Below are 57,671 nucleotides of genomic sequence, written 5' to 3' on the forward strand. Positions count from 1 at the left end.
GGGAGATGGTGACCCTGCTCAGTTATGATACTCAGATGCCAAATGACGATGATAAATTCGTCAAAAACTTTAAAAATGCGCTGAAATTTGTACCCATTGATAGCCCGACCCGATTTATTCGTGAGTTTGTGCTGGATGAAAATATCGTTCATGTAGGCGGCTTCCGTAAATCCCTGGATGAATACAGGGCGATGGAACAAAAGACCCGTGAAGTGGCGAACCGGATCGGCGAACTTGAAAAGGTGCAGGAGCTGTGTGGCGGTATTTCACGCAATATCAAAAACGCCGCTGAATATGAGTGGGTGGTGCATGAAACCCGGTTTGAAGATGCCGACCTGAAAAAAGAAGATTCGGCTGAACGGCTGGAGCAGAACCAGGAAAAAGAAACCACCCTGCAGCAGGAATTGGATCTGAAGCAGGATGAACTGGGTCAGCTGATGCAGGACCTGGCCAATGCCCGTGCTGAACTGAACACCACCGACTCCGCGCACAAAGTGAAGGCACTGGAATCGTCCATTGCCGCTAAAACCCACGAAGTGAATGTGGTGAAAGAGCGTATCCAGAAGGTCTACAGCCTGATGCGTACCACGGTAAGTTTTGCCGAAAATAAGGACCTGCTGCCAGAGAAGTTTGCTCCCGCTGTAGAGGAGTGTGTCGCGTTATGGCGCAGCGGCCAGGATATGATGGCCGATATCTGGCCGCATGCTCCGGTTGAAGTGGATAATGTACTGGATAACCTGAAACAACAGATTGAAGGTGTGCGGCGCGAAGTGTCGCGTCGTTATGAGCAGTCTGTCGTGCGTATCTCTGAGTTGCGAGCCAGTATTCAGGATCAGAAACATGCGGTGGATGCCCTTAAGCAGGGGCATGCGCCGGTGCGGCGCAATACCCGCGACTTGATGGAGCTACTGCAGGAGTACGGTATTGAATCAACGCCTGTGTGTGAGTTAGCGGACATCAATGATGACAAATGGCGTATCGCCCTTGAGTCGTTCCTGGGTGCCCGGCGCGAAGCCCTGATTGTTGACCCGGACCGGGTTAAAGAAGCCATTACGCTGTACCGCCGTAAAGGCCGTCACCTGAAAGGTAGCCGAATTGTTAACACCACGAAAACCGGTGACTGGCTGAACCGCTACAAAGCCGGGTCATTGGCGCACTTTATCGACACTGACAATGATCATGCCAGAGCATATCTGAACCGTGCGTTGGGCGGAGTCATGGCGGTAGAAACGGAAAATGAATTGCTGCGTCATGAGCGGGCACTGACCTATGATTGCATGTTGCAGACTGAAGGTTCGACCACTGCGATCAACGAAATGCAGCCGATTATGGGCATTCGCCGCCGCGCTGATCAGGCCAGCCTGCAGGGTAAACAGGTCGACCAGCTGGTGCAGGAGTTCAGCCAGCTGGGGCGTAACCACGATAGCCTGGAAAAACTGCGCGATGGTTTGATCACCCTGCATAACGGCCTTGAGGGTATCAATGAACGGGTATTTGATCTGGTTAACCAGCGCGAACAGCTGAACACTGAAATTGAAGGTCAGCGTCAGGCTATTACCGATATGCGTAATCAGGATGATACCGGTATCCAACAGCGTATCAGTGATTTGGTGACAGAGCAGAAAGAGTCTGAGCAGATTCAGCGCAGCCTGATGGACAAGTTGCAGAAGGTGCGTACGGCCATTATCAAAGACACGGCCTCACTGGAAGTGCTGGATAAAGAACTGGAAGAACACGCCGCTGCGCGCACTGTATGTGAAAGCCGGGACGCTTTTGACGCCCAGGCTGCGCAGGAAAAACGTGATTATCTGGATGAATCCTGCTCGGGTGAACTGGAGCGGGTGATTTTCGAGGCCGCCAAACGGGCGCAGTCCGAATTGGCATTGCATGAGAAAAAGAAAAATGCCGTGCGTGATGGGGTAGCCCAGTACAAGGCTAAGTATCATGGCGGTGGCCTGAGTCATCAGCAGCTGGATAAAGTTACACCGGATTCCACTCACGCAGAGTTGTCAGAGTTTGTTGATGAAACCATTCAGGCATTGAAAGATTCTGAGTTGGCAAATTACAGTCAGAAAGCAGAGCGAGCCCGTCAGGAAGCGGAAACCGCATTCCGTTCTGACTTTGTCGCGCACCTGAATGACCAGATTAACAAGATTAAGGATCTGATCAGGGAGTTGAACCAGCACCTGAAAGGTCGTCCGTTCCACAAAGAGATGTACAGCTTCGAAATGACACCTAACCCGGAATTGAAAGATATTCTGGAGTTGGTAGAAGCTTATACCCAGATCGACGGGGCCAACGTTGGCTCATTGTTCGATATGAAATTTGATGGTGACCGGCCGCATAAAGACGCACTGACTAAGATCCATGAAGTGCTCAAAGATGAAGGTGAGAGCAGCCTGCTGCAGGACTACCGCAACTTTTATAACTTTGAATTGGTCGTGAAAGACCTGGATGGCAACCGCAAAACTACCCTGACTCAGCGTATTAAAACGGGGTCCGGTGGTGAGCATCAGGTGCCGTTCTATGTGGCGATTGCCGCTGCGTTGGGTGCAACTTACCGCCTGCGCGAGAGCAGTGACGGTAAACCGCTGGGGGGTATGAGTCTGTCGGTATTTGACGAAGCATTTAACAAGTTGGACTCTGAAAATACCGTAACTTCTCTGGGCTTTATGAGTGATCTGGGCCTGCAGACCATTATTGCTGCGCCGGATGAGAAATACTCACTGCTCAGTTCCTGTATGGATACCATTATCAATGTTTGCCGTGATGGCCGGGTGGTGGACCTGGATGTGGAGTTCCCAACCCAAAAAGGGCGTGAGTTGCTGAATTCAGATAATCCGCTGAAAATCATCGCGCAAAGCGCTGCAGAGGAAGCTGAAGCGACGGCTGAAGTGTGATCTCTGTGTTGCAGTAGGCTGTCAGAGCAGTCGTGGTTCAGGCCATGTCAGCTTGGGTATCAGGCTGGCAATCGGCTGACCATGCAGTAGTAGAAACAACCGGCCTTCACGCAGCTCACCCGAGCAGGGTTGATCCTCTTCCAGCAGAAGCTGAATTAATTCGTCTGCTGCGGGTGTTGCCGGGGGAGCAGAGGGTCGTAACTGACTGCCTTGCAAATATACCTGTTCTGAGCGTAGATCCTGAAACTGTTGATGGCTGATCATGCGGCAGAGGCTAAGGTTGTCCCAGCGTTGCGGCTGAGCCGTTAAGGGTTTTAACAGCCCGGTCTGTTGCGGCGGCAGCAGTTTTTCGCGAGCAAATACCTTGCGTGCGGTCAGATCCGTATGGACTTGCAACAATGCGTTATCCCGCACGTTGCTGCTGAAATCCATTTCATTTAAACCGTTAATCAGCGTCTCGAGCTGCCAGTTGCAGGCTTTTATCAGTTGCCAGGCGGGTTCCATGCTGTTGCGGGAACCCAGGCTGTACTTGATCGCGTCGCCGTGTTCAGGAAACAGGGTTAGCTGCAGGAAGCTGCTTTGAAAGTCCACCAGGCAAACAGGCTGCTCCACATAGCAATATGGCTGCTCACGCCGGCAGAAGGTGATCCACTGGTCACGTGTGTTCAGGCTGGGTAAAACCCGGATATTCACAGGTGGGCACTCATGACGGATAATCGGTTGGTTATGCTTAGCAGGTAGATGCGAGTATAACTAAATCAGGCGATGGACTTAACTTTTCTTACCAGGGATCGGGTACTGCCAGCCTTTTCTCGCATAGGTTTTAAAGGATTTACAGATGAAATTGCTAAATCGCTCGGCATTTGTGGTGCTGCCTAAGCAACCTTTTGTTGATTGGACTAATGGTCTGGATGTGGATGCAGATGGGTTGCATCAGCATCTATCACTGGATGAGCAGCGTCGGGAGGGTACGGTATATCTGATTGATGAGGTTGTCAGTGAGCATGATTTTGCGCAGTACCTTGAGCGCTGCTGGCAGTCGATTTTTCAGAATGAATTGTCTGCCTGGGATGAACTCGGTGACCTGTGGCCGCCAACGGTGGACTTTGACATTTTTCAGCAGTGGTTTGATGTTTACCCCCAGATCATGGCGATAGACTTGAGTGAAAAGCCGATGCTGCTTGCACAGCTTGAGGGTGTCTGAGTAAGATAAGATTTTGTTTTATATGGAGTTGAAGGCATGGAACAGGGCATAAACCTGCATGGTCTGACGGTGCATCCCTTGCGGGAGTCCTTGTATGAGGAGCTGCACTCACGTCCTTTCCAGGTCATACCATCCCCCGCACGGCTGACGCATATGGCGGTGATGTGTTCGCCGGAGCAGTGTGTCGAGCAGTTTGAACACTTGAAAACGCTGTACCTGCATTTTGGCAAGCAACCCCCGGAACGAGATCAACTGTGCTACCACGTTGATTTTGGCAAGTTACGGGTGCGGCGTGAAAAACACATGGAGTTCACGACCTACACTTTTATCAATACCGAGGCTGAGCAAGGCGGGAACCCTTTTGATCACACCGGGTTATCCCTGCTGCCAGAGGGGTGGTTGGCCGGTATCCCAGGCACGGTAATTTCTGCGTTCCATGTTGCCACTGAAGATTCGCGTCAGACCCATGAGCTTAATCTGCCGTTGGTTAAACGGTTCTTTGAAGGTATGCGCTTGGTGGGCAGCAGCCCGCAGCAGGGTGATGCAAGAGTCTGGACCACCTTTCAGCTGCATAGCGATGGCTTTGGTCGCTTCCTGATTTACAACAAGCAAATGAGTGACAGTCAACTGGGTCGTCTGACTCAGCGAATTATGGAGATTGAAACTTACCGGGTGATGGCGCTGTTGGCACTGCCGATTGCCCGTGAGTTCAATCCGCAACTCAGTGAGATGGATCGGCAGCTGGCGGCGATTACCGCCTCGCTGGCGGACTCTTCGGGCGGTATCGAAGAGAAGGCAATTCTGGCGCGGCTGACTGACATGGCCGCCTGGGTGGAGGATTGCCGCGCCCGCTCTACATTCCGTTTCAGTGCGACTTACGCCTACCATGAGTTGGTGATCAAACGGCTGGATGAGCTGCGGGAAGATGAAGTGTCTGGCCATTTGACCATTACTGAATTTATGACCCGCCGTCTGACACCTGCGGTTCGCACGTGCCAAGCGATCAGCAGCCGGCTGGAGGATCTGTCCAAACGTATTGACCGGGTATCAGATATGATGCGGACCCGTGTCGAACTAGCCATTCAATCGCAGAACCAGGCGCTGCTGGAATCAATGGATCAGCGGTCTAAAATTCAGTTGATGATGCAGCATACCGTAGAAGGGCTATCGGTCGCGGCGATCAGTTATTACACCATTGGCCTGACCAAACATCTGTTCGATGCCCTGTATAATAGTGGCGTAGAGTTTAATAAGGATCTGGCCCTGGGCATTGCTGTGCCCATAGTTGTGACCACCGTTGCCTTGATTACACGTAAGATTCACAAACGATTTACTAAATTGGCCGGGGTCATTGAGCCGGGTCGTCCAACTGCAGATTAGAATTGGTCAGAGTATATGAGCATTGCCAGTACCATCGAAGCCAAATTGCGAGCCGCCATTGGGGTGCAGCATCTCCATTTAGAAAATGAAAGTCATATGCATTCCGGTACTGCCACCGAAAGCCACTTTAAGCTGACATTGGTGGCCGGCGACTTTGCTGATAAACGATTGGTGCAGCGACATCAGCTGATTTACGGCCTGTTAGCTGAAGAACTGCAAGGGCCAGTCCATGCGTTGGCGCTGCATCTGTTTACGCCCGAGGAGTGGCAGGCACGTAGCGGCGAGGTGATGCCATCACCCACCTGCTTGGGCGGCTCTAAAGCGGACCCATAATTCAGTTTTTCAGCGGCTGCTGTTCTAGTGACAACAGGTAATTTTTCTGCGATAACCCTCCGCTATAGCCGGTGAGCTGACCTTTGCTGCCAATCACCCGGTGGCAGGGTATCAGAATCGGAATCGGGTTACGGTTATTGGCCATGCCAATGGCGCGGGCTGCCCGGGGGTTGCCAATTTTGCGGGCAAGGTCGCCATAGCTGCAGGTCAAGCCATAGGGGATATCCTGCAGTGCCTGCCATACCTGTTGCTGAAAAGGCGTGCCCTGAGGACGTAGGGGGAGGGTAAACCGGTTGCGCTGTCCGCCGAAGTATTCACTTAGCTGTTGGATGCAAAGGTCAGTGACGGGATTGCTGACCAACTCGGGTACCGTTTCACCATCGCGCATAAAATGGATGCTGGTAACAGCGTCATCGTTAGCCTTGATCAGCAGGGTGCCCAGCGCGGTGTTCATCATGGTGGCATACATGGCAAGACCCTCCTGTATCGGGTTTAACAAGTCGCAGCGTTGGAGATGCGAACCCAGTGCCGTTTTTATGATCCTACTATAGCAGCCGCAGGCTCCGGACGAACAACAGCGGCTGACGGATTTTATCTATTCAAGTCAATCCAGGGTTTGCATTACACCAATACAGGATCTGCTTTTGAAACAGTTTTATGACTGGAAATACATCATCCAAGTAGCGCTGGAGCACAGACCCGCGCTGGTGAAGGCGAATCTGATTGCCTTTTTGGCGGCGCTGGCTTCGGTGCCCTTGCCACTGTTTATGCCATTACTGGTGGATGAGGTGTTGCTGGATCAGCCGGGTACGGTGGTCAATCTGCTGAATGGTTTTTTCCCTCCGGCATGGCATGGGCCGGTGCTGTATATCTCGGCGATTCTGGCGTTTACTGTGATTCTGAGGTTGATTGCGCTTGGCTTTAACGTCTGGCAGGCGCGGCAATTCACCATTATCTCCAAAGATGTTATCTACCGTATTCGCAGTGGGCTGTTGCAACATTTGCAGCGGATCTCGATGGCAGAATATGAAACGCTGGGCAGTGGAGCGGTGGCTTCAAGGCTGGTGACTGACCTGGATACCATTGACCGGTTTGTTGGCAGTTCGGTGAGTCGCCTGTTGATCGCAACACTTTCTGTGCTTGGCACCGCCATCATTTTGCTCTGGATGCACTGGCAACTGGCGCTGTTTATTTTGTTTTTAAATCCGGTGGTGATCTATTTCACGACCGTGGTGGGCAAACGGGTTAAGCAGCTTAAGAAAAATGAAAACCAGGCCTATGAACTGTTTCAGGCCGCATTGACAGAAACTCTGGAAGGCATTCAGCAGATCCGCGCCAGCAACCGCGAACAGCACTACCTTTCCCGGTTAATGGATGACGCTCGGCATGTGCGGGATCGTTCGACTGCGTTTGAGTGGAAGAGTGATGCAGCCAATCGTTTCAGCTTTATTCTGTTTATGGTTGGGGTGGATCTGTTTCGTGCCCTGTCGATGCTGATGGTGGTTTTCTCTGATCTTAGCATCGGCGAAATGATGGCGGTATTTGGTTACCTCTGGTTCATGATGGGCCCGGTACAGGAGGTGCTGGGTATTCAGTACGCTTATTACGGTGCCAATGCCGCTCTGGCGCGCATTAATGGCTTACTGGCCTTGAATGAAGAGCCGCATTATCCGGCAGAAATAAATCCGTTTACGGATACTCAGGTGGCGATTCGCATTGAAGATGTACACTTTGCCTACGTGCCAGGTCAGGAGGTATTGCAGGGTGTCTCTCTACAGATTCCGGCCGGGCAGAAAATAGCGCTGGTCGGGGCCAGTGGTGGCGGAAAATCAACGTTGGTTCAGGTGTTGCTTGGCTTATACCCCGCCAGGACAGGGCAGGTGTATTTTAATGATGTGCCGGTGACCCGTATCGGATTACCCAGGGTGCGTGAGCACGTTGCAACGGTTTTGCAACAACCTGCGTTGTTTAATGGCACCGTGCGCAGCAATCTGGAGATGGGGCGTGAGTTTACGGATCATGATCTGTGGCGTGCCTTGTCAGTGGCGCAACTAGATGAGCTTGTCAGGCAGCAGGATGAGGGATTGGATACTAGAGTGGGCCGTCAGGGAATCAGGCTGTCGGGTGGCCAAAGGCAACGCCTGGCGATTGCCCGTATGGTACTGACGGATCCCAGTGTGGTGATCTTGGATGAAGCAACCTCTGCGTTGGATACTGAAACTGAGCTTGCGTTACATCAGGCACTGCAGCGCTTTCTGGCTGGACGTACCACTATCATTGTGGCTCATCGCCTGAGTGCGGTGAAACAGGCTGATCATGTTTATGTGTTTGAGGATGGTCGTATCTGTGAACAGGGTGGCCATGAAGAGTTGCTGCAGAATAAAGGCTTGTACGCCCGTTTGTATGGAGAGTTTCAAACGTGATTAAACTTGCTCAGGATCGTGATGCGTAAACGTTTTCCCTGGCGCCAGGGCAATGCTATCGAGTTGATGGTGGATGGCGAAAGCTTTTTTCCGCGCATGCTGTCGGATATTGACCAGGCCCGGCATAGCCTGTTGCTGGAGTTCTATTTTGTGACTCCAGGCATGATTGCCGATAAGTTTATTGCGGCGCTATTATCAGCGCGTCAGCGCGGCGTCATGGTCAAGCTGATTGTGGATGGTTTTGGCGCGTACAAGTTTGTTCGCAGTGAAGCAGCCCGGCTGCAGGCTGCCGGCATCGATATGGTGGTTTACAACCCGCTTAGTGTGCTGAAGCTGACCCATAATTTTGCTCGGGATCACCGTAAATTGATGGTGGTTGATCAACAGGTTGCGTTCATCGGGGGTACAGGTCTCAGTGATGTATACTGGTTGGCAGAGGAGCAGGGTAGTCCATGGCATGAACTGATGGCACGGGTTGAAGGGCCAGTGGTAACTGACATGGTCAGCCTGTTTAACCAGCTCTGGCAGCGCTGCACTGCAGAGCATTTGAACCCGGGCGGTGCTCTGGGTCAGACTCGCGGTGATGTGGATCTGCGGTTGCGTACGGTACAGGGGTTGTATCAGCAGGATATTAAAAGCAGTTTCCTGCACCGGGTAAATAGGTCGCAGGAAAAGATCTGGCTCATGACCGCCTATTTCTTGCCTTCGTTTTCGATTCGGCATGCCTTGCGCCAGGCGGCTCAGCGCGGAGTGGATGTGCGTTTGATTATTGCCGGCCCCTATACCGACCAACCCTGGGTATTTCATGCATCGAAACGGTTTTACCGACGATTGCTGGCAGCAGGCGTGAGAATCTATGAATATCAACCCCGTTTTTTGCATGCCAAAATGGCGGTGGTTGATGACTGGGCAACGCTGGGTTCCTGTAATCTGGATCACTGGAACTTGCGTTGGAACTTGGAAGCAAACTTAGAAATACATCAGCTACAGTGTATACAAGAGATGACGGAGATCTTTGGCCGCGACCTGCATCACTGTATTGAAGTGACCTATGCGGACTGGCAAAAACGCCCTTGGCATCGGCGCTTGAAAGAAGTGGTTTGGGCTTGGATCAGTCATCTGGTTTTAAAAATAAAATGAGGTATTTACCATGAAACGGATATGGATAGTAATCACTCTCGCTATGATGGTGGTGCTGACAGGTTGTGCCAACAACCTCAGTGGTAGTACCTATTCCCGCAGTGAAGCCCGTAAGGTGCAAACTGTGAACTATGGCGTGATTGAAGCGGCTCAGCCAGTGGTGATTGAAGGCCGTACTGAGGGTGTGGTGGGTACTGGCGCAGGTGCTATCATTGGTGGTTTGGCGGCCAGCGAAATTGGTGGTGGTAAGGGCAAGAGTATCGCCACCATCATTGGTGTGGTGACCGGTGGTATTCTGGGTCAGAGTATCGAAGAGTCAGCGACGCGTGCCCAGGGACAGGAATTGACGGTCAGGTTGGAAAACGGTCAGGTTATTTCGGTTGTGCAGGAGGTGGCTAATGGGCCTTTCTTCCGTCCGGGGGACCGGGTTCGGGTATTGCAGCGTGGCAGTACGGCCCGTGTAACCTACTGATGATTGTATGCTTAAAAAAGGCTGCCAATGGCAGCCTTTTTTATTTGGCAATGGTTTATTTTTCGGGGCTGTGGAAATACAGATACAGGTCAACCAGCAAGTCCGGAATCTCCTGACACATCTGTTGGCTCAGTTCGCTATTTTTGCGGATCGCCAGAATGTCGCTTTCGTCAAACAGGTCAGAAGCGACCATGATCGGCAGTAACATTTCAGCCACGTCCTCTTCGGTACCTGGATTGAACCAGTCCTCTTCATTGGTAAACACACCTTCCATAAAGGCTTGTGCCCACCAGGACAGGGATGAGATATCTTCATCCTGTTCGGGTTCAAGAGTCAGGTCGCAGGGCAGCTCTAGTGGCTGGTCGCTGTAGAGGTCGCCACCAATCTGGGTGTAATAGCGTTGCAGCAGGGTTGTGAGCTCAGCTTCTTCCTGTTCGGATGCCCACTTGGGGGTGCCGTCAAAAATCAGTTCCAACCGCTCTGCTTCCGGGCAGGCTTTGGGGCTAATATTCAGGGCAGAGAACAGACCGTGCACACCAATCAGATCGAGACTGTCTTCAGACACTGCGTCGGAATAGAGAAAATCTTCCAGTCGGTCGAGTTCGGCGTCGGTGAGTGCGTGGGTTAGAGAGAGGCTCATGGCGTAATTTCCCAGTCGAATGACATTTGCGCTGATTGTATCCTGCTTGGCCGCAATGGGCAGCTTATTTATCCGCTTATAGGCTTTTATCCAGTGACAAGCTAACACGCATTCAGGATAATCAGGTCATGATGGATGAAGCCCTGCAGCGCCTGCGTGACGTTTTCGGTTACGAAGCATTCCGACCGCCACAAGATGCGGTGATTGCCACATTGATGCAAGGGCAGGATTCACTGGTGGTCATGCCTACCGGTGGGGGAAAATCACTCTGTTATCAATTACCGGCACTTTTGTTGCCCGGTACCGCGATTGTCGTCTCTCCGCTCATTGCCTTGATGCAGGATCAGGTCACCGCGCTGTCCCAGCTTGGCATTCGTGCGGGCTGTCTTAACTCCAGTCTTGACCAGCAACAGGTGTTTGCCACTGAGCAGCAGTACCGCAGCGGTGAACTTGATCTGTTGTACGTAGCGCCCGAGCGTCTGCTGCAGTCGAAAACCCTGCAGTTGTTGCAGCAGGGACAGGTTGCTCTGTTCGCTATCGATGAAGCGCATTGTGTGTCCCAGTGGGGCCATGATTTCAGACCGGAATACTTGCAGTTGAACCAACTGCGAGAGATTTTTCCACAGGTACCACGCATCGCCCTGACGGCAACCGCTGATCAGCGAACCCGAGATGAAATTCATCAACGGCTTGGCCTGCAGCAGGCAAAGGATTTTATTCAGGGTTTTGATCGTCCTAATATTCGCTATCGTATTGGCCAGAAAAACAGTGCGCGGCAACAGTTATTACGGTTTATCAAAGCGGAACATGCTCAGGATACAGGCATTGTTTATTGCCTCTCCCGTAAACGGGTTGATGAGACCGCAGCCTGGTTATGTGAGCAGGGGTTTACTGCCTTGCCTTATCACGCCGGGCTGGAACCTGAGTTGCGTGCCTATCATCAACATCGCTTCCTCACGGAAGAGAGCATCATTATGGTGGCGACCATTGCTTTTGGCATGGGCATTGATAAGCCAAATGTTCGCTTTGTTGCGCACCTGGATCTGCCGAAAAGTATTGAAGCCTATTACCAGGAAACCGGGCGGGCGGGGCGTGATGGTTTGCCCGCTGATGCCTGGATGGTTTATGGCCTGCAGGATGTGATGTTTTTGCGGCAGATGCTGGCGGGCTCTCAAGCACCGGAGAGCCAGAAGCGCATAGAGCAGCAAAAGCTGGAAGCGATGCTTGGGTTGTGCGAGGTCACCAGCTGCCGCCGCCAGGTGTTGCTCGGTTATTTTGGTGAGGATGAGCATTCGCCCTGTGGCAATTGTGATACTTGTCTGGAGCCCGTCTCGGTATGGGATGGCACTGATGCCGCACGTAAGGCATTGTCTGCAGTGTATCGCTCAGGTCAGTGTTTTGGGGTCAATCATGTGGTCGATATCCTCTTAGGTAAAAGTAATGATAAAACCCGCAGTCACCGGCATGAGTCGTTATCGACTTGGGGGATTGGTGCTGATCTGGACAAGGCTCAGTGGCGCTCAGTGTTTCGGCAATTGATTGCCCGTGGTTATCTGGGCGTGAATCTGGAAATGCACGGCGTGCTGCATCTGACTGAACGCTGCCGTCCTCTGCTGCGTGGTGAAGAGCAGGTTGAACTGCGCCGGGATCAACGACAGCAAACCGCTTATGGTCAGAGCAAGCGTCCGCAAAATCAACTGTCAGCTGAAGATTATAAACTCTGGGAAGCTCTGCGCGCTTGTCGGCGCAGGCTGTCCGATGCTCAGGACGTACCGCCGTATGTCATTTTCCATGATGCCACGCTTATGGAGATGGTGATGTACTGTCCGGTGACGGATGAACAGTTGCGCCGCCTTAGCGGTGTAGGTGAGCGTAAACTGGCACTGTATGGTGATGCTTTTCTTGAGGTCTTGCGTGAGCATGTGGCTGCCGCTGCAATTGATACTCCTGACCTGCAAGCGGAGCAGTCGGTGGTTTTGTTTAAGTCCGGCATGACGGTGGCACAGGTAGCGCGTCAGCAGAAACTTTCTGATCGGGTGATCTATAACCATCTGGCTGGTGCGGTCAAGCAGGGGCAGCTTAATGTCGATGAAGTCGTGGAATTACCTGCCGCTGAGCGGCAGCAGATAGAGCAGTTAATTCTTGAGCACCGCACTGTGTCTGGCCTGTCATTGAAGCCGGTGTATGAGGCACTTGATGGTCAGTATGAAATGGGGTTGCTTCGCTGCCTGGGTGCAGCGCTGGAGCCCGCATGAACGATGCTGATCTGCTAGGACTGTTTGCTAGCGGATTTGTTGCATCGACTCTGCTGCCGGGGGGATCAGAGCTGCTTTTTGCCTGGTTGCTGATCGAACACATATATCCTTGGTGGTTGCTGTGGTTGACGGTGACCGCCGGTAATACCCTGGGTGGCTGGCTGACCTTTGCCATGGGCGTCTGGCTGGCGCATTACCGACCTTTTACAGCATTTGAAAAACCTCAGCATCAACGTGCCAAACGGTGGCTTAACCAATATGGTGCGCTGATTTTGTTGCTGTCCTGGTTACCTTTGGTGGGCGATCCGCTGTGTTTACTGGCGGGTTGGCTACGAACCAATATCTGGTTCAGTGCTAGCATGATCCTGTTGGGCAAAGCAGCACGTTATCTGGTGATAGCAGGTCTGGCATAGGAGAGTGGAACGCATGGAAAAGCAGACGTTTTGGCATCGGTTCAGAGTGGTAGTGTTACTTGCCATTCTGCTGGTGGTTTCCTTGAACAGCTGGTTGTCCCGCTCCCGCTCGACTGATTGGCAGGAAACACTTTGGGTGGTGATATACCCCATCAATGCTGACCAGCGGCAGGACACTCGGGCTTACCTCAATGCGCTGCAGCCGGAACACTTTGCGGATATCGAACAATTCCTTAGTCGGGAAGGGCAGCGGTATGGTCTGACACTGACGCGCCCACTGGAAATTCATTTAGCAGAGGTCGTGGATAATGAGCCTCCGACGGTGCCAGACAATGCCAGTATTCTCGACAGTGTTTTGTGGAGTTTGCAATTCAGATACTGGGCATGGCGTAACGATGGCTGGGATGGGCCACCGCCGGATATTCGTATCTTCTTACGCATGTTTTCCCCACAGAACCGGCAGGTGCTGGAGCACTCGCTGGGTTTGCAGAAGGGTATGATTGGCTTGGTGAACGGCTTTGCCAGTGTGGATTATCAATCACTGAATAGCTTTGTCACGCTGCATGAAATACTGCATACCTTGGGTGCGAGTGATAAATACGATATGACCACTCTGCAGCCGCAATGGCCAGATGGCTATGCCGACCCTTACCAGGACCCGTTGTTACCACAGTATCGCGCTGAAATTATGGGTGGTCGAATCCCCCAGAATGCTAGCTTTTCGCTGATCCCGGAGTCACTGGATGAGGTATTGATTGGAGTGAAAACGGCCGATGAGATCAACTGGCTAAACCCCTAGCCTTATTCTTTTCCTGCAAGTCTATAATTTGTTTCTGACTAAAAATTTATTTAAATAAAACATACGTTTTAAAATATAAAAGTCTATTTTTTTCTTTCTTTTTAAAGGTTTATATTGTGCGTTAGCGATCGCTGAATCAGCATGGATTCTTTCGGTAGCTAAAAGCCCTGGCTCATTAATCTGATGAGAATTGACGGTTTATTAAGGATTAACAAATCGTTCAACAACAGTTAGGTAATGCACAATGAAAACCTTGAAAATAATGGCTCCGTTGATCACTGCTTTTCCTCTTTTCCTTGCAGGCGCAGTCATGGCTGCACCACCATCACCGGTGGATCTTTTGGACGCCCCTGAGGGGGTGGCCTGTAAAGTTATTGATAACGGTGAAAAGATATTTGATATCTCTTGGGCAGAAATCGACGGTGCAAAGAAATACTCGGTAGAACTGAATTGTGATAGTAATTTGGGTGATGTAAATATCGAGGCTGAGGTAGCTAAATCAACTATCACTTGTGCAGCAGGTACCTGTTCGGGATCGATCTCTGAGGCAGAGGTTGCTGAGGTGATTGAGGACGCGATTGAGGCGGGTGATGTTGAATGGCCAGAATTGACTGAGGGTGAAACACTAGGGTGGCTCTGTCAGGCTGAAGTGAAAGGCCTGAACCCCCCTGGGAAAAGGCAGAATCACCCTAAAGGCAAAGCTTCTTGTATTGAGGAGTCTCTATCGATTTGCCCTGTTTGGGCTCCGGGTGAGCTGTCTCAAATTGGTTCTCATACTCTGTCGGCTCCTTTGACGTATCTACTTAAGGCAGATATTGAAAACCGCACACTGGGAAGTATACCTGGCACATTTATGGATTATGAGTATGTTGGTGCCTCGGTTGAAGGTAAATGGACTTTTGTTACCAATACAGCATCGGTGTATAAGTCAGGGGACAATTTTGTCGGTAGTTTCACGCTTGCGACAGAAGATAGCCAGAAGAGTATTGATAGAACCGTATTCCTGACAGAGGCTGAGTATGAGGCCTGTAAATCCACTCTGACCTCTCACAGTGCCAGTCAGTGTCAAACTAACCAGTATCAGGCACTTGACGGAAGTTGTCTCGATATTTGATTGATATTAGCTGTTATTGCAAACGCGGGTCCTATTCAGGCTCGCGTTTTTTATTGTTTTGATTATCAAATTCAGCACCGGCTGCGGTAAGGGCTTTCAGCAGGTCAGCTTCGAGCTCAAGTAAAAGTTTTTGCGCGGGGCTTCCTGGCTTAATCGCTGATGGACGCAGCATCATGATACGGGTCTGATTTCCTTCCTGCAGGAGTGTCATGGAAAGTGGGCAGAGAGCTGCAAGCTCTGGATCCAGATTCAGTACATGATTGACATACCAGGGATTGCAGAACACCAGACTTTGGATTTCTGTATAGCCATTGCGGTTATAGTCATCTCCCCATCGGTCTTTAAATGAAGCAATTGATCGACCGATGTTGGCTTCAAAAATCACATAAAAGCGCTGAGCTTCAAGTTGACTGTTGATCTCAACATAGTTGCCTGCGTAGTCCCCATCTATGGTCATATTGATAATACTGCTTGCCTGCAGGTTGACGGTGACGAAAGAAAAAACAAAAAATAAGCTTGTGAGTAAAGTTCGCATGGTCGCAATGTCTTGTTGTGGCGTGTGTCGGCAGTCTAGCAGACAAACATCAATAGTTGTCTAAGGTGGGCCTATGCTCGCCGCCATGTCCGGCGTTGTTGTATAATACGGCGCTTAATCACCGAGACTGGACCCATGAACGCATCCCTGACACCAGAGGAGGAAACCCACGAAGTTTCCTCAACGACTGAAACCGAGAAAAAACAGAAAACCCGCCTGAATAAGCTGCAGAAACGTCTGCGGCGTGAAATGGGGCAGGCGATTGAAGCCTTCAATATGATTGAAGAGGGCGACAAAGTCATGGTGTGTTTGTCCGGTGGTAAGGATTCCTACACCATGTTGGATATTCTGATGAACCTGCAACGCAGTGCACCGGTGAAATTTGAGCTGGTGGCGGTGAATATGGATCAGAAACAGCCAGGATTCCCGGAACATGTGCTGCCAGCATATCTGGATGAAGTTGGGGTGCCGTACCATATCATCGAGCGGGATACATATTCTGTGGTGAAGGAGCTGGTGCCAGAAGGGAAAACTACCTGTGGCCTTTGTTCCCGTTTGCGCCGCGGTACTCTGTATGGTTTTGCTGATGAGATCGGCGCAAACAAGATTGCGTTGGGGCATCACCGGGATGATATTTTGGAAACCCTGTTTCTGAATATGTTTTATGGGGGGCGGTTAAAGGCGATGCCGCCCAAGCTGGTCTCTGATGACGGCAAGAATATGGTCATTCGGCCGCTGGCTTTCTCTCGAGAAAAAGATATCGTGGCTTATTCGGAGTTGAAGCAGTTTCCGATCATCCCATGCAATCTGTGTGGTTCGCAGGATAACTTGCAGCGTCAGGTGATCAAAGAGATGTTACAGAGCTGGGATAAAAGCCATCCGGGAAGGTTGGAAACCATGTTTCGCTCGCTGCAACATGTTGTCCCATCGCATTTGGCGGATACCGAGACGTTTGATTTTAAAGGGCTGCAATTGGGTTTCCCTCATGGTGTCGCAACCGGTGGTGAGTACGCCGACAGTGATAGTTGCCAACCGCCGGGCATGGTGCCAGAGCGGATTGATATCCTCGCCCTGTAGGGTCGACGTTGAATAGAAATGTATTCTTGTTAGCCGCCTGTCAGGCATTACTGACTTGTGGCAATGTGTTGCTGGTCTCAGTGGTGGCACTGATCGGCCAGCAATTGTCACCTGAGCCTTTATTTACCACGTTACCGGTGGCCAGTCAGTTCACCGGCCTGATGCTGGCCACGGTGCCAGCCTCCCTGATTATGCAGCGCATTGGTCGCCAGAAAGGTTTTTACCTGGGCGGACTAATGGGCGTGCTGGGTGCCATCCTGGCAGTGGTGGCGCTGCTGCATTCCGCTTTCGGGCTGTTTTGTCTGGCCACTTTCCTGCTCGGCGTTGGTATCGGTTTTGGTACCCTTTATCGCTTCGCCGTGGTTGAGGTATGTGACCCCTCAGCTAAGAGTCGTGCTATTTCTATCGTGATGGCTGGCGGGGTAGTGGCTGCAGTCATTGGCCCCCAGCTGGCGATATATGGTCAGGGCTGGTTCACAGATAAGCCTTTTTTGGGCGCGTTTGTCGGCTTGTTAGGGCTGTATTTGTTGGCATTAGTGCTGCTAAGTCGAACCCGCTTGCCTGCCGCTGCGTCCCATGCGCCGGCAGGCGGACGTCCGCTGAAAACCATTCTGTTGCAACCCGCGTGTGTCGCTTCGGTGGTGGTGGCAACAGTGGCATATATGGCCATGACTCTGCTAATGACGGCAACACCTCTGGCAATGGCTCGGTGCGGCTACAGTTTTACCCATGCTGCCGAGGTCATTCAGTGGCACGTGCTGGGCATGTTTCTACCCTCGTTTATAACCGCGCGGTTGATTGAACGTTGGGGTTTAAAACAGGTGATGTTATGTGGTGTTTTCCTGATGCTGGGTTGTGTGGCAGTTAACCTGTCAGGGACAGAGGTGTGGCAGTTTTGGTTGGCGCTGGTATTGCTGGGCGTAGGCTGGAATTTCATGTTTATCAGCGCCACACAAATGCTGACCGGTTGCTACACTACTGCGGAACGAGGCAAAACCCAGGCCGCGAATGAGTTTGTCGTATTCAGTATGGCCACGCTGGCAACCTTTTCTTCCGGTGCTCTGGAGGCGAGCTTGGGTTGGCAGGCCATGAACTGGCTGGTGTTGCCGCTGATAATCTGGGCCGCAGCTGTGATTCTGATATTTGCCAATACTGGCCAAGCAGCGAGTGAGGAGATGCAGAATGTCTGAAGAACAGTTGTGCGCCGTACAAGCGTCAGGCCCGGTCAGGGTCAGGTTGACAGCCGGCTTTGACCCAGCCCCATTGGCGGCAATGGGTATAGGCTCGATGAGCGAAGGTAACCCTCAGCGGCTGGTGATGCAACGCGAAGAACTTACACCAGCTTCCCTGCAATATTTGCAGGCACACCCTCATCAGACTGAACTTTGGTTAGCACACCTCTATCAGCAAGCACCTTTGGAACCGCTGGAAATTCAACCCTTCCTGCGCCCGTTGCGCGGGCTGCCATTTCTGTTTTCTATGTTGGGGGAACTCACTGGGCTAGACGACCCTGAGCGTTTTCCGGTGGGTGAGCACTGGCCGCTAAGCTGTTTGGACCGGGAACGTGCCTTCTGTTTGTTGTTGGAGCGACTGCGCCGGTTATGGCAAGAGGGGTACCCGGATGATGAGATGCGGCTGGCGTTACTGGCGGATTATGCCAGCCGACTGCGTCAGCTTGATAATCACAGTTTTGTCTGTTGGGACAACCAGGCGCTTTATGCGTATAGCGATGGTAGCCAGCGGCGGGGGCTTTTCTATGAATTGCTTCAGGGGGAACATTTTCTGTTGCAGGGGGTACTACCATTGGAGATTACGGCTGAGTCACCTGTCAGCCTGGTGCTGATCGGGACTGACGCTATGTTGAGCGACAAGGCACTGCCTATTCAGGATGGTCAGTTAAGCTGCTTTTCGCAGGGCCAACTGCAAGATACCTGTGAGCCAGTGCAGCTTTGGTCATGAATACAATTCGACTAACCGGGCAGTGGTTTTCCTGTGTGGTTGGTTATACTTACCTGAGAGCAACGGGTGGCACCGAATTCGCGGTGCCGCAACAGGATATTATCCAGAATGACTATTTCCCGTACGCCCCTGAAAGCCAGTAGTGGCGCTCAAGATAACACCTCATCACTCAATGGTGTCATAGAGTCTCTTAATGAGCCGATGCTTGGCCATCTGCTGGACCGAATTATTCTGGCGGCGTTTGTGATAGATCAGAACCACATTATTCAGCACTGGAATTCCGCCATGGAAAAACTCAGTGGCATCAGTCGTGAGGAAATGATTGGTACCCGTGATCATTGGCGTCCTTTTTATAATAAGCCCCGTCCCTGTATGGCTGATCTGATGTTGGATGGGCGGGTAGAAGATGTTGCTCGGTTGTATGAAGGCAAATTCAATGTCTCTGACCTGATAACAGAGGCGTTTGAAGCAGAGGATTTCTTTCCCGATTGTGGCCCGGAGGGCGAGTGGCTACATTTTTCGGCTGCTCGCATCAATAATGCGGCCGGGGAAGTGATTGGCGCCATAGAGACCCTTACCAACATCAGTGATCGCAAAAAAGCTGAGTTTGAACTGCTGGCTCGTGAGCGCAAATACCGCGAGCTTAGCATTACCGACAGCTTGACTGGCTTATATAACTCGCGCCACTTCTACCAGCGGCTAGATGAAGCTCTGGCCAATGCACAACGTTATCAACATAGCTTTTGTCTGTGTTTTTTTGATCTGGATAACTTCAAACAACTTAATGATCGCTGGGGTCATCTCGTCGGCGACAGGGTGTTGGAAACCTTTGGCTCTATGGTGCGTGCTTCACTGCGTCTGACCGATTCCGGTTATCGTTATGGCGGCGAAGAGTTTGTGGTATTGTTGCCCTCAACTGTATTGTCTGAAGCCGCTGTTGTTGCCGAGCGTATTCGTCAGTCATTGGAAGATCATAACTTCACAGTGGAGCATGGTCAGAAAATCAACATTACGGTGAGCCTGGGCCTGACTGAATACCGGACAGGCGACAGTGCTGAGACGATTATGGAACGGGTTGATCAAGCACTCTATTGTGCCAAGCGCGAAGGTAAAAACCGTCTGCGAACCAGTTAACCCGGAAAGCCCTGTTTAGAGATACCAATAAAGATGAAAAGCTACCTGTTCAGTACGGATAATGAACGTGGCGGTGTGATTCTGTGTGAAATCGACACCCTGCCGGAAGCCGTGACCTACCTGCAAAATCGTTTCAAAGGTGTGGTGCGTGTGGAGCAGGGTCGCCAGTTCTGGGATCAGCAGGAAGGCTTTGGCGAAATGCCGCCACCTGCTACCGCAGAAACCAGTTAGTCCTGAAGCATCGCCGCAGATGCGATATGCTGATCACATATTGAGCCTCTTCGTCTCAGCCTGGATGGATCCTAACACGCCCACATCATGCTAACTGTCTATTACTCTAACGATCTATCGGTACTGAAAGACCTTCTGCTGCACCGGATTAATGCCGAGCCGCTGGATGACCCCTTTATCGCTGAGCAAATACTGGTGCAGAGCCCCGGTATGGCGCAGTGGCTTAAGCTGGAAATGGCGCAGTCAGCAGGTATTGCTGCCTCGATTGAGTTTCCTTTACCCGCGTCTTTTTTATGGCAGTGTTTTTCCTCAGTTTTGGAGGGGGTGCCGCAACGTTCCGCATTTAATAAGGAAGCAATGCAGTGGAAGCTGATGCAGCTTCTGCCGCCGCTGTTAGCACAACCTGAATTTTCACCCCTGCAGAGTTATTTATTGGATGATCCTGATCAGTACCGTCTTTACCAGCTCAGCCAAAAAATAGCTGATCTGTTTGACCAATACCTGGTGTATCGCCCTGAATGGATCTCTGACTGGGAGCAGGGTGGTCAGCAGGCCGCCGAAAAACAACCCTGGCAACCTGTCCTTTGGCGGGCGCTGGTGGCATCGACTCAGCAACTCGCGCAACCGCATTGGCACCGGGCGAATATGTTCAGCGCGTTCAGCCAGGCACTGGCTCAAGCGGAACTGCCGACGGCGTTACCCAAGCGGCTATTTGTATTTGGTATTTCGGCTTTGCCGCAAAATTTTATTGATGCGTTACAGCAGTTGGGTAAACGTATCGATGTACATCTAATGGTCTGTAATCCCTGCCGTTTTTACTGGGGCGAAGTGGTGGATCAAAATCAGATCGCGCGTATGAACCGACGTTGGTTTGATAAGCCCGGTCTGGCTGCACAGCAGGTTATGGAGTTGGGTAATCCGTTACTGGCGTCGCTGGGTAAATTAGGGCGGGATTATATCGATCAACTTCAGGCACTGAAATGCACTGAGATAGACGCGTTTGTTGCCAGCGAACGTCAGTCACTGCTCAAGTCGGTCCAGCAGGATATTCTGGACCTGGAAGATCCATCGGCTTTGCCGGATCAATTGCTGCATAGTCAGTATAAATATCGGGTCGCCACGGATGACCCGTCTGTTAGCGTGCACAGTTGTCATAGTGCCTTACGGGAAGTTGAGGTGCTACATAATCAATTACTGGCAATGTTTGAACGGGACCCAACTCTGCAACCTCGTGACATCATCGTCATGATGCCGGATGTGGCGGCCTATGCCCCCTATATTGATGCCGTTTTTTCCAGCGTGCCACCTGAGCGACGAATTCCATTTGCCGTTTCTGATCAGCGTTCTGCTGAAGAAAACCCTCTGTTACTCAGCTTTGCCCGATTGCTCAAACTGCCCCACAGCCGTTTTTGTGTCACGGACATGCTGGAACTGCTGGAAGTTTCCGCAATTCAGCGGCGCTTTGGTTTGGATGAAGCGGGTTTTCAGACCATCCGGCAATGGGTGCAGGGGGTGAATATTCGCTGGGGCCTGGATGGCGAGCAGCGTTCATTGTGGTCAGTGCCGGTGTTTGAGCAAAACAGTTGGCGTTTTGGCCTACGCCGTATGCTCAGTGGTTATGCGTTGGGTGATACTGGCGTGTGGCAGGGAATTGCGCCTTACCCTGAAATAGAAGGTCTGGCAGCTGAACTACTCGGACAGTTAGGTGAGTTTATCGATTGTCTCGACCGGATAAGACAGTCTCTTCGTGGTGCAAAACCACTGGTTGAATGGATTCAGGCGATCAACCAGGTACTGGATACGTGTTATCTGGCTGAAGTAGACGATGAGTTGGCACTCAACAGCATCCGGCAGCTGTTACAGCGATTGCAGGAACAACTCATTGATGCCGCCTGGCAGGGGCCCTTGTCGGCCACAGTGGTAGTGGATTACCTGTTATCGGGGCTGGATGACAGTCGCTCGGGGCAGCGTTTTATGGTCGGTGCGGTGAACTTCTGTACCCTGATGCCGATGCGCTCTATCCCGTTTCGGGTCGTGTGCCTGCTGGGTATGAATGACTCGGCCTATCCTCGAGCGATGCCACCCATGGGGTTTGATTTGATGCGGGATCACCCGAAACGAGGCGATCGATCGCGTCGGGATGATGACCGTTACCTGTTTCTTGAAGCGCTGCTGTCGGCTCAGGAAACGTTGTATATCAGTTATGTGGGTCGCTCTATTTACGACAACCGGGAAAAAATACCGTCGGTACTGGTGAGTGAGTTGTTGGACTATCTGCGCCTGGGTTACTGCCTGGAGGAGGATGTTCAGCAGAACTATGCTGACAGTGGCAAAGCACTACTGAAACAGCTGTGCGTGCAGCACCCGATGACGCCGTTTGGTAGCGATAACTTTAACGCCACTGACAAGCAAATATTCAGTTATGCCAGTGAATGGCTTGCCGCTGCGAGTACCCGTCAACAACCGGTTGCCGCTGCGAGTTGTCAGTTACCGGAGGAACCGCTGGCCGAACTGGAACTGACAGAGCTGCTTAGCCAGATTAAAAATCCCTGTCGCGGTTTTTTTACCCGTCGGCTGAAAACCTGGTTTCGTCAGGCTGAGGCAGACACTCTGGATGAAGAACCCTTCGCCCTTGACTCCCTGGATGCCTACCTGCTGAAGCAGCGTTACCTTAACTGGTTGCTGGCCGGAAATGAGCCTGAGGTGCTGGAGCAGCAGTTGCTGGCTGAGGGGTTATTGCCCGTTTCCAGCCGCGCGCAGAACCTGTTGCAAAAACTGCGTAAGGACATCACCGAGCTGGTGGCTAAGCTGGAACCCCGCATGCAGGGTGAAGTTGTGTGCCATGAAGTTGATCTGCAACTGGGCGAGACGCGGCTGGTGGGTTGGCTGGACAATACCTATCCTCAGCACTTGTTGCGATTCAGACCGGCACAGGTGAATGGCTATGACAGGATAACCACCTGGATCGAGCATCTGGTATTACAGCTGTTGGGCGGAGGCCATAGTTATTTCAGGGGCTTGTCTGCCTGGGTGAGTTTTGCACCGGTACCCAGGGCGCAGGCGCTGGAGTTCTTGCAGCAATGGTTAGATTTTTATCAGCGTAGCCTAACAACCCCGGTGGCGTTTGATGCTAAAGCGGGTATGACGTATCTGGAAACCTTGGCGAAGGGTGAAGCAGCAGCCCGGCAAGCAGTGATTGACCGGTTTAATGGTGGCTATAACCATTACGGCATTGGTGAAGATCCATATCTGAGGCGAGTTTTCCCTGATGCGGAGAGCTTTTTAGAAGCATTACTACCTGACGTAATCCTACTGGAGCCGATGCTGAGTTACATGGAGGATCTCAAGGATGAGTGACGCACTGCGGCTTGACCTGATGAGCTTTCCGCTACATGGCACACAATTGATTGAAGCCAGTGCAGGTACTGGCAAAACTTTCACCATTGCCGCACTGTATTTGCGGCTTATTTTGGGGCTGAATTCTGGCCAGTCGCCCCTGGGTCCGGATCAGATTTTGGTGGTGACCTTTACTGAAGCGGCTACCGAAGAGTTACGTGACCGGGTCCGGCAGCGGGTATCAGATGCCCGTGAGGCTTTTCTGGTCGGTCATAGCAAGGACCCGTTTCTGCAGGCATTGCTGCAGGCGACCTCGGATGTTCCCCGTGCAATTACCCTGTTAGAAGCCGCATTGCGACAGATGGATGAAGCGGCAGTGTTCACCATTCATGGCTTCTGTCAGCGGATGTTACGCCAGCATGCATTTGAAAGCGGGAGTTTATTCAGCCAGGAGTTGTTAACAGATAACCAATCCCTGATCCGGGCTGCCTTACTGGATCTATGGCGAGATCTGCTTTACCCGCTGCCGGGGTTAGTGGCAGATCAGTTGCTGGAATTATGGCCTACACCGGATAGCCTCTATCAGGCAGTGTCGTCTTATGTAGGGCGCTTCGGTGTCCAGCTGCAGCCGGACCTTGGCGATGCTGATCTAGTGCAATTGGTCGAGCAGCGTACTGTGCTGATTAAGCACTTTAAATCCGCCTGGCTGAGTCAAGCAGAGTCACTTGAGGGGCTGATTAACAACTCGGGTCTGAATAAGCAAAGCTACCGGGTGTCCAGTGTCGCAAACTGGCTGAGTCAGGTAACAGACTATGCTATGTCAGAGCAGCGGGAGCCGGATAAGAGTCTGCTTAAAGTTATGGATCGGTTTACTCCTGCAACGCTGGCAGCTAAAACCAAAACTGGTGCAGTTCCAGAGCACCCTCTGTTTGACCTGACGCAGCGGTTAGTAGAGGAAACTGTCCCATTGCGTGAAGCCGTACTGTCCCGCACCCTGGCGCAGCTTGAGTTGCGGATGCAGGCGGAAAAGCAGCAGCATCAGCTGCTGACCTTTGATGACTTGCTCAGCGGTTTACACTCCGCTTTGTCAGGCGACGGGGGAGGTCGCCTGTCAGCAGCTATTCGCCAGCAGTTCCCGGTGGCACTGATTGATGAATTTCAGGATACGGACCCTCTGCAATACGGCATCTTCAAGCATGTTTATCAGTCTGGTACTGGTACCGCCTGGGTGATGATTGGCGACCCGAAACAAGCGATATATGCCTTCCGTGGTGCGGATATCTTTACCTATATGCAGGCTAAATCCGGGGTTGAACAACCCTATACTCTGGGGACCAACTGGCGCTCTACTGCAGCGATGGTGGCTGCGGTTAACGCGGTGTTCCAGCACGTATCTGCGCCCTTTATTTATACCGAGCAGATTCCTTATCAAAGCGTCACAGCTGCCGGTAAAGATAAACAGTTACGTTGTAATGGTGAGTTATTACCGGCTTTGACCTTCTGGCATGACCCTGATGTAGAAGCATTGAATAAACAGCAGTACCGTAGCAAGTTTGCCGACATCGCTGCCCGGCAGATCTTTCACTTGTTGAGCAGTGACAGCCAGATTGGCGATGTTGCTCTGTGTGGCGGGGATATTGCGGTGCTGGTTCGGGACCGTTATGAAGCGGAGAGTATCTCTCAGGCACTACAGGCTCTGGCTTTGCCCAGTGTCTATCTCAGTGGGCGTGATTCGGTGTTTGCAACCCAGGAAGCGGCTGACCTGTCGCTGGTGCTGGCTGCGGTTGCCAATCCACAAGATGAAACCTGCATACGCGCTGCATTAGCTTGTAGTCTGATGTTGCTGGACCTGGCAGCATTGGATCGCCTGAATCGAGATGAACAGGCCTGGGATGCAGTGCTGAAAGAGTTTGATGAGTACCATCAGTTGTGGCAACGGCATGGGGTGTTACCCATGTTGAATCAGTTGCTGCAGCGGCGGGATCTTGCGGCTGGCTTGCTGGCATTACCGCAGGGTGAAAGGCGTTTGACCAATCTGATGCAGTTGAGTGAACTCCTACAGCAGCGCAGCGTGGAACTGGATACCAGTACGGCGCTGTTACGCTGGTTTTATGCGCAGCAGCAGGGTAATCATGGCCAATCTGATGAGCAGATTCTACGGCTGGAAAGTGATCGCAAACGGATCACTATCATTACCATTCATAAAGCTAAAGGGCTTGAGTTCCCGGTGGTGTTTCTCCCCTTTATCTGTAGTGCCGGTAAAGCAAAAGATGCGCTCTATCATACTGAAACGGGCGCTGCTGTACTGGACCTGAGCCAGGGTAAAGAGAACCTGGTGTTGGCGGATAAAGAGCGGCTGGCGGAAGATCTGCGACTGCTCTACGTTGCACTCACTCGCTCAATCTATGCTTGCTATCTTGGGGTTGCCGAGCCGAAGCCCTATAAGGGGCACACATTTACCAACACTGCCCTGGGGTATCTGTTACAGCAGCTGGATGGCAATGTGGCACAGGCACTGCAAAAGCTGGTACAGCATTGCCCGTCTATTGCGGTACAGACAACGACGCATGTTTCAGCACGGACATCGGATTGGCAGCAGCCCGTTGTAGAGGAAACACTCGCCGCGCGGCGTTTTTCCGGATCCATACCTACTAAATGGCGAGTGACCAGCTATTCGGCGCTCAGCCGTCGACAGCATAGCTTGCCGGAATTGCCCGGTATTGACCTTGAAGTGGCAGATGAGAAACCTCAGCAGCCTGAAATAGATCCTGATGGCCATAGTATTTTTACCTTTCCCAAAGGTGCAACAGCCGGCACCTGCCTGCATGCGCTGTTTGAAAAGATAAGCTTTGCTCAGTTTGATGCACAACAGGATGCCTCGACTCTGGCGCAGGAGCTTGAACTGAGTGGCTATGCGGCAGAATGGCTACCCGTGGTGACTCAGCTGGTTGCTGATACTCTGGCCTGCCCGCTGGATGGTGAGCAAATGCGCCTGGGGTTACTCGATGATGCTGACCGCCGGGTTGAACTTGAATTTATGTTTCCTGTTGAGGGTGTGCAATCAACTGAGCTGGAGCGGGTAGTGCGTCAGCATGACTCACTGTCGGCGCAGGCGGCGCATGGCTTGGAGTTCGAGCAGGTAGACGGCATGTTAAAGGGATTCATCGATCTGTTGTTCCGCTACAACGGGCGTTACTACGTGCTTGATTACAAATCCAACCACCTCGGGAATAACCTGGATTGTTATGCCCAACATGCGCTGGAATATGCCATGTTGGAGCACCGCTATGATCTGCAGTATCAGCTTTATTCACTGGCACTGCATCGGCTCTTGCAAACCCGGTTGCCCCATTATGATTACAACCAGCATTTTGGTGGTGTTTATTATCTGTTTTTGCGTGGGGTCACCCCACAGGGTGGCAGCGGTGTATTCTCCTGCCGCCCTTCGCTGGCGCTGCTGACCGCGTTGGATCATCTATTTGCTGGCGGCGGGGTGGTCTGATGACCCTCTATACGGATGCATTACAAACCCTGCAACGCTGGCAACACTCCGGTTGGATTAGAGCAGTGGATCTGCAATTTGGTCGTTTTGTCGCCCAACAACAGCCTGTGCAGCCGCAGTTAGTATTGTTGGCTGCACTGGTTAGCCAGCAGCTTGCGGTGGGTAATGTGTGCCTGCCATTGGCACGGTTGAAGGTTGCCAGTGATTGGCCGGCTGAACTGGCGGCAGAGTTAGACACATTACAGGCAATTGATTGGCAACCCGACGGGCTGTTACTGGGGCAGGGTCTGCAGGCGACCTTGCTGGTAATGGACCAACAACGGGTTTACCTCTATCGCTATTGGCAGCATGAAATGCGTGTGTATCAGGCGCTATTACAGCGGACAGCGCCGGTGATCAATGACCGAGGATTACTGCAACAGCACCTAGATCAATTATTTGATGCGACCGATCAGCAGCCAGACTGGCAGCAGGTTGCCGCTGCACTGGCCCTGCGGCATTCGCTGGCAGTCATCAGTGGCGGGCCAGGTACAGGTAAAACCACAACAGTGACCAAAATTCTGGCGCTTTATATCAGCCAGCAGCTGGCACAGGGAATAACACCCCGTATTAAACTGGCTGCACCCACCGGTAAGGCCGCCGCGAGATTGAGTGAGTCGATCAGTAAGGCGAAGCAACAGTTGGCTTTGCCCGATACTGACAGCGGGCTGATTCCTGACCAGGCGAGTACCCTGCATCGTTTGCTGGGGGTGCGGCAGGGCAGTATTGAATTCAAGCATGATGTCAGTAATCCGTTGCATCTGGATCTGCTGTTGGTGGATGAAGCGTCAATGGTGGATCTACCGATGATGTCCAGGCTGCTGCAGGCATTGCCAGAGCAGAGTCGACTTATTTTGCTGGGTGATCGTGATCAGTTGGCTTCAGTTGAGGCGGGCAGTGTGCTGGGTGACATCTGCGCCTGGCCGGGCGCGTTACATTACAGTGAAGCTTGTACCGAATATCTTAATCAACAGTGCCGGTTAGGTGCGGATGTGCGGCTGATGCCTGCCGAGCAAATGCCGCCTGCAATCGCGGATTGCCTGGCAATGTTAAGGCACAGTTATCGGTTCTCGCATGATAGCGGGATCGGTTTGCTGGCCCGGGCCGTGAACCAGGGCCAGCCGGCGGATGTTCGTGAGTTGCTTAGTCAGCCGCCGGCTGATCTGGATTATAAGCCCTTGCAGGAGGACAGCTTCCAGTCGGCAGTACAGGCTGTGGTTGAGTTTCATAGCAGCTTACTGAAACAGGGTGGAACAGACAGTGCAGAGGCCTTCCTTGAACAGTTGCCGACTCTGCAGCTGTTATGTGCCCTCAGAGAAGGCCCGTTTGGCGTATCCGGTCTGAACCAGCGGGTACGGGAAGGCCTGGTTGCGCGGGGACATGTGCGTGGTGAAAGTCCCTGGTATAGAGGGCGACCGGTGATGATAACGCGCAATGATGCGCGACTGGGGTTGTATAACGGTGATATCGGCGTGGCCTGGCCCGATGAAAATGGCCAAATTAAAGTTTGGTTCCCAACCAGTCAAGGCTTACGAGGCTTGCTCCCCAGTCGTTTACCTGCCCACGATACGGTGTACGCCATGACCGTCCATAAAAGTCAGGGGTCAGAGTTTGATCATGTGTATTTGCTGCTGCCAACAGAAGCGCAGGCTTTGTTGAGTAGAGAATTGTTGTACACCGGTATTACTCGGGCAAAAGGCAAGTTGACACTGGTTGCCGCAGAAAAAACGCTGCTAAGTGCTACTCAGCAACCGATTATTCGCTGGGGTGGTTTAGCAGAACGCCTTTGGGGACCAATCAGATAGGGTACAACTGCCAGTACACATAGCACTGGCAGGGGACGGGCCTAGCGACGACGGCGCTGAGGTGGTTGCTCCTCTACACGAATACGCACAGGCTCCGGTTGCGCAGGAGTATGCTTGAGCACACCTACAATGAGTGCCACCATGGCTAAGGTCACAAGACTGAATAAAAGCATTATTTGTCACTCCTCTGCCAACAGGCTGTTACTTGAGTATAAACTATTTTTCGGCTGTAGCTCCAGACAGTTGAGTATTATCGTTACCAGACTGGCTGAGAAACGCATTGAGTTCGGTAAAGCCACCAATATGATTCTGGCCGTGAAAGATCTGCGGTACAGTCATAACCGGTTTGCCGACCGTGACTTCTAAATCGGCTTTACTGATACCCTCTTTGTGAATATCAATATAACGGTAGTTAAGGTTTTTGATTTCACACAGTGCCACGGCTCTTCGGCAAAAACCGCAGCCTTCGCGGCCAAAAATAGTAATGGTCTTCATTGCTTCTGCCCCTGCATGTTTTAGATAGCGCCATTAGACAGGAGTGAGCATGAATTGGCTAATTGGCAGTTTTAATCCGGTTGATATGTAATTTTTATACCATAGAGCAAGCTATGCTCATTTTTGGTGCTGGTGGGATGTGTATAGTTTTTTGCGTTGCCAAAATATCCTGCAGGCTACGTCATTAAAGGCGTTGCAGTTATTGTCCCCAATCTTTGTGGATAACCCTGTCGAAAACATGGTTACATGCTAAATAAGCTCCCAAGTTATGGTCTTTCTTACTGATTGATCGCAAAGTAAACAGTAGTTTATTTGCTTGATATTTAAGATGTTTCTAGGTTGTTTTGCCGGTGAAATCGGCTTTTTGAGCTATTTGTTGGCGTGTAGTGTTGTGCCATAACAGTGCAATTGAATTGACATATATCACTTCGGCACATAAAAAAACGGCGCATCAAGCGCCGTTTTTGTTGCTAGTAACTCGTGGTCAGAACCAGTCATCACGGCGCTTCTTACGCCGTGGCAAGTAAGGCAGGATCAAACCAAAGAAAACACCGCCTAATGCGACCAGGCCACCGTAGGTAAACCAGCGCATCAGATTGGTTTCGTCTGTAGTATCCAGTTGAAACTGTAACTCTTTAATACGGCTATTCAGCTTCTGCACATCACTAGACAGCGATTCGTTGCTCTTTTTGAGTGCTGCCGATTCTGTCTGTAAGCCTTCAATTTGCTGGGCCTGCTGGCTAACCGTAGACTGGCTTTGTTCCAGGCTGCGTTCCATTTTTGGCAAAGCAATAGACAGGCTGTCGCCTGGGTCAACTGAGGCACTTTCCACCCAGCCGGTACGGCCATTTTGCATGCGGATATGCGTGTAGTTTGTGGATTTGTTGCGCTCCAGAATCTCTACCGGGCTGCCGCTGGCAATTCGGGTGATGATTCGGTATTGATTACTGGGACCGTTATGGACATATACCATTGCATCATCGGCAATATGACCAGGCTGGGCCAGTACTAAGGGTGAAAAACAGAGAAGTAACAGAGTGATCAGGGTGGATTTATTCATTGCTCTACAATAATTGGTTAAAGTTCGCCCATTTGGTGGCTATTGTACGGTGTTCTCCCCGGCCTTAACAGCGCCGACCGCCGCGATCTTGCCCAAGTTGCTGACCGACTTTCTATTACATGGTTCCCTGGCCATCACATCTAATAAAGATTCAAGGGTTGTCATGTTGCAAAAGCGAGATGATACTTAACCAAATGTAGTTGGTTCACTTATCTGGAGATGTGAAATGGAAAACTTCTTTGCAACCTATGTGACGCCCTGGGCACTGAATATTGTCCTCGCACTGGTGATCTTCTTTGCCGGGCGTTGGGTCGCTAAATTGTTGATTAGTTTGCTGGAACGTATTTTGCGCAAGGCAAAAATGGATGACATGTTGGTCCATTTTGTTAGTTCAATCAGTTCAATCCTGTTGCTGCTGGTTATTGTGGTGGCCTCGCTTAACCAGCTAGGTGTGGATACTACATCGTTGATTGCTCTGGTCGGTGCGGCGGGTTTGGCAGTTGGCTTGGCGTTACAGGACTCACTGAAAAATTTCGCCGCTGGTGTGATGCTGATTGTCTTCAAGCCATTTCGGGAAGGTGATTTTGTTGAGGCTAGTGGCGTCTCTGGTGTGGTTGAGAAGATACATATCTTTAATACAGAGATGCGTACCGGTGATAACCGCGCTGTGATTATTCCTAACGGCGGTATCTACAGTGGTGTGATCATTAACTATTCCAGCAAGGGTACGCGTCGTATTGATATGATTTTTGGTATTGGCTATGACAGCGATCTGCGTCGGGCAAAAGAGGTTCTTAACGACATTATTGCTGCCGAAGCGCGGATTTTACCGGAGCCTGCACCGGTCATCGCAGTGTCTGAACTGGCAGATAGCAGTGTTAACTTTGTGGTGCGCCCATGGGTAAAAACGTCTGATTATTGGCCGGTACTTTGGGATATTACTGAACAGGTTAAGCTGCGTTTTGATCAGGAAGGTATTGCCATCCCATTCCCGCAAATGGATGTGCATATGCATCGGATTGAAGCCGCTGAAAGTTAAGTGGCAGAGATAAAAAAAGCCCCATCAGGGGCTTTTTTTATGTTCGAATTAACTCAGGTTTTTAGCTAGCTCAATTCGAAGTTCATTAACTTCTTGTTGTGCTTTTTGCTGATCCATACGGCTCTTAAACAGGGCTTCCTGGCGCTTCTCTAGCTTAGATTCCAGCAGGTCAATGGTTTGCGTTTGCTCTTTTACCTGAACCTCTAGCCGGTCGATCTGATCTTGCAGGTCATCAATGATATTGAATGATGTAGGGCTGAGAGAGTCATCTTTGGTCGGGATGGCTGTGCCGGTATTCAGCTCGTTGATGATATGGCTATACAGAGCCTGCAGGTCGGCAGCTTCACGCTCGTTGTAACGGATACTTTTCTCGATGGCATTATGGGCACTGGCAGCACCCACAGAGCCGGCAAGTATATGTTCCAGCATGCGATGAAATTCCATCAACTCAATGATGGTGATATGGCTTTTTTCAGTGACTTGGAGGTCGTCAGCGATATGCCGAATCTCGGCGCGAGCCTTCTGTTCCGTATGGTACTCACTCAGCAGAGTAACGGCTTCATCCAGTTTTGGCTCAAGTAGTATGTAGGCATTCAGGCCCGTGGGTCTGGCACGCTGATTCACCAGTTCATGCATAGAGCCAAGAAATTCACAGGTGAGTGTGCGCTCAGATTTATTCGGTTTATATAACACTGAGCCGAGGATGTAGCAGCCCAGGTTGAACACCATTGACCAGAACACTGAGTGGGTTACCGGATGTAGCCCTTCAATGCCAAACAGTGCCTCGGGTTTCAGCCCTTCGATCTGCCAGGGACCCTGTGTCAGCAGGGTCTGATCAAACCAGCCATGCTGAATAAACGCAGGTAATAACAGGGTATAGCACCAGACAATAAAACCTGCGCTAAGGCCCATCAAGGCACCTGCACTGTTGCCCCGCCGCCAGAATAATCCGCCAAACATGGCAGGGGTGAACTGCAGTACTGCCACGAACGAAATCAGGCCAATGGCGACCAAAATATAGGAATCGGAGAAGGCTTCGGCGAACCACAAACTGCCGAACAGAATAGCCAGCACCAGACCCCAGCGGATTTGTAACAGGTAGTGGTGCATAAAGCGCAGTTTTGGAAAGCACTCCAGCAATGGCATCACCAGATGGTTTGAGGCCATGGTAGAGAGTGTCATGGTGGTGATAATAATCATGCCGGTTGCTGCAGAAAATCCGCCAATAAATGCCAGAAGTGTCAGCATCTGTTGACCCGATTGCTGGGGTAGCAGCAGAACAAAATAGTCGGCAGAGGTGATGGGTAACCCCTGAAGCAGCCCTGCTGCGGCGATTGGCACCACAAATAGATTCATTAGTATCATGTAAAGTGGTAGCAACCACATGGCTGTTTTAATATGTTTCGGGCTGGAATTTTCTATCACCGCGACATGGAATTGTCGTGGTAGATTTTGAATGGCGGCAAAACTGAGCAGGAAAAGGGTTGCCCACATCAGGCCACTGTTTTCAGTGGCGTTGAAACTGTAGACATGTGACAGGCCATTGGCATCCAGTCGATTGATAATATCGCCGAAACCGTCAAACAGGTGATAGGTTGCAAACCAGCCAACCATCATAAAGGCGACAAGTTTGACCAGGCACTCCGCCACCAGTACCGCCATGACGCCAGGGTGGCGCTCAGTTGGGTCAATCCGGCGCAGGCCAAAAGCGATAGTGAAAATTGCCATAAACAGCGTCACCAGCAAACCGGTTATCTCATTTTCCAGTGTCCGGTTAGTGCTATGGGTGATCAGGTCAACCGAGCTGATAACCGCTTTGAGCTGCAGCGAGATATAGGGGGCTATCCCCAGCAGGCAGATCAAAGTCACCAATGCAGCAATTTTTTGGGAGCGGTTATAGCGCGTGGAGATGAAGTCGGCAATGCTGGTAATGCGGAAGTTCGTTTTTGCATACACCATGCGTTTCAGGGTAACGCCCCATAGCATGATGCCTAAGATGGCACCGCCATAAATGCCTAAAAACAACAAACCTGAGGTTGCTGCGAAACCTACACTGCCATAAAACGTCCATGAGGTATGATATACCGCAAGTGACAGGCCGTAGATCAGTGCCTGTGTGGCCTGTCTCGGTGCGCCATTAAGGTTGATACGTTTTTCAACCTGTTGCGCGAGAATGAATAAAATGCCCATATAAAGGGCCACAATCAGAATTACTGAGCTTGCGCTAAACATGCTATTGCCGTTGTTATAGATTGCGATTGGCGTTGTCTACTTACTAGATGCAACGCTACAAAGTGACAAAATGATACGCTTAAAGCCTGCCCGTAGAAAGATGATGCTGTACAGATTGATTAAGCCGGTCGGGTTTATCTGCCCCGTGGACAATCTAAACGGTTAAGAGAGTGAAATCATGAAGTTAAATTGTGACCTGGGTGAAAGCTTTGGTGACTGGCGAATGGGGCTGGATGATGAAGTGATGCCCCATATTCATATGGCTAATATCGCCTGTGGGTTTCATGCTTCTGATCCGAAGCATATGGAAGTCACGGTTAAGCTGGCGTTACAGCATGGCGTCACCATGGGTGCACATCCAGGGTATCCGGATTTAATGGGATTTGGTCGGCGCAGTATGCAGTGTACGGCAGATGAAATCCGGGGTTTGCTGTTGTATCAGATCTCTGCCCTGGCCGGTATCGCTGCTGTTCATGGTGGTCGCCTCTGTTATGTTAAACCTCATGGTGCGCTGTATAACGATATGATGCGTAATGAAACATTGCTGCGTACCATTCTGGAAACATTAGCGGCGTACCCTGCACCTCTCACCTTGGTGATTCAGGCCACTGCCGATAACCAGGCTCGTCAGGCGTTAGCGGATGCCTATGGTGTTCCGCTGTGGTTTGAAGCGTTCGCTGATCGGGCGTATGACGATTCGGGTCTGTTAGTTTCGCGTCAACAGCCTGGGGCGGTACTGGATGATCCGGAGCAGATTTTGGCTCGGGCCGAGCGCCTGGCTACGCAAGGGGAATTGGAAAGTCTGGCAGGTCATATTTTGCAGTTACAACCTGATACCCTTTGTGTTCATGGTGATAACCCTGCGGCTGTGGCATTAGCCCGGGATATCAGGCAGGTGTTGGATGCAGTACCAGGTTGATGTAGCAGGCGTTGATAGTCTGCTGTTGCGTTTCGATCTGCCAGCAGAGAGTGCTGCAGCGCAGGTGGCTGCCTGTGCTGAATATCTGCGGCAATGCTTACCGCACATCGTAGATATTGTGCCCGCCTATAGTAGCTTGCTGCTGACCTATGACCTGTTGTTTTTAGACAATGCTGCTATGCGTCAGGCGATTGCCAGGGCATTAACAACATTTCAACCCCCGCCAGGATCGTTGACAGGAAAAGCGGTGATCTTGCCTGTTTGTTATGACATCAATGGCGGATTTTCCCCAGATTTGGCTGAACTTTCCGCTCAGTTACACCTGCCGGTCAAGCGCCTGATTGAACTCCATGTTGCGCAGGAATACGTGGTTCAGGCGGTAGGTTTTGCTCCTGGTTTTGCGTATATGGGGCAATTGTCAGAGCGGTTATCTATCCCCAGAAAAGCAACGCCACGGCAGCAGGTACCGGCGGGTTCTGTGGCGATTGCGGAACGGCAGACTGCGGTATACCCACAGTCTTCCCCGGGTGGCTGGTGGCTGATTGGCCGTTGTCCGCTAAGATTGTTTGACCCACAGCAGGTCCCGCCCGGTCGTTTGCAGGTAGGTGACCGGGTCCGATTTGAGGCGGTGACCGAGCAAGAATTTCAAAGGTTGTTGCCATGACAGCAAACGGCCTGCGTGTTATCAAGCCAGGGACCTTGAGTCTGGTGCAGGATCTCGGGCGCTGGGGCGTGCAGCATTACGGCCTCAGTCCCGGTGGTGCTCTGGATGAACATGCCGCGCGCTGGGCTAATAAGCTGTTGGGCAATCCGGTTGCTGCGGCATTACTGGAGATCACATTGGGTAATGTGGAACTGGAAGCAGATGTCGCTTGTTGTATTGCTATGACCGGTGCCGTTCAGCGTATTCGTTTGAATGATCAAACGTTACCAGGCTGGCGTACCTGCCAACTGCAGCCGGGTGATCGATTGCGAGTCGATTTTGCCAGTAGTGGCCAGCGCAGCTACCTGGCGGTTGCCGGAGGCTTTCTGTTTTCGAGTATGTTTGGCAGTGTCGCCAGTGTCGAGCGTGAGCAGGTGGGGGCGTTTGCCGGTCGGCCACTGCAAGCCGGTGACTGTTTACCTTGTGGATCCGCTCCTGTGTTGCCACACCACAGGCAGGTGCCATGGCGTTATATCCCAGATTATGATGCGCCGCTGGTAGCGCGAGTGATACCCGGCTATCAAGTGGAGCAGTTTGATAGACGTGCGCTTGAACAGTTTTATCAGACTGGATTTATTCTGAGTAGCGATAGCAACCGAATGGGGTTTCGCCTTAAAGGCCAGCCCATTGAAAGTGGTGTGAGTGGCCTGTTGTCAGAGGGTATTTGTTTTGGCGCGATCCAGATTCCTCCGGATGGGCAGCCGATTGTGTTGTTGAAAGACCGCCAGACGTTGGGGGGGTACCCCAAGTTGGGTAGCCTCCTGCCATTGGATGCGTTTCGTTTAACGCAGTGCCGACCCGGCACTGAGGTGCGTTTCGAGACCATTAGTTTGCAACACGCGCAAGCAACAATGAAACCGTTTTATAATTTCTTTGCGGAGTCGGGCTGAGGACAGTTGTGGCAGTGTGGTACGGGTGGCACCGGGTCGATACCCCCTTCGCTGTAGGGATGGCAGCGGGCAAGGCGTTTCAGACCCAGCCAAGTCCCTTTCAGAGGGCCGTGGGTCTGTATGGCTTCAATCATATAATGCGAACAGCTGGGATAAAACCGGCAGCGTGGTCCCAGCAGAGGGCTGATCAGAAACTGATACAAGCGTACTGGAATAATTAACAGGGTTTGAAAGAAAGCTCTTAACATACCCAGGATTGTAGCAGGAATGGCGGCCCACAGCAGTGGGCCGGTGTGTTTAGAGGTGCTCTTCAGCGTACTCGGCCAGACGCGAGCGGAAGATGCCTTCTAAATGGATTTTAGCTGCGCCTTCGTAATCCTTAAACCGTTCCACGATATAGGTCAGGCCAGAGGTAAGCGGTGTCAGGTAGTTGGAATCGATCTGAGCCAAGTTACCCAAACAGATGATCTTTGAACCCTTGCCGCATCGGGTGATGATGGTTTTCAGCTGAGATGGCGTCAGGTTCTGGGTCTCATCCAGCAGTACAATGGCTTCCTGAATGCTACGGCCGCGGATAAAGTTAAGTGACTTGAACTGGATGTTGGCTTTTTCGATGGCGTATTTGACGCTGCTTTGTGGCCGCTCATCGTGTTCGTGCATCGCCTCCAGGTTGTCCTGGATAGCACTCAGCCAAGGGGTCATTTTTTCCTCTTCGGTACCGGGCAGGAAACCAATATCTTCAGCCACCGGTGGGGTGGAGCGGGTCACGATAATTTTATTGTAGCGGCGCTGCTCAATCACCATTTCCAGCGCACAGGCCAGGGCTATCAGGGTTTTACCCGAGCCTGCTGCACCATTCAGAATCACCAGATCCAGTTCCGGATCAAGCACAGCTTCCATGGCAAAGGCCTGTTGAATATTAATCGGTTCAATACCCCAGCAGTTCTGCTGCATTAACCGCTCATAACCCAGGTCCTGCAAAATCACCTGCTGGTCGCGAATGGTGCTGACCCGGGCACAAAACTCTTCGGTCTCGTCAAACACATATTCACAGGGGTAGGCATTGGGCAGAAGGTCTTTACTGATCCGATGATAGGTATGACTACCCTCCTGATAACTGTCCACCTCGTCGACTTTATCCCAGAAGTTGCCTTCCACCTGCGTGTAACCCGCAGGCAGCAGATCGATATCGGAGACTAACTGGTCGGTACGGTAGTCCTCAACCCGCTTCAGTCCTGCTCCCAGGGCTTTGAGGCGCATATTGATATCTTTGGTAACCAGAATGATATGCCGGTGCGGATTGGTGGCCTGCAGATGCAGGGCGCAGTTGATAATGTGATTGTCTTTGTTGGCATTGCTGGGCAGGAAACCCTGGCGTGCGGTGAGCTCATGATCCGGGAAAATGCTCAGTTTACCCAGCTTGCGGGAGGTTTCTATTGTGCCCGGTATGGTGATCTGCACACCTTTGGTAATTTCCGATGTATCTTTGGCTTTGCTGAGGATCTGGTCAATTGCCCGGATGGCAGCGCGTGCTTCTTGGGCGACATTTTTCTTGCGGTCTTTTATGTCATCCAGCTCCTCCAACACAGTCATTGGAATGGCAATGTCCTGTTCTTTAAATTCATACAGGCATTTAGGGTCATGTAGCAGCACGTTGGTGTCTAGGATATAGAGTTTTGAGGCAGTCATAGACTGTTCCTTCTACGGCCGGGGAGTGTGAAATACGGTGATAAAAAAGAGTCAGCAGGAGGCGCAAGGCGGCAGGTCAGCGGGGATGCCGTAAGTGGTGTTTTGATCGGTTGGTCGTGACAGTAATCCACAGTGGATCTGCGCTCTCCAGAAGGCCCTGCACCCGTTTGGGCACGGTTGCCATCGGTCAACAAGAAATCATTTATCGACGATCACGCCATCGTCGGTTTTTTTTAGTTAACCCCTGTTGCCAGATAAACACAAGGCTTTTTTTTATCGTTGTCTGAACCCGCGACTTTTGTTGGCTATGCGACGACTCTGTAAGTAAAGGGCTGAACTAAAACGGTGTTTTGTGATCAAAAAATAACCTAAAAGTGGTTGATTTATATACTGATTTTGCCATTTTTTCAGGGCTGCTCTATATTCAGTGCATAACGAGATCACATTAGGTGACTCAGCGTGAGGTGGATTAAGCATGATGACGGAACAATTTATTACCACCAGTGTTACCCCATTAGAAAGCCTGAATAGTCTGACCCCATATGAAGTGGAAAAACTGCGGGATGCCAGCAACGGCGGTCTCTATAACCTGTTTCGTAAATGCGCTCTGGCGGTGCTGAATAGCGGAAGCCAGGATGACAGCACCAAACGGGTGTTAGAGAAACACCGCAATTTTGATATCCGCATCACTCAGAAGCACCGGGGGGTGCAGCTGGAGTTGGTCAATGCACCGGCCACCGCCTTTGTTGATGGTGAGATTATTACCGGTATTCGTGAACATCTATTTTCGGTGCTGCGTGATCTTTTGTATGTCGGTGATGAGCTGGATCAGTGCTGCCCTGATATGCAGGATGGAGAGCTGACCACCAATATGGTATTCCATATCCTGCGTCATGCTGATGCCATTCGGCCGCATGTCAAACCCGACTTGGTGGTGTGCTGGGGCGGCCATTCCATAAACCGCACTGAGTATGAATACACCAAAAAAGTTGGCTATGAGCTGGGCCTGCGCAGTCTAAATATCTGTACCGGTTGTGGTCCCGGTGCCATGAAGGGGCCGATGAAAGGCGCGACCATTGCTCACGCTAAGCAACGTATTCGGGATGGGCGTTATGTCGGGATTTCCGAGCCCGGTATTATTGCCGCAGAAAGTCCTAATCCCATCGTTAATGAACTGCTGATTATGCCGGATATCGAAAAACGCCTAGAGGCGTTTGTGCGCCTAGGTCACGGCATTATCGTGTTTCCCGGCGGGGCCGGTACCATGGAGGAGATCCTTTATATACTGGGAATCCTGCTACATGAAAAAAATACCCACCTGCCATTTCCGCTGATTCTTACCGGCCCGGAATCCAGTGCGGCTTATCTGGCATCCGTGGATGCGTTTATCCGTGAAACATTGGGGGACAAGGCGGCGAGTCGGTATCAAATAGTGGTGGCGGACCCTCATGACGCAGCCAGCCGTATGAAAGAGGGGTTGCAGCAGGTCACTGAGTACCGCAAGGCTACGGGTGAGTCGTTCCATTTTAACTGGCAGATGCATATTCCAGGCGAATTTCAGCAACCGTTTGAGCCGAGTCACGCCAATATGAGTTTGTTGAACCTAAGCCGTGATCAACCTGACTACTTGCTGGCGGCTAATCTGCGCTGTGCGCTGTCCGGTATCGTGGCGGGTAACGTGAAAGAACAGGGTATACGTGCTATTGAAGAGGGTGGCCCGTTTCAGATTTGTGGTGAGTCCAGCCTGATGAAACCTCTGGATCTATTACTGCAGTCGTTTGTTGAGCAGCGCCGTATGAAGCTGAATCATCGCGATTACAAACCCTGTTATGTGGTGCAGCCCAGCTAAGCGCTAGCTAAGCAGTTCACGGTCACCGCCCTCGGCGGTGGTATTGCGGCAGATAGTCTGTTCACGGCAAAACGCTTTGAGGTAGTTCGGGCCACCGGCTTTGGGCCCGGTACCGGACAAACCCATGCCGCCAAAGGGCTGTGCAGCAACCACCGCGCCCACCTGATCCCGGTTGATATAGATGTTACCGACATCAACTGCATTACAGATGGTATCGATGATGTTGTCGTTACGAGAGTGGATTCCCAGTGTCAGGCCAAAGCCGCTGCGTGATATCTCTGCCAGGACCCGATCCAACTGGTCCTGATCGTAACGGATAATATGCAATACCGGTCCGAAAACCTCTTCAGTCAGTTCATCCAGGCTATGCAGGCGGATCAGGGTTGGCGGCACAAAACAGCCGCTATCGGTGGCTTCTGGCAGGGTCATTTCAAACAGCAGTCGGCCAGCTAGCCGCTGGCGCTCAATATGCTCGAAAATCTTCATTTGTGCGCGGGTATCAATTACCGGACCGATATCGGTGCTGCTCAGCATTGGGTCGCCTATACACAGCTCCTGCATGGCACCGGTCAGACGGTTCTCAAGAGCGTCGGCAATGTCTCGTTGCAGATAAAGCACCCGCAGTGCGGAACAACGCTGGCCTGCGCTATTAAAGGCTGAACGTAATACATCCCGGATCACTTGTTCCGGTAGGGCAGAGCTGTCAACCAGCATCGCATTGATGCCCCCGGTTTCGGCAATCAGGCTGGCAATGGGTGCCGTGCTGCGTTGACCAAGTTGTTGGTTTAATGTCGCTGCCACGGCGGTTGAACCGGTAAATGCGACACCGGACAGGCGTGAGTCCTGCAATAAACGCTGGGTGTGTTCGCCACCCCGGTAAGGAATGAACTGCAGTGCTTCAGGCGGTACGCCCGCTTCAATCCACAGTTTGACGGCCTGGGCTGCGAGCAGTGATGTGGCAGAGGCCGGTTTGGTCAGCACGCAATTACCGGTGACCAATGCTGCCGCGATCTGCCCGGTAAAAATGGCCAGTGGAAAATTCCAGGGGCTGATACAGAGAAAGATCCCCTTGCCTTGATAACGCAGCGTGTTTTCTTCTCCGGTAACTGCCGCCAGTTGCAGCGGGCTGAGTTGGGCATGGGCGAGTTTGGCATAGTAATAGCAGAAGTCGATCGCTTCACGCAGTTCATCAATGGCATCAGACAGGGTTTTCCCAGCCTCAGCCATACAGAGAGGTATCAGTGTGGCGGCGTTGCTAGCCAGCAACGTGGCGTAGTTTTCGAGCACCTGGCTGCGCTGGGTTAACGAGTATTGTCGCCAGGTGGGCAGGAAGTGCTCTGCACAGGCGAGCGCTTCGCCGATCTGCTGCTCCGTACAAAGATTGCGGTAGCCTAAAAGGCGCTGCTGGTCATGGGGGCTATAGACCGACAGCAAGTCATTTCCTTCGTGAATAGCTCCGCCAACCATTGGATGACACTCATACAGTGGCATCGGTTGCGACAGCGCACGGTAATGGCTGCTTAGCGTAGACAGTGAACCGCTATTAAGGCCCGGTGAGTTATCTCTTAAGGGCTGAAATACATCCTGTGGCAAAGGAATGGGTTGCTGGTTCGATTGCAGCTGTTGCCTGATAGGCGTGAGCAGTTCAATCGATGCGTTTGCAGGTTGATGTAATTGAAAAACAAAGGACGCGCTGGCGCCATTCTCCATCAGGCGACGGACCAAGTAGGGCAGTAAGGTACTATAGCTGCCGATGGGGGCGTAGATGCGCGTGGGGATTGCGAACTGCTGGTTTAACTGTTGATGTAACTGTTCACCCATGCCATGCAGCCGCTGTAGTTCAAATGTTTTGGTTGTCGGTATGTGGCACAAGGCACTGAGGGTATACGCATTATGGCTGGCAAATTGTGGTTGTAAAAACTGGCACTGCTCGCTGAGCAGGAATCTGGCGCAGACCTGATAGTTCAGGTCGGTGGCGGCTTTATCGGTAAATACCGGGTAATCTGTCAGTCCCTGTTGCTGTGCCAGTTTAATTTCTGTATCCCAGTAGGCACCCTTGACCAGGCGCACAGGAATAGGCGTTTTTGTGTGCTTAGCCAGTTGCTCCAACCAGCCTAAAGTCGGTAAAGCACGTTTGCTGTAGGCCTGCACCGCCAGTCCCAGTCCGCCCCAGCCCTGGCAAATATCGGTTTGTAGCAGTTCGGAAAAAATCTGCAGTGACAGTTCCAGACGATGGGCTTCTTCCGCATCCAGAGTAATGGCAACATCCAGATTACGTGCTTGTAGCAGCAGTTGTAACATCCGGTCACCGATCTGGCGGATTGCTTTCTCCTGCTGGAAATTTTCATAACGTGCACAGAGGGCTGACAGTTTAATGGAGATGCTGCACTGCGCCTTATTATCATTGCGACCGGTGGCAATGATGGCGTTCAGGTAGGCGGTAAAGTATTGATCTACATCGGCTTTACATATCGCGGCCTCACCCAGCATATCAAAGGAGTAGCGTGTCAAAGGGGCTGTCAGATCATATTGTTGCTGTAGGGCGTCCTCGATATTTTCAGCAAATACAAATTGGTCTCCCAGCAGGTGCATCGCTTTGCGCACGGCAGCCAGCAGGGTTTTATGTTCCATTTTGCGCCATAACTGACCCAGCAAACCGGAGGGGGAATCTGTATCAGTCACCAGTTGTTGTGCCAGGGCTATGGCCCAGATATGGCTTTGTTTCAAATCATGCTGCTGATGTAAGTGCTGCAGATCCAGTAATGCTAATTTGTCCTGTAATAAGGCCAATGCGCCCGCTTCATCCGGTATGCGCAGCAGTGCTTCTGCCAGGGTCATGAGCGCTAACCCCTCTTTACTGGCGAGGTTGAACTGTTGCATCAGTGTGGCGATAGCCAGTCCAGGCTGTGGCTCACTGCGGATGGTTTCAACCCAATCCTTCGCTTGCTGGAGTACGGTAGGCGGCTCATCCAGTAGAGGCAGCAGCGCCTGTATCAGCGTCTCTTCACTACACAGGTAATAGGCATCGATCTGCTGCCAGAGGCTTGTCAGGTCAGACTGGGCAAATGCGTCGGAAAAATACAGGGCAGGATTTGGCATAGGCTCGATTGTCTGTTCGGTTTTAGTCAGTGTAGAACAGCTTAATGACGAGCAAATACTGGTTATGGCGGCTGTGGGCTTGACAGCTTTTAGCTCAGGGGGTGTGATGCGTTATTGATTTTCAAGGAGGTGAGTTATGCACAGTCATGAGATTGACTACAAAATCATCGGTGAGGCCTTGCAGGTGCTTGAGGTAGAGCTTGACCCAGGTGAGAAGGTTGTGGCTGAGGCCGGGACCATGAATTACATGGAGGAGGGGATTCAGTATGAAACCTGTATGGGCGATGGTTCTGCTGCGGATCAGGGCGTGTTCGGTAAACTGTTTTCTGCGGGCAAGCGTCTGATTACCGGTGAATCTCTGTTTATGACGCACTTTGAAAATCAGGCGGATGAAAAGCGTGCACTGGCGTTTGCTGCCCCCTATCCGGGTAATATCGTGGCCCTCGATCTGGGGCAGTTAGGCGGCGAGGTGATCTGCCAGAAAGATGCATTTCTATGTGCCGCTCTGGGGACTCAGGTTGATATTGCATTGTCACGCCGCCTGGGCGCGGGCTTCTTTGGCGGTGAAGGTTTTATCCTGCAGCGGTTAAGCGGTGATGGTCTGGCGTTTATTCAGGCTGGCGGTACGGTGGTGCGCAAACAGCTGAACGATAGCACTCTGAGGGTCGATACTGGCTGTTTGGTGGGATTCACCAGTGGTATTGATTATGACATTCAAATGGTACGGGGGTTGAAGTCCATGCTGTTTGGTGGCGAAGGCTTGTGGTTGACCACCCTTAAGGGTACCGGCACGGTCTGGATTCAAAGTCTGCCGTTCTCAAGACTGGCTGATTGTATTTTGCAGCATGCGCCAAGTGTGGGTGGCAAAGAGCAGGGCGAATAAAGCATAACCATGATTCTGGTTTATAGTCTGAAAGTAGCTCGCCTCTTCGACCATGCGGCTCTAGGCGAGCCAGACTAAAGTCGCTATATTACCCGCTGATGACACGCCTGTTACCAGGTGTGAATAAAAATAAACCACCTGTAACTAATAAGCTTATCAGGGTGTAAATTGGGTTGCTGTTTTGCGAAATAAGCTGGTTATCACGCTGACCACGGTGTATGGATCACGCCAGTATACGCTTAATCAGGTAGCAAGGTATTTGCTGCTTTTATTCATTCTGCTGTCTGCTTTAAGCTTCTTTGTGTCTAATGCTTTATTAATGGCGACTACCGAAGACCTTGCCATACTGGAAGAAGACCATCAGGAATTGACGGAAAATTACGAGTACCTGTTGGGCACGCAACAACTCTACAAAAATGAACTGGAAACCCTCGGTAGTACACTTAATGTACTGAAAACTGAGCGTGATGAGTTGCATGAAGAGAATCAACGGGTGGGTGAGCTGAATGAAACTCTGGATTCTTCCCTGTATATGCTGGAAAACCTGCTGGGGCTGAATGCTTCAGAGTCCATGACGCTGGAGCGTGCTGAAGCACTTAAACTGGCGGCAACCGAACGACTGTTTTTTCTGCACAATATTCCCAACGGGCTACCGATTCAGGCGCTGCGGGTATCGGACAAGTTTGGGATGCGTACCCACCCTGTCAGTCATAAGCGGACCATGCATAATGGCATCGACTTTAAGGCAAACCGGGGTACTCCGGTATATGCCACCGCCGATGGTGTAGTGGATACGGCTGCGTACCAGAAGAGCAGCGGATATGGCAAACTGATCGTTTTACAGCACAATTTCGGGTTTAAAACCTATTACGGGCATTTAGACAAAATAAAAGTGAAAAGCGGGGAGTTTGTTACCAAAGGCCAATTGATTGGATTGAGTGGTAATACGGGGCGGTCCACTGGGCCACATCTGCATTACGAGGTCCGTTATCTCTATCGTGCTTTGGATCCGGGTCCGTTTTTGGCCTGGAGCATCACCGACTTTGATTCACTGTTTGAAAAGGTAAAAGGTGTGAAATGGGCATCATTAAAAGAAATGTACCCGCTAAATCAGCGCCGTCAGCCATTACTATAATTGCACAGGGCAATAAGTTTTGCGGTGACATGAGTATCGTTGGCAAGATGCACATTGACGGTATTTTTGAAGGTAATATCTCGTCACTGGACAGTATTACCATTGGTAAAGCGGGGCATGTCAAAGGCTTGATCAAGGCGCGTAGTATTGATGTCTGTGGCCTGTTAGAGGGTGAAGTCATCTGTGATGAAATTCACGTCGAAGCGGGTGGTAAGGTACATGCGACGGTTGAAAGTGTCGAGTTGTCTATCAGTCCGCGAGGTTGTTTTATCGGCGAACGGCGGATCAAGGAAAACGTAAAAAATTTACCTGATAAAGGTGCCGCAGAGTCGGTGCAAGCTGGTAAGTCTGGCGTAGATGCAATTGATAGTTTGCCCGATAAAGTGGTTTCAGATCGTAAAGTCTGACTGAATTAAATCAGGGGGCAGTATGTGTGAACTGCTGGGTATGAGTGCCAATGTACCCACCGATATCTGTTTCAGCTTTGCTGGTCTGATGCGCCGTGGTGGTGAAACCGGCCCACACCGTGATGGTTGGGGTATTGCCTTTTATGAAGGTAAGGGCGCCCGTTGTTTTCATGACCCACAACCCAGCGTTGAGTCTAAGATCGCTTCTTTGATTTGTGAACACCCCATTAAAAGTCATGTGGTGATTAGTCATATCCGGCAAGCCAATGTGGGTCGTGTTTGTCTGGAAAATACCCATCCGTTTCAGCGTGAACTTTGGGGTTATACATGGACCTTTGCCCATAATGGCCAGCTCAGTGATGCTTTGTTTGAATTGACATTGAAGTTCTATGAACCGGTGGGCACCACCGACAGCGAGTATGCCTTTTGTTGGCTGTTGGGTGAGATTCGGGAGCGTTTTACGCATCAGCCCAATGATTCGCGCATGCTATACCGTTTTATTCGTGAGAAGTGTCAGCAACTGCAGCAGCTGGGTGTCTACAACATGTTGTTGTCAGAATCGGTTCATCTTTTTGCTTTCTGTAGCAGTAAGCTTTCCTGGATTACGCGTAAAGCGCCTTTTGGCAAAGCCTCTTTGCTTGATTGCGATATGAAAGTTGATTTTTGTGAAGAAACCACCCCTAATGACATTGTTACTGTGGTTGCGACCGAGCCGCTGACTCATGATGAAGTTTGGCAGTCGATTCAACCGGGTGAGATGGTGACCTTCGTCCGTGGTATTCCCCAGGCCGAATGATGTTTTGTTCAGGGATATAATGATAAGCATAATATGCAAGCCCTGCAGTTAACTGATATAGACCAATACCGGCACTTGCCGGACCTGTTGGATAAGCACTGGGTGGGCTTTGCGGACCACCCTGCTTTTACTAATCTGGGCGGTAGCCTCAGCTTCTCTGATGTTCACAAGTATGCCCGGCGCTTTGCTGCCTATCTGCAACACTCAACAGACCTTCGCCCCGGTGATCGTATCGGCATTCAAATGCCGAATCTGCTGCAATATCCAGTGGTGGTATATGGTGCCTGGCAGGCGGGCTTAGTGGTGGTTAATTTAAACCCGCATGGCAGTGACGATGATCTGAGTCAGCGCCTGCAGGAGACAGGTGTCAGAGCGGTGGTGGTGTTTGCCAACTGCGCTGCTCAGTTGAGCCGGGTGTTGCCACCGTCACAAATCAGGTATGTGATTGTTACCCATCCTGGTGATCTGCACCCCTGCCCACAACGGTTACGGCTGTATATGATTAACCGTTATTTGAGGAAGCATGTCCCGCCTTATGACTTACCTCATGCCATGAGTCTGAGAAAGGCGTTGCAGTTGGGTGGCCGAAGGCGTCCCCATGACTGTCTGGTACGGCAAGATGATCCTGCTTTGATTCAGTTTACCTCCGGTTCGCGTATGTCACCGCGAGGGGTGATATTGACCCATCGTAATTTGATTGCCAATGCATTACAGATAAAACAGCGTTTGCAGGGTTTTCTGGTGCAAGGGCAGGAATCCTGTGTTTCGCCATTGCCGATGACGCATATTTACGGCTTTACGTTTTATTGCATCGTTCAGCCAATGATGGCGGCGCAGAGTATCCTGATCACATACCCCTGGGATACGGACGGTATGGTACGGGTTATTAAGCCTCTTAAGTTCAGCTGTATGTCTGGGTTAAACAGTTTGTTTGTTGCCTTGTGCCAGCACCCACAGTTCCAACAGTTAGATTTCAGTCACTTAAAACTGGTGGTGTCGGGCGGTATGCCTTTGGTGCAATCAGTTTCACAGCGGTGGCAGGAGATTACCGGCACCGAAATTTCACAAGGTTACGGGCTGACAGAAGCCTCGCCTACCGTGGCGTTAAATGATCCGCGCCAAGTGAAAGCAGGATCGATAGGTGCCCCCCTGCCGTTAACCGAAATTCGTATCATGAGTGAACAGGGCGAAGTGCTGAATGCGGGAGAAAGCGGTGAGCTTTTTGTGCGGGGGCCACAAGTGATGCAAGGTTACTGGGGATATGAAAACAGCGGTATTACTTCAGATGGCTGGCTGGCTACGGGGGACATTGTTCGCGCCTGTCTAGACGGTACCCTGAAATTTATTGGCCGCAAACAGGATGTGCTCAACATCAGTGGTTTTCCGGTGTATCCGCAAGAGTTGGAAAATATTATCAGTAGCCATCCGGATATTCTGGAATGTGCAGTGGTAGGGTTGCCGGATACCGCCGCAGGTGAAGTGATTAAGCTGTTTGTGGTCAGTATCAGCCGGCGGCTGACAGTGAAACAGGTTCGGGATTATTGCCGGGAACGCTTAACCGCCTACAAAGTACCTCGTCTGGTGGAGTTTTGTACCACGTTGCCAAAATCAGATGTGGGTAAAATACAGCACCAGATTTTGCGCAAAGAAGCGATTCGTAAAGCGCAACGTCAGCGGCGTCACCTTTAAGTTATTCGGTGGCCGCGATAACGGATTGCGGCAGTGATATGCCCGGAGCAAGTGGCGACGTCTTAGTTGATACCAGAAGCTCGCCTGGTAACCATAGCCAGATGTGCGTCATGCCGGTCGCATCGGCTTTCGCACCCACTTCACCGCCATGTGCTTCAACCAACTCTTTGACAATGGCCAGACCCAGTCCTGCGACCCCATATCCCCGGCCACGAGAGCGGTCGGCACGGTAAAAGCGTTCAAATATATAGCTGGCATCTTCGTTACTAAACGTTTGTCCATCATTACTGAAGCATAGCTTCAGTCCCTGCCGTGACTGAGAGAGTTTAACTTTTAAGCGGCCACCTTCAGTTGCGTAATGCCCGGCGTTTTCCACCAGGTTGCGCAGTACCTGTCTTAATTTGTCCGGATCAACAGAGATAAGATCACACTCTTTGGCCAGTTGCAGTTCGGGTTTAAGCTGGCGCAGTTCCAGTTGCGGTCGACCCAAATCGATGGCTTCAGCAATCATCTGGCTGATAGAGACGGTTTGTACATTCAGGTCAGCGCAAGCGGCATCAGCCCGGGCCAGGTTAAGCAGTGACTCAGCTAACTTGGCGAGACGTAGTACTTCGCCATGCAGCATATTCAGGGTGTCAGCGCTGGGTTCGATGACACCATCACGCATCGCTTCCAAGTACCCCTGGATGTTACTGAGAGGGGTTCTTAACTCATGTGCAGCATCGGCTACCATCTGTTCTCTCAGATACTCAATACGTGCCAGTGCGCAGGCCATTTGGTTAAAAGATTCTGCCAGTTGAGCGGTTTCGTCATTACCCTCTACAGGGACCTTAACCTGATAATCACCAGCGGCTAGACTGCGGGTAGCGTCCGCCATTCTGGACAGGGGTCTCAGTAGTCGCCTAGTGAGCAAGAAGCTTAATACCAAAGACAGAAATAGACCCAGGGCAGAGCCCCATATCAGATAGCGGTGTACTGTATTCAGGAACAGGTTATGGGCATCGCCGGGTTCGATATGGTACTGATTCATCAGCACCATAAAATAATCTGCCGCCAGGTAATCAATGGCACACCAGACCACAATCATCAGTGTTGAGATGACAGCAACATTGATACCGAGGAATTTCCAGAGAAGGCGATGTTTCATTGGTTTGAACCTGCTGTAGTTAGCTGCGGAGTCGATAAGCGATAACCAATGCCGCGCACTGTTTCGATACAAACATCCGCCTGAGTTTCAGACTCCAGTTTGCGGCGTAGTTTTCCCACATGCACATCAATAACCCGATCCACTACGACCTCACCGTTGGTGTTAATTGATCCGAGTAACTCCACCCGGGATAACACCTTGCCGGGTTGCTGCATCAGGGCTTCCAATAGTCGGTACTCAGTCGGTGTCAGGGGCAGGGTTTCATGGCCAACCCGAACCTGATGTGCCTGTTGATCGATCAGCAGATTGCCATGCCTAAGCTTGTGATCATGGTGATGTACTTGGCGCACCCGGCGTAAAATGGCATGAACCCGGCCCATAAGCTCATTGGGGCTGAACGGTTTGACCACATAATCATCTGCGCCAAGCGCAAACCCTTGTACCCGGTCTGCCTCTTCTCCTCGAGCCGTCAACATAAGCACCGGAATATCTGATTGAGTACGTAATTGCTGTAGTACTTCCCAGCCATCAAGGCCGGGCAGCATGAGGTCAAGAATAATCAGGTTGGGCAGCTGTGCCAGTGCAAGCTGTAAACCCTGTTCGCCATCGTGGGTGACGAGGGCGGTCATACCTGCATGTTCCAGATAAGCCTGGACCAGGTTGGCAATATGCGGATCATCTTCAATCACCAGTACAAGTGCCTGGCTCTTGGTTGGCTGTTTGGATGACTGGGGTTGTGGCATTGATGTCATGTTATTGGTTCAGTCTGGCTGGGTGAATATGGCTATTCGACATTGGGTTCTCTACAAAGTTTAGCTGTTATGGCCAGCGGCCACCTTAGGTTGTGCTTAAGTTATCGCTGCTTATAATGCCTGTCTGTTTTATCTGGTGACAGGAATTCCATGTCTGCGTCCTTGCTCAATGAGCTGAAGTTACAGTTTGCACAGTGCCTGATCAAAGATCAGGAATGGCTGGAGCGTAAATATACTACGGCTAAACAGCGTCTCAAGCGCGGTCAGCCGGCCGACCGTATGTTGGCAGAACTGCAGACAAGGGTCAGCCGCTCACTGGAGTCGGTTGCGGCGCGTCACTGGCCGGATAAGATCAACTACCCGAACTTGCCGGTCTCGCTCAAAAAAGATGAGATCAAACAGGCGATTGCTGCACACCAGGTGGTGGTTGTGGCCGGGGAGACCGGATCAGGTAAAACCACCCAGTTGCCTAAAATGTGCCTCGAGTTAGGGTTTGGGCAACGGGGCTTGGTAGGCCACACGCAGCCGCGGCGTTTGGCAGCTCGGACAGTGGCGAACCGTATTGCTGAAGAACTGGATGGCGCCTTGGGTCAGCGGGTGGGGTATCAGGTACGTTTTCATGAAGAGGTAAGTGCCAGTACTCAGGTTAAACTGATGACAGATGGTCTGTTGTTGGCGGCGATCCAGTCAGATCCTATGTTGCTGGACTATGAAGTGATTATTATTGATGAGGCGCATGAGCGGAGCCTCAATATCGACTTCCTATTGGGTTATCTGAAGCAGTTATTACCCAAACGGCCTGATCTTAAACTGTTAATTACCTCGGCAACCATCGACCTGGAACGTTTTTCTAAACATTTTGATGGGGCCCCCATCATTGAGGTGTCAGGCAGAACCTATCCGGTTGAGGTGATCTACCAGGCGGATATTGATGATGGTGAAAGCGATTCAATGCCAGGGCAGATTCTCGGGGCAATCGAAACGCTGGTTGCAACAGAACCAGCAGGACATGGGCCTGGTGATGTGCTGGTGTTTCTCAGTGGCGAGCGAGAGATACGGGAAGCAGCAACTTACCTGCGCAAAGCTCAGACATTCTCAGCGGCGTTGAAACATACCGAAATCTTGCCGCTCTATGCGCGGTTGAGTTTGGCAGAACAAAACCGGGTATTTAACAGCCAGACGCGGCGCGGCCGGCGTATTGTGCTGGCCACCAATGTGGCAGAAACCTCTTTGACTGTGCCGGGTATTCGCTATGTGGTAGATACCGGCACAGCGCGTATTAGTCGTTATAGCTACCGTTCAAAAGTGCAGCGATTACCGATTGAAGCGGTATCAAAAGCCAGCGCCAACCAGCGCGCGGGTCGTTGTGGACGTGTGGCTGCGGGCATCTGTATCCGCTTATATAGCGAAGCAGATTTTACCGCACGGCCAGACTATACCGATGCGGAAATTCGCCGGACCAATTTGGCGGCGGTGATTTTGCAGATGCTGGCGTTGAAGCTGGGCGATATTGCGGATTTTCCGTTTATCGACCCGCCTGACAGTCGGTTTATTAATGATGGCTTCAAGCTGTTGCAGGAGCTGGGTGCGGTAGATGATAGGCGCCGTATGACCCGGGTTGGGCACCTGTTGTCTCGTCTGCCGGTTGACCCTCGTTTGGGCCGTATGATTGTGGAGGCTGCACAGAATAATTGTTTACGCGAAGTTTTGATCATTGTCAGTGCTCTAAGTGTGCAAGATCCAAGAGAAAGACCTGCGGACAAACAACAGGCCAGTGATGAGAAACATCGTAGCTATGCGCATGAAGAATCAGACTTCCTGACTTTTGTGAACCTTTGGCAGTTGTATGAAGAGCAGCGTCAGGCACTGAGTCAAAGTCAGTTGCGCCAGTTTTGTCAGAAAAACTACCTTTCCTTTATGCGGATGCGTGAATGGCGCGATGTACATCGACAGTTGCATTTGTTTTGCCGTGATCTGAGTAAGCGCGAGGCTAGCTTTATTGAGCGGCCGGATCCGGCTGATTATGCGCCGGTGCATCGGTCTCTGTTGGCTGGGCTGCTTAGCCATATGGGCTTCAAACAGGAGAAAAAAGAGTACCTTGGTGCCCGTAATCGTCGCTTTCAGTTGTTCCCAGGATCTGGCCTTTATAAAAAGCCGCCAAAATGGCTTATGGCCGCTGAGCTGGTTGAAACAAGTCAGCTCTATGCTCGCTGTGTCGCTAAAATTGAACCGCAATGGGCAGAGTCGTTGGCGGGTCATCTGGTTAAACGTAATTACAGTGAGCCGCATTGGCAGCAAAAACGTGCCCAGGTGGTCGCTACCGAACAGGTGCTGCTCTACGGTTTGGTGATTATACCGAAACGCAGTGTCAATTACGGTGTCATTGATCCTGAAGTCTCCCATCAGCTCATGATTCGCGGTGCGCTGGTAGAAGGGCAGTTTAAAGCTCGCTTACCCTTTATCGAACAAAACCGTCAGTTGCTTGAAAGTGTCGCTTTATTAGAGGAAAAGTCCCGCCGCCGTGACCTGTTGGTCGATGAGGAGCAGCTATTTGACTTTTATCAGCAACGTTTGTATCAGCTGGATGGTCGGGCGGTAGTTAATGGCGCCGGATTTGAAAAGTGGTTCCGGCAGTTGACGTCCGAGCAGCAGCAGATGCTGGAACTGACAGCAGAAGATGTGCTGCAACGTTCTACGGGTCACGTCTCTGCCGCAGCCTATCCGGATTACTTTCAGTGGGAATCGCACCGCCTGCGGCTCGCATATCACTTTGCGCCGGGTGCAGATGATGATGGTGTTTCTCTCCAGGTGCCATTGCCATTGTTGCAGCAGCTTCCGCTACAGCAGATGGAATGGCTGGTTCCCGGTATGTTGGAAGATAAGTGTATTGCCTTACTTAAAGGTCTGCCAAAACAACGCCGTAAGCATTTTGTGCCGGTGCCGGATTATGCGCGTGCATTTGTTGAGGCCATGGTGTTTGCTGAAGGTGATCTGTATGAACGACTGGCGCACCATTTGTTACGTATGAGCGGCGTGCGGCTGGAGCCAGATGAATTGCGTCAGGTGGCCTTGCCAGATCACTTTTACATGAACCTCAGGCTCTTGGATGCGAAGGGTGAACTGGTCGCCCAATCGCGGAGTTGGCAAACCCTACAGCAGCAGTTTGCTGATGAAGTGGAAAAACAACTCAATGTTCAGCCGCGGCAGCAGTGGGGTAAAGAGGCGATTACGGGCTGGGATTTTGGTGAAATTAAATCCAGTGTTCGTATTAGTCAGTATGCTGGTGTGGAAGTGGAAGCTTATCCGGCGCTGGAAGAACGAGGTGATACCGTAGCACTGTGTTTAAAGGCCACCATGGAAGAAGCCGAACAGGTCTCACGAATGGGGGTGGTGCAGTTGGCGCTGCTTGCGCTGACAGAGCCGGTGAAATACCTACGCCAGAAAAAACAGCAAAACCGCCTGGCAACCCTGGTGTTACAGCTAGGGGGAACCTGGTCGGTCACAGAACTGCAACAGCAAATGATTTTGCAGACTTGTCGGCAGTTGCTGGGGGTGGATGATGACTTGCCAAGAACTCAGCAGGTATTTGAAGCACGTCTTGAGGTCTGCCGGGCTAACCTGGTGGAGCGTTATGAGGTGTTATTAGCCTGGCTACAGCAGTGTGCTGCCACGACCCACAGTATTAACAAACAATTGAAAGGTAAGCTGCAACTCAATGAAGTCACAGTGTTGAATGATATCAAGCAGCAGCTTGCTGCGTTGTTCAGCGCAAAATTCATCGCCAATACCGAATGGCAGTACCTTGAGCACTACCCGCGTTACCTGTTAGCTATTGAAGCAAGGTTGGAAAAGTTTCGCCGGAACCTGCGCGCGCAAACGCTGCAAAGTGAACAGATACAACAGCTATTCCAACAGTACGAGGCGCGTCAGGCAGAAAGAAACCAGCAGGGACTGTGTGATCGCCAGTTGATTACGTACCGCTGGATGTTAGAGGAATACAGGGTTTCATTGTTTGCTCAGCAATTGGGGACTCAGTATCCGGTATCGGAAAAACGTTTGCGTCAACAATGGCAGTTGGTCAGCGCAGGTTAAGCTGCAGAGGTTAAAGTGGTTCTACTGTCTACTACTAAAGTTTTGCACTCAGCAAGGTGTCCCGGAATTAACTTAACTATCGGAAAGTTATAGAGTAAATTTGGTTGCACCAATCTAGAGCTTGTGCTGTAATACGGAGGGTCTACGACTTAATGGCAGTAGTGATGTTTAAGTTGATAGGCGCAAAAAATAGGGACATATTTGTGGAACTTAAAGGCTTCAGACAGAGGGTCGTAAAAAAAGTTTCGATGAAAGTATTATAAGGAAAACATTTCATTTAATTGAAATATATTTTTTTTATAGTATTTTCATAGCGTATCTGCGGCATGGCTTCAGATGCCAAGCAAAAATAAAGATTCACAACCTAGTATGTTGAATTAAAAAATCGAAGGGGAAAAGTTGATGAAGAAGTCAATTATCGCTCTGGCTGTTGCCGGTGCTATGACTGCTCCAGTGGTTGCTCAGGCTGACGCTACTCTGTACGGTTCTTTCCGTATGGGTGTTGCTTCTACTAGTAACGATGGTGCTCCAGGTGCCAAAACTGATGGTGATATCGACGTAGTTGATACCTCCAGCCGTATGGGTGTTAAAGGTGATATCGATCTGGGTCTGCAGGACACTAAAGGCCTGTTCCACTGGGAAGCTCAGGTAATCGGTACTGACGATCCTGATCAGACTGATACGCTGCGTGCACGTCTGCTGTACATCGGTGCACAGGGTGACTGGGGTAAGGCAACTATCGGTAAGCAGTATATGCCTCACTACCTGCTGATCAGTTCGCCTACTAACGTATTCAACCCAGGCGATGGTTCTTATGGCGAGCGCTTTAATCTGGGTAATAGTGCAACTGGTAAAACTAGACACTACCTGAAGCGTACTGAAGGTACTGTTGCTTATGCTTCGCCAAAAATCGGTGGTTTCCAGTTCATCGCTGGTGCTGCCCTGCTGGGTGATAATGACGACGACAACGGTGTTAACGATGACAATGTAGATATCTACAACGTTGCGGCTACCTACACTGTTGGTGGTTTCACTCTGTCTGGTTCTGTAGCTAGCTTTGATGATGGTGCCGTTAACGAAAACGACATCTGGGGTATCGCTGCTAAGTACAAAGTTAACGGCTTGGAGCTGATGGCTAAGTACGAAGACGAAGAAGAAGATGTTAACGGTTCTAAGGCTGTTGAGTCTGACGTTTGGGAACTGGCTGCTCGTTACACTGTAAACAGCACCTCTTTCTACGGTCGTTACTCTGACTTCGAATCTGAAACCACTCTGGCTGACTCTGACTTCAAACAGTGGGGCGTTGGTATCCAGCAGAAACTGGGTCGTGGTCGCGTTTACCTGGAACATGTAAACAACGACAGCGAAGATACTGCTGGCGATCGTACTATCGCAGGCTACCGCGTAGACTTCTAATCAGCTGATTAGATCTCTTCTAGATAAAAAGGCTCCTACGGGAGCCTTTTTTGTTGCCTGTTTTTCATTGTTTGCAGCGCAATATATTTATTGCGGCGCATAAATTGTCTAGAATGGGCAATCTTGTGCTTGAAAATAAAGGACTCTTCGATGAAAGCATCATTTGCTCGTTGGATAACAATGCTGCTGTGTAGTGTGCTGATGGCTTCTGCGGTAAATGCAGAAGAAAACACCACTGATCCCTGGCAGGGATTCAACCGTGCAATGTTCAATTTCAACGAGGGGCTGGATGCCTACGCCCTGAAGCCTGTCGCAAAAGGCTACAAAGTTGTTATGCCCGATCTGGCTGAACGTGGTGTAACAAACTTCTTTGCCAATTTAGGTGATGTCAGTAATGTGTTTAACAACCTGCTGCAGGGTAAAGTGGATAATGCGCTGCTTAGTGCTGCGCGCTTAGGGTTTAACACTACCTTTGGTTTGGTGGGTTTAATCGATGTTGCTACGCCGATGGGTATTCAAAAACAGCCGGAAGATTTTGGCCAAACACTGGGTTATTGGGGTGTAGATAGTGGCCCTTATGTGGTGTTGCCGTTCTTCGGCCCTGCTACAGTACGTGATGGTTTGGGCCGTATTCCTGACAGTATGATCGACCCGGTTATGCAGGTTGATGATGCTGGTGCTCGCAATGCGCTATATCTGACCCGTGTCGTTGATACTCGGGCTGGCTTGTTGCAGGTAGAAAAGTTAATTTCAGGTGATAAATATACGTTTATTCGCGATGCGTACCTGCAAAAACGTGAATATGACATTACTGATGGTGCAGAAAATTACGACGATAGTAATTTCTGAGCCAGTACACGAGGGGCATACCAAGATGCTCCTCATCCTTTTTCTCTACTTGCATGTCAGCTACCTTGGATTTAAGGTTCTACCATGAAACTGAGATGCTGTAGATTAGGTTTTACTAGGTGATGGCAAATGGACCGGTGTATCCCGTCATCGCCCCAAGGGTCGGATTATGAATCAGACCCATCAACAGGTTTTGGTCATCCACTCTGATCCGCAGCGGATCATCCAGTTTTTACAGGGTGTTGTTCCTCCTCAAGTTCCTTCACTCGATATTATCTCTGTGCTTAATTCAGAGCAGGCTCAGGCCGCATTAGATAATGATGTGTTTTCACTGATCATTGCCTGTGTTGGTGGCACTGAACTCACATTGGCGGAGTTCAGTGGTTTGGCTGAACAGCAGTCGCCCAGGCCGATTATCTGTTTGCTGGATAAAACGGATAATGATCAGGTTTTATCTCTACTGCGCCACGGCGCTTCCAATGTTTTTCCGCAGTCTGCCCTCGAGTCAGATCAGCCAGGTTTGTTAAGTGCCATACTAAAATTGCTCCAACAGTCTATGCTGTATGAGCAGCATCATATGGTGCAGGAAGCACTTGAGCGAAGTTATGCAGAGCTAAGAGCTGATCAGCAAGCAGCGCTACATATTCAGCAAAACATGCTACCCCCGGAGTGCCTTCAGTTATGTGACCTGGAAGCACGCTACCTGTTGATTCCATCTTTGTACCTGAGCGGTGATTTTGTTGATCTGGTTGAGATTGATCGCCATCGCTGTATGTTTTATTTAGCGGATGTCTCAGGGCACGGTGCTTCATCAGCATTGGTAACGGTGTTGCTGAAAAATATGACACACCGCTTGCTAAGAAACTTTCGGCGCCGGTCAAGCTTTGATATTGTTTCGCCACTGGATACTCTTGGGCGTATCAATGCCGAGGTGCTGGATACCGGGTTAGGCAAGCATCTGAGTATTTTTCTCGGCTTGTATGACAGCAGAGATAGCAGTCTTACCTATGCGGTTGGTGGACACCACCCTATGCCGGTACTATCTGACAAAGAGGGTGTGCGTTTTCTGGAAGGCCGGGGCATGCCCGTTGGTTTGTTTGAAAAACCGCAATTTGAAGAGCGTAAACTGATTTTAACTTCTCCTTTTCAACTGACACTGTTTTCGGATGGTATTCTGGAAGTGATGCAGGAGCCGGATCTTGCTGCCAAGGAAGAGCGACTCTTGCAGGCGGTAATTGCCGCTAAAGGAGGAGGCCCTGAGCAACTGAAACAGCAGTTGCTTCCCGCTATAATGGGCGAAGCTCCCGATGACATTGCCATCATGACTGTGGCCAGGCACTGAAACTTATGCAAGACGGCTCAATTTATTATGCCCTGATGGGTGGACGTTACATTCTCAAATTTGTTGGGGATGTGAGGTTAACGTTGTGCTCATCACTTGATCAGCACCTGAAATCTGTTCTGGATCGTAGTTATGTTCAGGATATTTTGGTCGATCTTACAGAAACGACAGGTATTGACAGTACCACGCTTGGTTTGATTGCCAAGCTATCGATCTACGCTGAGCAATGTCATCTGCCTCACCCAACCATTGTTTCAACTAATCGGGATATCACTCGTGTGTTAATGAGTATGGGATTTGATCATATTTTTGTGCTTTTGGACTCGTTACCGCAGGACAGTGCGGACCTCGAGGCACTGCCTTTGGTTAAAGAATCGGCAGAAGAGATACGTCTGCGTATTGTTGAAGCGCACCGTATTTTAATGAACCTAAATGACTCTAACCGTGAGGCATTTAAGGATTTGATGATAACGCTGGAAGATGCTTGAAGGAGCATC

General features: G+C 51.0%; 47 protein-coding genes and 1 pseudogene (1 of these 48 cut by a window edge). 35 read left to right on the plus strand and 13 right to left on the minus strand.

Translation table 11 applies throughout. The annotated features are described in order from the left end of the window. A protein-coding gene (locus ACFVYJ_RS01220) for an SbcC/MukB-like Walker B domain-containing protein (RefSeq protein ID WP_419414358.1) crosses the window boundary here: on the plus strand, positions 1-2,900 show its 3' portion. 532 nt of this gene lie to the left of the window's left edge; only the last 2,900 of its 3,432 coding nucleotides appear in the window; its start codon lies beyond the left edge, outside the window; the stop codon is at positions 2,898-2,900. A gap of 21 nt (positions 2,901-2,921) precedes the next feature. On the opposite strand, the gene ACFVYJ_RS01225 is transcribed toward ACFVYJ_RS01220, so the two are convergent. Further along, on the minus strand, positions 2,922-3,593 hold the full coding sequence (locus ACFVYJ_RS01225) for a hypothetical protein (RefSeq protein ID WP_419414359.1): 672 nt from the start codon (positions 3,591-3,593) through the stop codon (positions 2,922-2,924). Between the two features lie 145 nt (positions 3,594-3,738). Between ACFVYJ_RS01225 and ACFVYJ_RS01230 the strand changes: the two genes are divergently transcribed. The 3 genes from ACFVYJ_RS01230 to ACFVYJ_RS01240 are packed head-to-tail and all read left to right on the plus strand — an operon-like array spanning position 3,739 to position 5,817. Continuing rightward, positions 3,739-4,104 carry a hypothetical protein gene (locus ACFVYJ_RS01230; RefSeq protein WP_419414360.1) on the plus strand — a complete coding sequence of 122 codons (366 nt, stop codon included), beginning with the start codon at positions 3,739-3,741 and terminating at the stop codon, positions 4,102-4,104. Positions 4,105-4,140: 36 nt separating this feature from the next. Then, a complete protein-coding gene (locus ACFVYJ_RS01235; protein ID WP_419414361.1) occupies positions 4,141-5,484 on the plus strand; it encodes a DUF3422 family protein in 1,344 nt (447 codons plus the stop codon). A 15-nt stretch (positions 5,485-5,499) separates the two neighbouring features. Then, positions 5,500-5,817: a BolA family protein gene (locus ACFVYJ_RS01240; RefSeq protein ID WP_419414362.1), complete on the plus strand. Its 318-nt coding sequence runs from the start codon at positions 5,500-5,502 to the stop codon at positions 5,815-5,817. 1 nt (position 5,818) lies between these two features. Here the strand turns inward: ACFVYJ_RS01240 and ACFVYJ_RS01245 are convergent, their stop codons facing one another. Continuing rightward, positions 5,819-6,286, minus strand: a complete 468-nt coding sequence (locus ACFVYJ_RS01245; RefSeq protein ID WP_419414363.1) for a methylated-DNA--[protein]-cysteine S-methyltransferase — start codon at positions 6,284-6,286, stop codon at positions 5,819-5,821. Between the two features lie 175 nt (positions 6,287-6,461). Between ACFVYJ_RS01245 and ACFVYJ_RS01250 the strand changes: the two genes are divergently transcribed. The 3 genes and pseudogenes from ACFVYJ_RS01250 (at position 6,462) to ACFVYJ_RS01260 (ending at position 9,852) form a co-directional block, all read left to right on the plus strand. Further along, positions 6,462-8,240 (plus strand): ABC transporter ATP-binding protein, encoded by a 1,779-nt coding sequence (locus ACFVYJ_RS01250; protein WP_419414364.1) that lies wholly within the window; start codon positions 6,462-6,464, stop codon positions 8,238-8,240. Between the two features lie 96 nt (positions 8,241-8,336). After that, positions 8,337-9,254, plus strand: a pseudogene (locus ACFVYJ_RS01255) (phospholipase D-like domain-containing protein); the annotation flags it as partial. Between the two features lie 136 nt (positions 9,255-9,390). Next, on the plus strand, positions 9,391-9,852 hold the full coding sequence (locus tag ACFVYJ_RS01260) for an outer membrane lipoprotein (protein ID WP_419414365.1): 462 nt from the start codon (positions 9,391-9,393) through the stop codon (positions 9,850-9,852). 55 nt (positions 9,853-9,907) lie between these two features. On the opposite strand, the gene ACFVYJ_RS01265 is transcribed toward ACFVYJ_RS01260, so the two are convergent. Next, on the minus strand, positions 9,908-10,492 hold the full coding sequence (locus tag ACFVYJ_RS01265; protein WP_419414366.1) for a YecA/YgfB family protein: 585 nt from the start codon (positions 10,490-10,492) through the stop codon (positions 9,908-9,910). Positions 10,493-10,620: 128 nt separating this feature from the next. Between ACFVYJ_RS01265 and recQ the strand changes: the two genes are divergently transcribed. The 4 genes from recQ to ACFVYJ_RS01285 all read left to right on the plus strand — a co-directional run bounded on the left by recQ (position 10,621) and on the right by ACFVYJ_RS01285 (position 15,073). Next, positions 10,621-12,747 (plus strand): DNA helicase RecQ, encoded by a 2,127-nt coding sequence (recQ, locus tag ACFVYJ_RS01270; protein WP_419414367.1) that lies wholly within the window; start codon positions 10,621-10,623, stop codon positions 12,745-12,747. After that, positions 12,744-13,160, plus strand: a complete 417-nt coding sequence (locus ACFVYJ_RS01275) for a YqaA family protein (RefSeq protein WP_419414368.1) — start codon at positions 12,744-12,746, stop codon at positions 13,158-13,160. The genes recQ and ACFVYJ_RS01275 overlap by 4 nt, the downstream gene beginning before the upstream one ends. Before the next feature lie 13 nt (positions 13,161-13,173). Beyond that, the gene (locus ACFVYJ_RS01280; RefSeq protein WP_419414369.1) at positions 13,174-13,959 is read left to right on the plus strand and encodes a hypothetical protein; all 786 of its coding nucleotides are present in this window, start codon (positions 13,174-13,176) and stop codon (positions 13,957-13,959) included. Between the two features lie 310 nt (positions 13,960-14,269). Then, positions 14,270-15,073, plus strand: a complete 804-nt coding sequence (locus ACFVYJ_RS01285) for a hypothetical protein (protein WP_419414370.1) — start codon at positions 14,270-14,272, stop codon at positions 15,071-15,073. A 31-nt stretch (positions 15,074-15,104) separates the two neighbouring features. Here ACFVYJ_RS01285 and ACFVYJ_RS01290 read toward each other — a convergent pair whose 3' ends face one another. Next, positions 15,105-15,608, minus strand: coding sequence for a DUF302 domain-containing protein (locus ACFVYJ_RS01290; protein ID WP_419414371.1), 504 nt, complete (start codon positions 15,606-15,608; stop codon positions 15,105-15,107). Between the two features lie 135 nt (positions 15,609-15,743). Here ACFVYJ_RS01290 and ttcA point away from each other — a divergent pair, with 135 nt between their 5' ends. From ttcA to recD, 9 genes are all read left to right on the plus strand, one after another. Continuing rightward, positions 15,744-16,685 carry a tRNA 2-thiocytidine(32) synthetase TtcA gene (gene ttcA, locus ACFVYJ_RS01295; RefSeq protein WP_419414372.1) on the plus strand — a complete coding sequence of 314 codons (942 nt, stop codon included), beginning with the start codon at positions 15,744-15,746 and terminating at the stop codon, positions 16,683-16,685. An 8-nt stretch (positions 16,686-16,693) separates the two neighbouring features. Beyond that, complete coding sequence (locus tag ACFVYJ_RS01300; protein ID WP_419414373.1) at positions 16,694-17,875, plus strand: MFS transporter; 1,182 nt, start codon at positions 16,694-16,696, stop codon at positions 17,873-17,875. Continuing rightward, positions 17,868-18,644 carry a class II glutamine amidotransferase gene (locus ACFVYJ_RS01305; protein ID WP_419414374.1) on the plus strand — a complete coding sequence of 259 codons (777 nt, stop codon included), beginning with the start codon at positions 17,868-17,870 and terminating at the stop codon, positions 18,642-18,644. The genes ACFVYJ_RS01300 and ACFVYJ_RS01305 overlap by 8 nt, the downstream gene beginning before the upstream one ends. Then, positions 18,641-18,787, plus strand: coding sequence for a hypothetical protein (locus ACFVYJ_RS01310; RefSeq protein ID WP_419414375.1), 147 nt, complete (start codon positions 18,641-18,643; stop codon positions 18,785-18,787). Before ACFVYJ_RS01305 ends, ACFVYJ_RS01310 begins: the two co-directional genes overlap by 4 nt. Then, positions 18,753-19,778, plus strand: a complete 1,026-nt coding sequence (locus ACFVYJ_RS01315) for a sensor domain-containing diguanylate cyclase (RefSeq protein WP_419414376.1) — start codon at positions 18,753-18,755, stop codon at positions 19,776-19,778. Before ACFVYJ_RS01310 ends, ACFVYJ_RS01315 begins: the two co-directional genes overlap by 35 nt. Positions 19,779-19,811: 33 nt before the next feature. After that, the gene (locus ACFVYJ_RS01320) at positions 19,812-20,009 is read left to right on the plus strand and encodes a hypothetical protein (protein WP_419414377.1); all 198 of its coding nucleotides are present in this window, start codon (positions 19,812-19,814) and stop codon (positions 20,007-20,009) included. Between the two features lie 87 nt (positions 20,010-20,096). Continuing rightward, positions 20,097-23,366 carry an exodeoxyribonuclease V subunit gamma gene (recC, locus tag ACFVYJ_RS01325; RefSeq protein WP_419414378.1) on the plus strand — a complete coding sequence of 1,090 codons (3,270 nt, stop codon included), beginning with the start codon at positions 20,097-20,099 and terminating at the stop codon, positions 23,364-23,366. Then, complete coding sequence (gene recB, locus ACFVYJ_RS01330; protein ID WP_419414379.1) at positions 23,359-26,847, plus strand: exodeoxyribonuclease V subunit beta; 3,489 nt, start codon at positions 23,359-23,361, stop codon at positions 26,845-26,847. Before recC ends, recB begins: the two co-directional genes overlap by 8 nt. After that, a complete protein-coding gene (recD, locus tag ACFVYJ_RS01335) occupies positions 26,847-28,691 on the plus strand; it encodes an exodeoxyribonuclease V subunit alpha (protein WP_419414380.1) in 1,845 nt (614 codons plus the stop codon). The genes recB and recD overlap by 1 nt, the downstream gene beginning before the upstream one ends. A gap of 41 nt (positions 28,692-28,732) precedes the next feature. Here recD and ACFVYJ_RS01340 read toward each other — a convergent pair whose 3' ends face one another. From ACFVYJ_RS01340 to ACFVYJ_RS01350, 3 genes are all read right to left on the minus strand, one after another. Further along, on the minus strand, positions 28,733-28,864 hold the full coding sequence (locus tag ACFVYJ_RS01340; protein WP_419414381.1) for a hypothetical protein: 132 nt from the start codon (positions 28,862-28,864) through the stop codon (positions 28,733-28,735). A gap of 43 nt (positions 28,865-28,907) precedes the next feature. Next, positions 28,908-29,186 (minus strand): GrxA family glutaredoxin, encoded by a 279-nt coding sequence (locus ACFVYJ_RS01345; protein ID WP_419414382.1) that lies wholly within the window; start codon positions 29,184-29,186, stop codon positions 28,908-28,910. Positions 29,187-29,670: 484 nt separating this feature from the next. Beyond that, on the minus strand, positions 29,671-30,246 hold the full coding sequence (locus ACFVYJ_RS01350; RefSeq protein ID WP_419414383.1) for a TIGR04211 family SH3 domain-containing protein: 576 nt from the start codon (positions 30,244-30,246) through the stop codon (positions 29,671-29,673). A gap of 226 nt (positions 30,247-30,472) precedes the next feature. Between ACFVYJ_RS01350 and ACFVYJ_RS01355 the strand changes: the two genes are divergently transcribed. Next, complete coding sequence (locus ACFVYJ_RS01355) at positions 30,473-31,285, plus strand: mechanosensitive ion channel family protein (RefSeq protein ID WP_419414384.1); 813 nt, start codon at positions 30,473-30,475, stop codon at positions 31,283-31,285. Between the two features lie 48 nt (positions 31,286-31,333). On the opposite strand, the gene ACFVYJ_RS01360 is transcribed toward ACFVYJ_RS01355, so the two are convergent. Beyond that, entirely contained in the window at positions 31,334-33,475 is a 2,142-nt protein-coding gene (locus ACFVYJ_RS01360; RefSeq protein WP_419414385.1) for a solute carrier 5/6 family protein, read from the minus strand. Positions 33,476-33,695: 220 nt separating this feature from the next. Between ACFVYJ_RS01360 and ACFVYJ_RS01365 the strand changes: the two genes are divergently transcribed. From ACFVYJ_RS01365 to ACFVYJ_RS01375, 3 genes are read left to right on the plus strand one after another with little or no spacing between them, the layout of a single operon-like run. Continuing rightward, a complete protein-coding gene (locus ACFVYJ_RS01365; RefSeq protein WP_419414386.1) occupies positions 33,696-34,436 on the plus strand; it encodes a 5-oxoprolinase subunit PxpA in 741 nt (246 codons plus the stop codon). Continuing rightward, positions 34,420-35,100 (plus strand): 5-oxoprolinase subunit PxpB, encoded by a 681-nt coding sequence (gene pxpB / locus ACFVYJ_RS01370; RefSeq protein WP_419414387.1) that lies wholly within the window; start codon positions 34,420-34,422, stop codon positions 35,098-35,100. The genes ACFVYJ_RS01365 and pxpB overlap by 17 nt, the downstream gene beginning before the upstream one ends. Next, the gene (locus ACFVYJ_RS01375) at positions 35,097-36,029 is read left to right on the plus strand and encodes a 5-oxoprolinase subunit C family protein (protein WP_419414388.1); all 933 of its coding nucleotides are present in this window, start codon (positions 35,097-35,099) and stop codon (positions 36,027-36,029) included. The genes pxpB and ACFVYJ_RS01375 overlap by 4 nt, the downstream gene beginning before the upstream one ends. Here the strand turns inward: ACFVYJ_RS01375 and yidD are convergent. Together yidD and ACFVYJ_RS01385 are read right to left on the minus strand one after the other, a co-directional pair. After that, a complete protein-coding gene (gene yidD / locus ACFVYJ_RS01380; RefSeq protein ID WP_419414389.1) occupies positions 36,002-36,277 on the minus strand; it encodes a membrane protein insertion efficiency factor YidD in 276 nt (91 codons plus the stop codon). The genes ACFVYJ_RS01375 and yidD overlap by 28 nt on opposite strands. Positions 36,278-36,326: 49 nt before the next feature. Next, positions 36,327-37,718 carry a PhoH family protein gene (locus ACFVYJ_RS01385; RefSeq protein ID WP_419414390.1) on the minus strand — a complete coding sequence of 464 codons (1,392 nt, stop codon included), beginning with the start codon at positions 37,716-37,718 and terminating at the stop codon, positions 36,327-36,329. Between the two features lie 475 nt (positions 37,719-38,193). Between ACFVYJ_RS01385 and ppnN the strand changes: the two genes are divergently transcribed. Further along, entirely contained in the window at positions 38,194-39,567 is a 1,374-nt protein-coding gene (gene ppnN, locus ACFVYJ_RS01390; protein WP_419414391.1) for a nucleotide 5'-monophosphate nucleosidase PpnN, read from the plus strand. 3 nt (positions 39,568-39,570) lie between these two features. Here ppnN and putA read toward each other — a convergent pair whose 3' ends face one another. Then, entirely contained in the window at positions 39,571-42,666 is a 3,096-nt protein-coding gene (gene putA, locus ACFVYJ_RS01395) for a bifunctional proline dehydrogenase/L-glutamate gamma-semialdehyde dehydrogenase PutA (RefSeq protein ID WP_419414392.1), read from the minus strand. 136 nt (positions 42,667-42,802) lie between these two features. On the opposite strand from putA, the gene ACFVYJ_RS01400 reads away from it, so the two are divergent. The 5 genes from ACFVYJ_RS01400 to ACFVYJ_RS01420 all read left to right on the plus strand — a co-directional run bounded on the left by ACFVYJ_RS01400 (position 42,803) and on the right by ACFVYJ_RS01420 (position 47,576). After that, positions 42,803-43,549: a TIGR00266 family protein gene (locus tag ACFVYJ_RS01400; RefSeq protein WP_419414393.1), complete on the plus strand. Its 747-nt coding sequence runs from the start codon at positions 42,803-42,805 to the stop codon at positions 43,547-43,549. Positions 43,550-43,730: 181 nt separating this feature from the next. Further along, positions 43,731-44,684: a M23 family metallopeptidase gene (locus ACFVYJ_RS01405; protein WP_419414394.1), complete on the plus strand. Its 954-nt coding sequence runs from the start codon at positions 43,731-43,733 to the stop codon at positions 44,682-44,684. Between the two features lie 29 nt (positions 44,685-44,713). Next, positions 44,714-45,091 (plus strand): bactofilin family protein, encoded by a 378-nt coding sequence (locus ACFVYJ_RS01410; protein WP_419414395.1) that lies wholly within the window; start codon positions 44,714-44,716, stop codon positions 45,089-45,091. 22 nt (positions 45,092-45,113) lie between these two features. Then, complete coding sequence (locus ACFVYJ_RS01415) at positions 45,114-45,887, plus strand: class II glutamine amidotransferase (RefSeq protein WP_419414396.1); 774 nt, start codon at positions 45,114-45,116, stop codon at positions 45,885-45,887. Between the two features lie 33 nt (positions 45,888-45,920). Next, positions 45,921-47,576 (plus strand): AMP-binding protein, encoded by a 1,656-nt coding sequence (locus tag ACFVYJ_RS01420; protein ID WP_419414397.1) that lies wholly within the window; start codon positions 45,921-45,923, stop codon positions 47,574-47,576. Position 47,577: 1 nt separating this feature from the next. Here the strand turns inward: ACFVYJ_RS01420 and ACFVYJ_RS01425 are convergent, their stop codons facing one another. Further along, positions 47,578-48,723, minus strand: a complete 1,146-nt coding sequence (locus ACFVYJ_RS01425; RefSeq protein WP_419414398.1) for a HAMP domain-containing sensor histidine kinase — start codon at positions 48,721-48,723, stop codon at positions 47,578-47,580. Further along, entirely contained in the window at positions 48,720-49,475 is a 756-nt protein-coding gene (locus ACFVYJ_RS01430; RefSeq protein ID WP_419414399.1) for a response regulator transcription factor, read from the minus strand. Before ACFVYJ_RS01430 ends, ACFVYJ_RS01425 begins: the two co-directional genes overlap by 4 nt. Positions 49,476-49,625: 150 nt before the next feature. On the opposite strand from ACFVYJ_RS01430, the gene hrpA reads away from it, so the two are divergent. The 5 genes from hrpA to ACFVYJ_RS01455 all read left to right on the plus strand — a co-directional run bounded on the left by hrpA (position 49,626) and on the right by ACFVYJ_RS01455 (position 57,662). Then, the gene (gene hrpA / locus ACFVYJ_RS01435; RefSeq protein WP_419414400.1) at positions 49,626-53,567 is read left to right on the plus strand and encodes an ATP-dependent RNA helicase HrpA; all 3,942 of its coding nucleotides are present in this window, start codon (positions 49,626-49,628) and stop codon (positions 53,565-53,567) included. Between the two features lie 402 nt (positions 53,568-53,969). After that, positions 53,970-54,983, plus strand: coding sequence for a porin (locus tag ACFVYJ_RS01440; protein ID WP_419414401.1), 1,014 nt, complete (start codon positions 53,970-53,972; stop codon positions 54,981-54,983). A 150-nt stretch (positions 54,984-55,133) separates the two neighbouring features. Continuing rightward, on the plus strand, positions 55,134-55,832 hold the full coding sequence (locus ACFVYJ_RS01445) for an MlaA family lipoprotein (RefSeq protein ID WP_419414402.1): 699 nt from the start codon (positions 55,134-55,136) through the stop codon (positions 55,830-55,832). Positions 55,833-56,001: 169 nt separating this feature from the next. Beyond that, the gene (locus ACFVYJ_RS01450) at positions 56,002-57,174 is read left to right on the plus strand and encodes a PP2C family protein-serine/threonine phosphatase (RefSeq protein ID WP_419414403.1); all 1,173 of its coding nucleotides are present in this window, start codon (positions 56,002-56,004) and stop codon (positions 57,172-57,174) included. 5 nt (positions 57,175-57,179) lie between these two features. Next, positions 57,180-57,662 (plus strand): STAS domain-containing protein, encoded by a 483-nt coding sequence (locus ACFVYJ_RS01455; RefSeq protein WP_419414404.1) that lies wholly within the window; start codon positions 57,180-57,182, stop codon positions 57,660-57,662. Positions 57,663-57,671 lie beyond the last annotated feature (9 nt).

This window comes from Pontibacter sp. JAM-7 (assembly GCF_048548695.2).
Lineage (GTDB): Bacteria > Pseudomonadota > Gammaproteobacteria > Pseudomonadales > Balneatricaceae > Neptuniibacter.

Excerpts from the sequence above, each read along its gene's own strand:
- ACFVYJ_RS01230 (WP_419414360.1), top strand. The coding sequence starts at position 3,739 with ATGAAATTGCTAAATCGCTCGGCATTTGTGGTGCTGCCTAAGCAACCT.
- ACFVYJ_RS01235 (WP_419414361.1), top strand. The coding sequence starts at position 4,141 with ATGGAACAGGGCATAAACCTGCATGGTCTGACGGTGCATCCCTTGCGG.
- ACFVYJ_RS01240 (WP_419414362.1), top strand. The coding sequence starts at position 5,500 with ATGAGCATTGCCAGTACCATCGAAGCCAAATTGCGAGCCGCCATTGGG.
- ACFVYJ_RS01245 (WP_419414363.1), bottom strand. The coding sequence starts at position 6,286 with ATGTATGCCACCATGATGAACACCGCGCTGGGCACCCTGCTGATCAAG.
- ACFVYJ_RS01260 (WP_419414365.1), top strand. The coding sequence starts at position 9,391 with ATGAAACGGATATGGATAGTAATCACTCTCGCTATGATGGTGGTGCTG.
- ACFVYJ_RS01265 (WP_419414366.1), bottom strand. The coding sequence starts at position 10,492 with ATGAGCCTCTCTCTAACCCACGCACTCACCGACGCCGAACTCGACCGA.
- recQ (WP_419414367.1), top strand. The coding sequence starts at position 10,621 with ATGATGGATGAAGCCCTGCAGCGCCTGCGTGACGTTTTCGGTTACGAA.
- ACFVYJ_RS01275 (WP_419414368.1), top strand. The coding sequence starts at position 12,744 with ATGAACGATGCTGATCTGCTAGGACTGTTTGCTAGCGGATTTGTTGCA.
- ACFVYJ_RS01280 (WP_419414369.1), top strand. The coding sequence starts at position 13,174 with ATGGAAAAGCAGACGTTTTGGCATCGGTTCAGAGTGGTAGTGTTACTT.
- ACFVYJ_RS01285 (WP_419414370.1), top strand. The coding sequence starts at position 14,270 with ATGGCTGCACCACCATCACCGGTGGATCTTTTGGACGCCCCTGAGGGG.
- ACFVYJ_RS01290 (WP_419414371.1), bottom strand. The coding sequence starts at position 15,608 with ATGCGAACTTTACTCACAAGCTTATTTTTTGTTTTTTCTTTCGTCACC.
- ttcA (WP_419414372.1), top strand. The coding sequence starts at position 15,744 with ATGAACGCATCCCTGACACCAGAGGAGGAAACCCACGAAGTTTCCTCA.
- ACFVYJ_RS01305 (WP_419414374.1), top strand. The coding sequence starts at position 17,868 with ATGTCTGAAGAACAGTTGTGCGCCGTACAAGCGTCAGGCCCGGTCAGG.
- ACFVYJ_RS01310 (WP_419414375.1), top strand. The coding sequence starts at position 18,641 with ATGAATACAATTCGACTAACCGGGCAGTGGTTTTCCTGTGTGGTTGGT.
- ACFVYJ_RS01315 (WP_419414376.1), top strand. The coding sequence starts at position 18,753 with ATGACTATTTCCCGTACGCCCCTGAAAGCCAGTAGTGGCGCTCAAGAT.
- ACFVYJ_RS01320 (WP_419414377.1), top strand. The coding sequence starts at position 19,812 with ATGAAAAGCTACCTGTTCAGTACGGATAATGAACGTGGCGGTGTGATT.
- recC (WP_419414378.1), top strand. The coding sequence starts at position 20,097 with ATGCTAACTGTCTATTACTCTAACGATCTATCGGTACTGAAAGACCTT.
- recB (WP_419414379.1), top strand. The coding sequence starts at position 23,359 with ATGAGTGACGCACTGCGGCTTGACCTGATGAGCTTTCCGCTACATGGC.
- recD (WP_419414380.1), top strand. The coding sequence starts at position 26,847 with ATGACCCTCTATACGGATGCATTACAAACCCTGCAACGCTGGCAACAC.
- ACFVYJ_RS01340 (WP_419414381.1), bottom strand. The coding sequence starts at position 28,864 with ATGCTTTTATTCAGTCTTGTGACCTTAGCCATGGTGGCACTCATTGTA.
- ACFVYJ_RS01345 (WP_419414382.1), bottom strand. The coding sequence starts at position 29,186 with ATGAAGACCATTACTATTTTTGGCCGCGAAGGCTGCGGTTTTTGCCGA.
- ACFVYJ_RS01350 (WP_419414383.1), bottom strand. The coding sequence starts at position 30,246 with ATGAATAAATCCACCCTGATCACTCTGTTACTTCTCTGTTTTTCACCC.
- ACFVYJ_RS01355 (WP_419414384.1), top strand. The coding sequence starts at position 30,473 with ATGGAAAACTTCTTTGCAACCTATGTGACGCCCTGGGCACTGAATATT.
- ACFVYJ_RS01360 (WP_419414385.1), bottom strand. The coding sequence starts at position 33,475 with ATGGGCATTTTATTCATTCTCGCGCAACAGGTTGAAAAACGTATCAAC.
- ACFVYJ_RS01365 (WP_419414386.1), top strand. The coding sequence starts at position 33,696 with ATGAAGTTAAATTGTGACCTGGGTGAAAGCTTTGGTGACTGGCGAATG.
- pxpB (WP_419414387.1), top strand. The coding sequence starts at position 34,420 with ATGCAGTACCAGGTTGATGTAGCAGGCGTTGATAGTCTGCTGTTGCGT.
- ACFVYJ_RS01375 (WP_419414388.1), top strand. The coding sequence starts at position 35,097 with ATGACAGCAAACGGCCTGCGTGTTATCAAGCCAGGGACCTTGAGTCTG.
- yidD (WP_419414389.1), bottom strand. The coding sequence starts at position 36,277 with ATGTTAAGAGCTTTCTTTCAAACCCTGTTAATTATTCCAGTACGCTTG.
- ACFVYJ_RS01385 (WP_419414390.1), bottom strand. The coding sequence starts at position 37,718 with ATGACTGCCTCAAAACTCTATATCCTAGACACCAACGTGCTGCTACAT.
- ppnN (WP_419414391.1), top strand. The coding sequence starts at position 38,194 with ATGATGACGGAACAATTTATTACCACCAGTGTTACCCCATTAGAAAGC.
- putA (WP_419414392.1), bottom strand. The coding sequence starts at position 42,666 with ATGCCAAATCCTGCCCTGTATTTTTCCGACGCATTTGCCCAGTCTGAC.
- ACFVYJ_RS01400 (WP_419414393.1), top strand. The coding sequence starts at position 42,803 with ATGCACAGTCATGAGATTGACTACAAAATCATCGGTGAGGCCTTGCAG.
- ACFVYJ_RS01410 (WP_419414395.1), top strand. The coding sequence starts at position 44,714 with ATGAGTATCGTTGGCAAGATGCACATTGACGGTATTTTTGAAGGTAAT.
- ACFVYJ_RS01415 (WP_419414396.1), top strand. The coding sequence starts at position 45,114 with ATGTGTGAACTGCTGGGTATGAGTGCCAATGTACCCACCGATATCTGT.
- ACFVYJ_RS01420 (WP_419414397.1), top strand. The coding sequence starts at position 45,921 with ATGCAAGCCCTGCAGTTAACTGATATAGACCAATACCGGCACTTGCCG.
- ACFVYJ_RS01425 (WP_419414398.1), bottom strand. The coding sequence starts at position 48,723 with ATGAAACATCGCCTTCTCTGGAAATTCCTCGGTATCAATGTTGCTGTC.
- ACFVYJ_RS01430 (WP_419414399.1), bottom strand. The coding sequence starts at position 49,475 with ATGACATCAATGCCACAACCCCAGTCATCCAAACAGCCAACCAAGAGC.
- hrpA (WP_419414400.1), top strand. The coding sequence starts at position 49,626 with ATGTCTGCGTCCTTGCTCAATGAGCTGAAGTTACAGTTTGCACAGTGC.
- ACFVYJ_RS01440 (WP_419414401.1), top strand. The coding sequence starts at position 53,970 with ATGAAGAAGTCAATTATCGCTCTGGCTGTTGCCGGTGCTATGACTGCT.
- ACFVYJ_RS01445 (WP_419414402.1), top strand. The coding sequence starts at position 55,134 with ATGAAAGCATCATTTGCTCGTTGGATAACAATGCTGCTGTGTAGTGTG.
- ACFVYJ_RS01450 (WP_419414403.1), top strand. The coding sequence starts at position 56,002 with ATGAATCAGACCCATCAACAGGTTTTGGTCATCCACTCTGATCCGCAG.
- ACFVYJ_RS01455 (WP_419414404.1), top strand. The coding sequence starts at position 57,180 with ATGCAAGACGGCTCAATTTATTATGCCCTGATGGGTGGACGTTACATT.